Consider the following 57,671-nt stretch of genomic DNA (forward strand, 5'->3'; position numbering starts at 1 on the left):
CTGGTTTTACATATCTTACATTTGTTCTTTCCATACACTTCACTCTAGGATCTACTCTTAACTTCCAAGCAAATTGACCATATCCTACATCTATAGCATAAACTTTTCTAGCACCATTTTGAAGCATACAATCAGAAAATCCTCCTGTAGATGCACCTATATCTAAACAAACTTTTTCATTTAATTTTATTCCAAATTGATTTACTGCCTTTTCAAGTTTTAGTCCACCTCTACTAACATATGGAAGCTTTTTACCTCTAAATTCTATATTAGAGTTTTCCTTAACCTTTTGACCGCATTTATCAACTCTATTACCATCTATAAAAATCTCACCAGCCATTATACTAGCCTGTGCTCTTTGTCTTGATTCAAAAATCCCTTTATTAACTAAAAGTATATCTAATCTTTCTTTTTTTTCTGCCATATTGCTCTCCTCATTCTTATTATATTATTTTCAAGATGCTCTTTACAATTCCTTTTGGGTCTAATCCTTCTATTTCATATAATTTTTCTACTTTTCCATGAGAAATAAACTTATCTTTAAATCCTAAATTTAATATTTTAACATTTTTATTTAAAGTATTTATATATTCTAAAATTATAGAACCTAATCCTCCATGAACTACATTATCTTCTACAGTAACTATAGTATATCCTTTATAAACTAAATCTTCTATAATACTCTTATCTATAGGTTTTATAAAGGTAGCATTTATAACAGTAGCATCTACATTATGCTCTTTCAATTCTTCTTTTGCTACCATAGAATATTGAACCATTTTACCTGTAGCTATTATAGCAACTTTTTCACCCTTTGAAATAATTTCCCATTTACCTTTTTCTATATTTTCTAAAGGAGTCATATGTATATTATCTAAATCTCCTCCTCTTGGATATCTTATAGCCACTGGGAATTTTTGATTTACAGCCCAACTTAAAATATTAGGCATCTCTTCTACACATTTAGGAGCTAAAATAGTCATATTAGGCATATGGGATAAATATGATAAATCAAATACTCCTTGATGGGTTTCTCCGTCGCTTCCTACAATTCCGGCTCTATCTATAGCAAAAACTACAGGCAAATTTTGTATACAGACATCATGTATAACTTGATCATATCCTCTTTGTAAAAATGTGGAATACACTGCAAATATAGGTTTAAGTCCCTCTGTTGCCATTCCTGCTGCCAAAGTTACTGCATGTTGCTCTGCTATTCCTACATCAAAAAATCTCTTTGGAAACCTTTTAGAAAACTCTAAAAGACCGGTTCCATCTCTCATAGCTGCTGTAATTGCAACTACTTTTTTATCTTTATTAGCAAGTTTTATTACTTCATGTCCAAAAGCTTTAGAATAAGTTTTACACTTTTTAGAAATAACTTCTCCTGTACTACATTTAAAAGGTCCTACTCCATGAAACTTATCTGGGTTTTTTTCTGCATATTTATACCCTTTACCTTTTTTAGTTATTACATGAATTATAACTGGACCATTTATGTTTTTAGCCATATTCATAACTGTTGTAAGCTGTTTAATATTATGACCATCTATAGGACCTAAATACTTTATGCCTATATTTTCAAAAAACATCCCCGGTACTACCATTTGTTTTATTCCATTTTTTACTCTCTCAAGTGATCTAGCCATACCTTTACCTATATTAGGTATTCTTTTTAAAGTATTATCTACTTCTCTTTTAAACTTATTATATGTAGGATCTATTCTTAATTTACTTAAGTAGCTAGACATACCTCCTACATTTTTTGCTATAGACATTTGGTTATCATTTAATATTATTGTCATATTAGTCTTTCTAAATCCTAAATCGTTTAAAGCTTCAAAAGCCATTCCTCCAGTTAAAGCACCATCTCCTATAACTGAAACCACGTTAAATTTTTCATTTTTTAAATCACGAGCTCTAGCTATTCCTAAAGCTGCTGATATAGATGTGCTACTATGACCTGTTTCAAATACATCATAAGGACTTTCAGATTTTTTAGGAAATCCACTCATTCCTCCAAATTGTCTTAGTCCATCAAATTCATCTTTTCTTCCTGTTAATATCTTATGTATATAAGCTTGGTGTCCAACATCCCATATAACCTTATCTTTATTTAAATTAAAGGTTTTAAATATACTTAAAGTAAGTTCTACTACCCCTAAATTTGAAGCTAAATGTCCTCCTGTTTTTGAAACTGAATCTATTAAAAATTCTCTTATTTCCTTAGAAAACATATTTAATTCCTTAAAGGACATAGACTTAACCTCAGTAAAATCCTTATATTTATCTAATATTTTTTCCATTAACATCTTCCCTTTTTCACAAAATGTATAGCTTTAGAAACTTTTCTAACTATAATGTTACTGTTATTTATAGCATATCCTTTCCCTAAAGCTTTTCCTCCAATTGTAAGAGCTCCTATTAAAACTCCTATCATAGTTGTTATTATAGTAATATTAACATCTACTATATTGCTTACTTTGCTTGATATAAGTATACCTATAGATCCACTGACTATTCCACAAATATCTCCTACAACATCATTACATACACTTGAAACTTTTTCAGCATTACGTATAAGCCTAACTGCAATTTTAGCTTCTTGTATTTTATTAGAAGCCATAGCATGAAAAGGTGTCTCTTTTGCTACAGTAACCGCTACTCCTATTATATCAGATATAATACCTGCAAATACTATGAAAATTAATATAATAAAAGCTACTAATAAATCAACTCTTTTTAGTAGCATATCAGAAATAAAAGATATGCTTCCACAAAATATCATAGACCAAATAATTATTGTAAAAATCCATTTAGTATTAGATTTATTAGAAGCATTCTTTTTATATTTTTTTTTACTATTACCCAATCACCATTCCTCCATTATTATATATATAAAAGATGGCAATATAATGAGTAAAATTTGTGGCTTAGGTCTAGTAGGATTTCCCAAAATATAACCAAAACGTCGCCATCTTGGCGGTTTCCCTTTAATATATTATCTACTTTGTCACCAAAAATAGAACTAGATCACCACTTAGTCCACACTGTAATCCTCACCATATCTCTTAAGAACAGTCTAGGAGATTTCCTCAACAGTTGGATATACCTCTAGCCTCTTTTGCAACATAGGTTTCAGTAACCAATAGCCCAAAGGTTTGGCCTAACCTTTGAATTCAGACTTACCTCTCCCCATATCACTCAAGGCAGGCTACGCTACACATAGCTATTCGCCACATTGCAGGTTTAATCCATTGTCGTCTATAGAGAATCTCTCTCTATAAACAAGCAACGGTCTCCATGAAAGTAGGGTCAATTGCGCATGCCATTGCGGTTGCCCCAGCTTTCTTTCTCCCAGCACAAGCCCATGGCTGGGCGTCATAAGCCAGCACCAGGAGCTTCATCGATGTGCCCTTTGACGGATTTTTAGCCCCGCCTTCAAAGTATATTTACCTGACTAGAATACTGCGCCATCCCTTAAAAACAAATTTATTACAAATCAATAAGATTGTATTTAACTTTAAGTTATAATTAGTTATTCTAATATGCAAAGCATTTTTTATTATATCATATAATATTAATGTATGCACATTAGTGCTTCTTAATTTAAATTTATTTAAAATAATTTAATATTATCTATCTTTAAAATTCTCTCTTTAACAAAAACAATGTCAGTTTTTCTAAATCTCCCGTATTTTTCCCTATATTAGATAAAATATCTAAACATTCTTTTGTGAGTTTTTCACACATTTCATTACATTTATCTAATCCATATACTGTTACAAAAGTTGTTTTATGATTTTCTTCATCACTTTTAACGTTTTTACCTAAAGTTTTACTATTTCCTACTACATCTAATATATCATCTCTTATCTGAAAAGCCATTCCAAGTTTTTTCCCAAACTTTTCAAAATTATTTATATCTTCCTTTGGAGCATTAGAAAGTATAGCGCCAGCTTTTATAGACGCTTTTATTAAAGCTCCAGTTTTATTTTCATGCATATAATTAAGTTTTTCTATAGGTATACTTTTATTTTCACTTAATATATCTACAACTTGACCTGCTATCATTCCTTCTGCTCCAGCAGCTTTAGATATCTCCATAGATGCTTCTATGCCTAGCTGTTTATTTTTAACTGAATAATCAAACATTATATTCATAGCTTCATTTAAAAGAGCATCTCCTGCAAGTATTCCTATAGCTTCTCCAAAAACTTTATGATTTGTAGGCTTACCGCGCCTTAAATCATCATTATCCATAGCTGGCAGATCATCATGAATTAAAGAATATGTATGTATCATTTCAATAGATGCAGCCATATTTAAAACTTTACTATAATCTTTTTTATACATAGAATATACAATTAAAAGCAAAATAGGTCTTATTCTTTTCCCTCCTGCTTTTATACTATATTCCATAGCCTCATATATTCTTTTGTTATACTTACATCCTTTATCTAAAAAATAATTTTCTATCCAACTATCCACTTCTTTTTTTAGTATTTTAATATTTTCCACTTAAATCATCTTCCCAACTATAATGTTTTTTATTCTTAGGCATATGAAAATAAATAACAGGTCAATTATTTATTTGAATGTGCCTTAATTAAAATCTTCTTCTCCACTTTCAGTAAGTACTTTTATCTTACCTTCTGCATTATTTAAAGTTTTATAAAGCTTACTGCAAAGTTTTATTCCTTCCTCATATTTTTTCATAGAATCTTCTAAATTTAATTCTCCATTATCCATTTCCTTTACTATATCCTCTAATTTATTTAACATATCTTCAAATTTTTCTTTCTTTCTAGCCATGTTTTTCTCCTTTCTAATACCAAACTTTTAATTAGCTATCTATTCTTTTACTTCATTTATTTTCATCTTTAAGCTTCCATCTTTTAATGTAACTTTTATATGTTCTTTCTTTTTTAATTCTTCTTTAGAGGTTATTAGATTTTCCTTATCATCTTCTATTATTGAATATCCTTTATTTAAAACCTTAAAAGGATTATATGCCTCTAAAAGAGAGCTGTACCTTAATATTTTATCTTTATTCCTATCTATATTAGATTTCATTTTCATATTTAATCCATCTTTTAACTTTTCTATGTGATTATACTGATTAACTATAACATTCATAGGACTATTTAATTCTAATTTATTTTTCAAACTATCTATATCTGTTTTCTTGTAACCTATATTATTTTTCATACTTACAAATAATTTATTTTTATAGTTATATACTTGCCTTTCCCATTCTTTTGAATTAAAAACTGCAATTTCTGCTGCAGCTGATGGTGTTGGGGCTCTTCTATCTGATACAAAATCTGCTATAGTAAAATCCGTCTCATGTCCTACTCCTGATATTATAGGCTTTTTAGATTTATATATACTATAAGCTAATTTTTCATCGTTAAATGACCATAATTCCTCTATAGATCCTCCCCCTCTAGCTATAATAATAAGGTCTACATCACTTATCTTATTCAATTTTTCTATTCCATCTATTATTGTACTACTAGATTTTTCTCCTTGAACTAATGCAGGATATATTAATAAGTTTATATTTTTATTTCTTCTTTTTGTAACATTTATTATATCCCTTAAGGCTGCTCCTGTTATTGATGTTACTACACCTATTTTTTTAGGAAAACTTGGTATATTAACTTTATGTTCTTCTCTAAATAAACCTTCTTCTTCTAATTTATTTTTTAATTTTTCAAAAGCTATATAAAGGTCTCCAACTCCTTGAGGTTTCATACTTTTACAATATAGCTGGTAAACTCCACCTTTTTCGTAAACAGATATATATCCTTCTATAACTACATTCATTCCTTCTTCTGGTATAAACTTTAAATTTCTAGCATTACTTCTAAACATCACACAATTTATTTTACTATAAGAATCTTTTAAAGAAAAATAAATGTGTCCACTGCTATGAATTTTTAAATTTGATATTTCTCCTTTTACAGAAGAATTATTAAGTATAAAATCATTGTCAATAATATTTTTTACATATTTATTTAAATCAGAAACTGATAGTGTTTTAATATACATAATATACTCCTTTTATATAATTAAAAGTGACAAGCTTAAAGCCTCCCACTTTTAATTATAATATATTAATTTTTATTTAACCATATTTCCTAATACACCATTTATAAATGATGCAGATTTTTCAGTAGAATACTTTTTAGCAAGTTCTATTGCTTCGTTTATTGATACCTTATTAGGTATATCTTCTTCATATAATAACTCATATGTACATAATCTAAGTATAGTTAAATCTATTTTAGATAATCTATTAATTTTCCAATTAATTAAGTTTTTTTGTATTTTATCATCTATATCTTTTACATTTTCTTCTACACCTTTTAAAACTTTATCAACATATTCCATATCTATGTTTTCTAGATCAATTCCTTCTTTGTCCTTTTCTAATTCTTCATCACCATCAGTTCCTTTATGGAAAGATTGAAGATTTTGTACATCCTCTAGCACTTCTTTATAACTTTCCTTATTAATTATTGATTGAAATAATAATTTCATAGATATTTCTCTTGATTTTCTTCTGCTCATATTTTCCTCCTCTATATGGTAAAACTTATGTATATTATATTATTTTTTATAAAGTACCAATCCTTTACATAGAAACACCCTCTCCTTTTTATTGAGAGGGTGTAAACATCTACTATTGTTCTAAATCTAATACCTCTGCATCTTTATTCATCTTAGGTATCATAACATTTTGAACATGCACATTCACTGCTGAAACTGCAAGTCCTGTCATAGATTCCACTGCTTTTTTAACATCTTCTTGAGCTTTAAAAGCTACTTCTGGAATCTTAACCCCATATTCTACTACAACATATAAATCTATAGAGGCACTACTTTCTCCTACATTTACCTTTACACCTTTAGATAAATTTTTCTTCCCACTAAGTATTTGAGTTATGCCTCCCACAACTCCGCTACTCATTCCAACGATTCCATCTATTTCTGTTGCTGCAAGTCCTGCTATAACGCCTACAACTTCATCAGATATTTTAACTATTCCCATATCCATATCATTATTCATGTTATCTTCCATATACAGTACCTCCTAAGTTCTGAACTACCAAAACATTTAATCATAGGTTTATTATATCAAAACCCTACATTTTTTACAATTATTCTTTAGTTTCAATTTCTACTTCTTGAATATTAGATATACTCATAACAACATCTTTTATTTCTCTTGTTTCTTTATCTGTTAGTTTATCCTTTCCTTTAACAATTAATCTAACTTTATTATTTTCTACAGAACATATAACATCGTCATATCCTTTACCTTTTAAAACTGATTCTATTTTTGATTCATAATTTGAATTCATTGCAAGCTTAGTATATTTTTGTACTGCTTCTTCTTTGTTCTTTTTAGGAACATTCTTGTCATCAACTATAGATTTTAGTGTTTGCAATGTTTGAGCTGATTTATGATCTCTGTTTAATTTTGTCTCTGCAAAGAAGTCTGAATTACTACTACTTTCCTTACTTTCTGTTTTCTTGGAAGTATTATTAAATGACACTGTACTTCCTTCTTCATTTCCGTTAACGTAAAGTGGACTATTAAGTTTTGTAGCAAGAACTCCTGCACAAACTATTAAAACTACCAACGCCATGATTATTGCACCTTGTTTTTTATTCATTATTCATTCCCCCCAAATATAACTCTAAAAAATTATATGCTTTAAATTTGATTTATATACTTATATTTTTATTTTTTCATAGGATACACATTAACTTTATTTTCTGGTATATTAAATAAATTTATTACAGCATCTGATATTCTAAGTTTAGTCACACTCTTTTCTGCACCTTCAGCTACAATACATACTCCTATAATTCTAGGTTTATATTCTTTAACTATAAGAGGTTCTGTTTTATCTCCATTATTAGTTACTACAACTGTATTGCCTTTATTTTCTTGAATGGTATTTCTAGTACCTCCTTCTGTATCTTTTTCTTCACTTGTGTTTGTAGAATCAGTTATATTCATTGCTGGCACTTTCTCTTTTCCAGCTTCAAAAGTAACCATTACATCTACCTTTCCTACACCTTCTATCTTTTCCAAAGTATTTTTCAAATCTTCTTGTATCTTTTTTTCGTAATCTAAATTAGTAGACCCCTTATTTTCATCCTTATTTTCAGTTTTAGGTTTATTTAAATTGCTACTTACTTTCTTTTCAGATCCTGTACTTACATCTTTAAAAAAGCTTCCACAAATTAAAAATAAAATACCTACTAAAATTAATATCAAAAAGTTAACCGTATTTTTTTTAGTCTTTTTATCTTTGCCTAATTTTTTTGCTCCTTTTTTTATTAGTTTTTTAAAATCCATATATATACCTCCTGGATTTATAGTTTATATATATTTATTTTACTTTTTGAAATATCTAATTTATTGCTTATAAACTTCTTTATACTAGGGCTAGACTTAATAGTATCTTCACTTTGCTTTTTTTCATTATGCCTATTTATGCTAACTTTTTTTATTCTCTCTACACTTCCATCTTTAACACCTATTTTTATAGCTTTTATATCAAAAGTATTTTCTTTTGTATATGCTACATCTACTGTTACTTTATACTTATTTTGTGGAAATTCTTTTTCTAAATCTTTTTTTGTCATAGTTTCTATATTCTTTTTAAAATTTTTTGAAGTTTTTTCTATACTTTTTTTCTTATAATCATCAAAATCTTCTTTATACTTATTTTCATTAAATTCCTCAGTTGCTTTAGCTATATACTTTTCCGGACTGTTATTTTTATTAAAAATACCTATTATAGGATTTAATATTACCGTCACAAGAATAAGCCCTAGTACAAAATTACAGTATTTTTTCATAGAACTACTAGGCAAAATCATCTCTATTGCTGTTATAAAAAACACCGCTACACATATATTAATAATCCATTCTCTTAACCATTGTAGCAATACTTTCACCTCACCTTATGAACCTATCATAACTTTTCCTGCAGAAGCTACTATACATATCATTATAAAAAACATAAAGGAAACACATATTACACAAGACAGTATAAGTATTAAAGAATTTCCAGCAGCTTCAACACAGTTTACTAATCTACTATCACTTACTGGCTCTATAAGAGCTGCTGCTAATTTATACATTAGAGCCATCATTAATATTTTTATAATAGGCACTAAAAGCATAGCTATAAGTATTATTAGAGCTAAACTACTTAAAGAATTCTTAAGTAAAACAGAATAGCCTGCTACAGTAGAAATAGCATCAGATAAACATTTACCAACTACCGGTATAAAATTATCCACAGCATATTTTGCAGTTTTAGCAGTAACTTGATCTATAGTTTTACTTGTTATTCCTCTTATTGTTATTATTCCTATAGATACTGTCATAACTATTCCTTGAATCCACAGAGCTATTTGATTTAAAAGTTTAGTAAGCTTACTTACTTTATAATCTTTAGATAAATTATTTACAAATTGCAAAACAAAAGTCATAGATATTATAGGTATTATAAAATCTGAAAATATCCTAGAACTTATATTTAATGCCCCTAAAACTAAAGGATCTATCAAAGAAGCCTCAACTATTCCACCTACACTTGCAACAAGCATTACTAAAATAGGCATAAGTGCAGTCATAAAATCAGTCATTTTCTTTATTGTTTCTCTTGCTATATCTATTCCTAGATAAAAACTTCTTGAAAGTATAACTATTATAAGAGCATAGCAGGCAAAGTATGCTATGTTAGACAATGTATCATTACTAAATGCTTCTTGAAGATTGTTTAAAAGAGCACATATTATAGCTACAACTATTAAAGTACCTATCATTTTCATAGAAGCTGCAACTTCTTTAAATGCATATGTAATGGCAGATTTTGCTGCTTTTTTATAAGATAAATTACTAGTTCCGTTTTTTAGAAAATCATTTACATATTCTTTAGGATTCACATCTTTTAATATTTCATATTCATTTTTCATATCGGAAATATAATCATACAGCTTCTCAATTTTGGTATCATCGTCTTTTTCTATATTATTGTTATTACTAGGGCTAGCTTGTACATTAAAGTTTAAAATCAAAGCTAATATCATGCCTAAAAATACGCTTACAAATATATATTTTTTCATATTTTCACCTACATAATCTTTAGAATAGATTTAAGTACTGCCATAAGAATAGGTATTGCAAGAGATAAAATTAATATTTTCCCTGCAAACTCTACTTTAGAGGCTATACTACTTTCTCCTGCATCTTTACATATTTCACTACAAAAGGTAGCTAGATATGCTATTCCTAATATTTTTAATACTGTAGTAATGTACACAAAATTTATATTAGCTTTTAAAGCTAACTGTTGTATAAACTGCATAATAGCCGTTATTTTTGATATTAAAAACAAAAATATAATTACTCCTACAGCTATACTAATTTGAACCGCCAACTCCTTTTTTTCATCTCTAAGAATTAATACTAAAAATAAAGAAATAAGCGCAAATGCCACAATTTTTACAATTTCCATCTTTGCCCCCTATAATTGAAACATAGTTCTTACAGCATTAAAGAGCTTGTTTATTAAACTTATAACCATCATAAGTATTATTACTATTCCAGCTAAATTAGTGACTACTGCATAGTCTTCTTTACCACTAGATTTTAATATTTTATCTAATATAATGATAAGTATACTAACTGCAGCGATTTTAAATATTAATCCGACATCTAGCATAATATGCCCCCTCTTAACTAAACATAGTTAATAAAATAATTTCTCTCCCTAAAAATCACACAAACATAATTACTAAAGTTGCCCCTATTGTAAGACCTAAATATCTATACATTTTTATATTTTTATCCATATTTTCTTTAGCTAAGCTACTTTGTCTTCTTAGGTTATATAAAGTTAATTCAATTATTCTTTTTTGACCTTCAACATCAGACTGTCCTAAGCTTTTTGATAAATCTAACATTATATTTATATCTTCTTCATTTATATTTATAGAATCTTTTTGGGATTTAAAGGTTTCATAAAAAGCTTCATATACACTATCTACTTTATGATCTCTAAGTTTTGTAGAAATATTTTCAAATATAGCCCCTATAGGCTCTATACTTTTTCTACTTATCTTATATAATATTTCTGGTATAGGCGTATAGGTATATGTAACTTCATTTTGAAGTTCATTTATACACCTTTCTAGTTCTGTAAGTTCTTTTGATCTTTTTCTAAATTTATCAGCATATAAAAATCCCCAAGATAAACATCCTATAAAAACCATTAAACTTCCTACAATTTTAAACATATGGAGCACCTCAAATTTTTGTTTTCTTATCAAAATCATATACATATTCAACAGTACCTACCCCTCTTTTTTGGCTAAGTACTACTGCTCTTTTAAAAACATGATTTTCAATAATATCTTTAAATACAGGTCTTTTATATATATCCTCTATACCAAATCCATGAATTGTTGAAATTAATTTCACTCCAGAATTTAATGCAGAAACAATGCTTTTTATATCTTCTTTCGTTCCTATTTCATCACAAACTATAACTTCTGGAGACATACTTCTTATAGCCATAAGTATACCTTCACTTTTTGGGCAACTATCTAATACATCTGTTCTTTTTCCTACATCAAGCTGTGGCACACCATTATAACAAGCTGCTATTTCACTTCTCTCATCAACTATACAAACTTTATTTCCTTTTAAAGATAGTTTGTCTACTCCGTTAGAAATAAGCCTTGTTAAGTCTCTTATAATAGTAGTTTTACCGCAATTAGGAGGGGATATTACTATGGTATTTAGTATATTATTATCTTTTATAATATTTGAGATTATTCTTTTTGAACAATCTACTACTTGTCTACATATTCTTATATTTATAGAACTTATGTTTTTTATAGTCTTAACTGTACCAGAATCTACAACACATCTACCACAAATTCCTACTCTATGGCCTCCATTTATAGTTATATATCCCTGTTTTATCTCCTCATCAAAACTATACATGGAATAATAACTCATTCTTTGAATTATTGTTTTTATATCTTCTCTTGTAGCTATATAAGGAGAAAAAATTTCTTTACCTTCTATATTAAAGCAAAGCTGTTTATCACATTTAACTCTTATCTCTTGTATGTTTTTAATGTTTTTTAATTTTAAAACTATTCTACCAATTCTATCTGGAAGTATATCAAGTATTTCTTTAGTATCCATTTTCATCATCTCCTCTCTCTTATAAAATATCTATTTTAAATACAATAAAATTATTCCATTATTTTTCAAAAGTTATTATATTTTAAATATATTAAAGGTTATATAAATTGAGAATAAGTAAAAAAGATTGATTTTTATAAAATACAAATATTAAAATTATACTTTTAACATTCATAAATTAATATTATGCAATAAAAAAAAGTCAGATAGAAAATTCCATCTGACTTTTTAGTCATTATTTAATCATTATTTTTACATTCACTTTTACATTCAATAAAATTATCTTGATTACAATAATCTTCTAGTGATATATCTTTTTGACAATTAGGACATGCCACTTTTAATTTATTATGAAAAGCGTCTTTATCAATGTATATAGTTTCATCACAATTAGGGCATTCAACTCCTACAAAATCTTCAAGAAAATCTAAATCATCATCTTCTTCATAAAGATCTTCTTGTAATGAAATAAAATCTTGATCCAATGTGTCTACATAGTCTTGAAGTATAAGTTGAGATTGTTTCATCTCTTCCATTTCTTGTGACATAGATTCTAAAACTTCTAACATAGACATCATAATTTTTCCTTCATTACTGTCTTTGCTTATATCTAATCCTTCAGCTAAACCTCTTAAATAAGATACTTTTGAAACTATAGATTTCACTAAACCACATCCTTAAATAATCCATACTCTATTTACAGTATAGACTAAACTCTTTCCATATATTCACCAGTTCTTGTATCTATTCTGATTGTATCTCCTTCGTTAACAAAAAGTGGTACTTGAACAATTGCTTCTGTTTCTAATGTAGCTGGTTTCATAACATTTGTAGTTGTATTTCCTTTTGCTCCTGGCTCTGTATGAGTTATAGCTAATTCAACAAAATTTGGAGCTTCAACAGAAAAAGCTTCTCCTTTAAAGAATTTTATTGTAGCAAACATGTTTTCTTTTAAGAATTTTATTGCTTCTTCTACCTTATCATATTCTAATGGAATTTGTTCAAATGTTTCTTGATCCATGAAATAATATAATTCTCCATCAGTATATAAATATTGCATTTCTTTTCTTTCAATAACTGCTTCTTGAAGTTTTGCAGTTGGATTAAATGTTGTTTCAGTTACAGCTCCTGTTATGGCATTTTTTAATTTTGTTCTTACAAAGGCCGCTCCTTTTCCTGGCTTAACATGAAGGAACTCTACTACTACAAATACTTGTCCATCGTGTTCAAAAGTAGTTCCTTTTCTTAAATCTCCTGCTGATATCATCTATGTATCCCTCCAAAACTTAATAATCCTTTTATATTATAACCCGTATAAGGCAATGATATACTTATCATAATCCAAATAATAAAAATACCTTTGTGCTTATGTAATTGACTAACTCTGGGTCATATCAAACAATGTTATTTTATCAAAAGTTTTATTTATTTGCAAATATTATTATGGATAATATGAATCAAATTTCATGAAATTGGTTAAATATCTTTTTACTTTATGTAAATTCAGGATAAAACTCAACTTCCAAATATGTATTTATATTGTTATTTTTTTCTCCTTTTATATGTAATTCTTTTATATTCTTAAAACTAGGTATTTTATACAACCTGTTTAAAGTTCTTTTAAAATTGTCTAATGTATTATTGGTAGATATCTTAACAAGAGAATTATTCTTATCTTTTTTTATGTTTAATATACATATATTTTTATCTTTATTTAATTCTTTTAATACTTTACTTGTAGATGAAATTTTTTTAACTTCATTAAAACTTAAATTTTTTATATTATTCAATTCATCAGTTTTAAAACAAGTTTTACTCCTTTCCTCTAAATATACATAAGTTATAAATATAAAAATCAATACTAATATTAAGGATAATCCCTTAAATAGGTGTAACTTTTTCATCTAATAATCACTCCAAAATCATTTTAAAATTAGAATTTTCCTCTTCATTTTTAGGAGGGATTATACTTTTCATTACAAGTTTATCCCCCTTTTCCAAACAATCTATAAATTTATAGTAACAAGACATATTACTACATTTACCTTGTATAACAATTTCATCTTTTTTCATATATATTTCATTTAATTCTATTCCTTCTTCTTTAGATGAACATATGTAGTTAAATTTTCTTATTATATTTTTACTCTTAGTTTTTTTATTTTTTAAGGCTTCATCTTTTATTTTTTTAATTTGATTATCATATAATAAAATTTTATCTTTATTTATTGAAATATTCATCAATATTAATGTAATAAATAAAAATAATATAATATTTAAAAGAATATATTTTTTACTTTTCTTTTTAGCTTTCATTTCTACATAAAAGTCCGGAAGAAAATTCATTTGATTCATATAATCACCTTACTTCTAATAATCTTTTTATATATTTTTTTAAGATTTTTATCTGATTTTTTAAGATAAACAACTTCAAATTCATCTAAAACATCTTTTAAAGAATTTGTATCACAAAACACACAGTATATTTTGTTATACATTTTAAACTCTTCCTTTAAAAGTTCCTTTTTTATTAATATATTCTTTTTTTCATCTTCTTTTATAACTGAGTTATAAATTATTTTATCTTTGTCACAAACTATAAAATAAATGTAATCTTTATATTTTAAAAGGAATTTAAACTTATTCTCTTTTATGTATTTCATGTAGTAATTTAATATAACAAATTGAACTAAATAAATACCTTTTACATTAAACTTATTATTTAAAATCTTTTTAACGTATAACTTATCATATATGTTTACACAAAACATTAATATATTCATATTTCTTTTATTTTTATTTTTAATTTTATAACAATATAAAATATCTTCTAAACTATTAAATTCATATAAAAGTTCATTATTTAAAATGTTATTTATTTTCTTTCCTTTAACTTTTGGTACTATTAGCTCTTTAATATAAACTTCTTCTCCTTCAATTAAAACATATAATTTCTTTGATTTTATCTTTTTATCTTCTAACAAATCATCAAATTCCTTAAAATTTTTACTTCTCTCTTTATTTTTTATATAGTTTAAATTAAAATTATTTTTATCAACTGTTATAAAGGAATATTTACTAATCAATTACTTACCTCCTTTTTATTATATCTAGCATTTATATTTTCATATTTCAAATTTTCCTTATCCAATTTAACATTATAAATTTCTTCTTTATAAAATTTACCTTTTACAAAATAGTCTATTACTATATTTGAATCATCGTCAAAATAAGCATAACTATGGTTATACCTAAACTTATATTTTGTTTTTACTAACTCTTTTATCTTATTTTTAAAATCTTTGTCATTAACTGATTGCTTGTTTTTGTAAAACTCTTTATCTATTTTAGATAAAATAAATTCTCTATCCTTTTGAACATCACTTTTTTTATTTAAATATGTTATTTCTTCAGAAACATTTTGAAATTTAATATGCTCCATTTTTAAAATATAAAGAGCACAGAACATACATAAACTTCCCATTATAAGTGAATATAAAATAACATATCCTTTTCTCTCTTTTTTTTTATTAATAATTTTTATATACTTCACCTTCTATAATCAATATATTACAAATATATAAAAAACCTATATTATTCTCTTTTTTTTAAACACCTTTTATATATTTTCCCATATCTATCCATTATAGATATATATACAACTTCTCCTTTTTCTAAAGCTGTAAAGTCTTTAACATTTTTAACAATATTGTTGTTGTTTCTTGAATACTTATTTCCATAAGATATTATTATATCCCCATCTGTATCTTTTCTTATAAAATTAGATCCTTTATTGTCTATTCTTTCTATTTTTATAGTATTTTTATCTACAGTACATTTTTTAGCTTTACTAAATTCAGAATTTATAAAATTAAAAGCTTCATCTATATATAAATACTGAGTTGAATTCTTTCTGCTTAATTTATAATTTTTCATATTTACCAAAGTAGTTTTTAACACAAAAACTGACAGTATACCTAATATGCTTAAAGCTACTAAAAGTTCTAGTACACAAAAGCCTTTTCTTACCATGCTATCTTTTATACCTTCCTTTATAAAATTCACAACCTATTGCTTTTAATTTATTTTTTTCATTTGAATATAACTTCATATTAATTTTAAGAATATCCTCTCCCTTAATATCCAACTTTATATAAGGTGTATCTTCTTTAAAATTATTCTTAAATATTTCTAATATATCTTTATTTTTTAACTTATCTAAATTCATGTTTTCTTTAGTTATATATAGCTTATTATTTTCTCTTAAATAACATAAATCTTCATAATTACTGTTATACATAATATTATTTTTTAATCCTTCTGCAAAAATAAAGCAATTTAAGTTATCATTTTTTATCTTTTTTATTTTTCTAGATTGATAAAATACAGCTATAGAACTTGCTACAAGCATAGTAAATATAGTCATTGCACACAAAATTTCTATAAGTATATAACCTTTCCTAGTTTTTAATTTGAACATAAGCAGTCCCCACACAAATAGTAATATTATGTATCTTATTACTATTATCTTTAAATTTTATAGTACAAGCATTTTTTGTCATCCCTTGATTGTTTATATATATGTTATTTCCATGAGTATTTATTGAAATCAAATCAATACTATCATTTAATTTTATACTTTTCACTAACTTATTTGACATTGAAAAATCTATCTTTTCTTTTCCAATATCAAAATATATAAATCCACCTTTATTATTTTCTCTACATACCTTTTTAGCATTATTTATAAAATCAATAAGAGAATTACTAAACTCACTTGAAACTATATCACTAGAAACTTTAGTATATTTTTTAATTGATATAAAACCTACGCTAAATACTATCATTAATATAGCCATATATATTATAAGTTCAAACAAAACAAAGCCTTTTCTAACTTTCTTAAGGTTCATTATTTTTACACCTTACTTACCTTCTTTAACTTTTTTAATATTTTTTATATTTCTAATTTTCAAACCAATTACTTTACATATAAACTATAATTATACTAATTGACTCCATATAACACTTTGTTTTTCTACTGTTAACATTTATTTACTACTCTTTGGAAATATAACATTCTCACCTTTTTTAACTGTGTAATTATTTGTATTAGCATTCAAAGTAACCGTATAATTTTTACCATCACTATTATAAGTTACATTAATTTCTTGTCCTTCTCCTGAGGGAGTAGCATCTTTTATTCCTGTATAATTTTCTATACTATCTTTTACGCTACTTTCAATAAATTCATCTTCATTTTCACTATAACTAGTCATTGCTGCCACTTGTATTTGTTTAGCTGTATTTATTGCTTTAGTATTTTTAGCTTTATCTTTGTATGCAACAAATTTAGGTACCATAAACCCTGCTAAAATAAGTATTATAGACATAACTATCATAAGCTCAATTAAAGTAAAGCCTCCTCTTACTCTAATTTTTTTGTTATATTTATTCATTTAAAAGTTCCTCCTATCACTTAAATACTTAATTTAAATATCTAACTACTTAAATCTATAAACTTTTATATTAAAATACTTAATATATCCTATAAACATAAATAATAAATAAAAGATGAACCATATATTTTGTTAAATATAATGACTTCAATTTTTATGATAGTTTTATTAAAGTAAATCCATTATATCCATCATAGGTATAAAAACATTTACAAATACAAAAGTAACTACTAATGCCATAAGAATTATAATACTTGGTTCTATAAGCTTTATAAATGCCTTTATTTTATCTTTTATATCCTTTTCATATATGAAAAAGATGTCTCTAAAACTTTCTGCTAGACTTCCACTTTTTTCTCCAACACTTACCATAGATAAAAATAATTTATCTTCTATTCTTGCCTTTATCAAAGAATCTTTTACTCCATTTCCTTTTTTTATATGTATATTGCATAATTTTATTTTCTCTTTTAAAGCATAGTTTTTTGTAGTACTTTCTACAATTTCTAAGCATTCAGTTATGTTTATCCCAGACTCTAACATAATATTCATTTCACAAGAAAGCTTAGTTAAAAATATTCTATTTATTATTTTTTTAAATAAAGGAATTTTTATTTTTAAAGAATCTAATTTATACTTAAACCTATCTTTAGATAATTTACCTATAATCAAAGTTATAATAATTAAAAGACTTAATAGGATTAAAATATAATTAGTTATATTAATAAATTTAATAAAGTTTAACGTTCCTTTGTTTATACTGCTACCAAGATCTTTAAATATATCCATAAAACTTGGTATAACTTTATTAATCAGTATATACATCATAGCTATAAAACTTAATAAAACTGCTGTTGGATATATTAATGCTGTTTTTATTTCTTTGGAAAAAGTGTTCTCGTTTTCATAAAATTCTGTTAATTTTTTAAGAACCCATTCAAGCTTTCCGCTTTCTTCTCCTATATAAAGCATACTTATAAAAAAATTAGGATATATATTATCAAATTTGCAAAAACTTTTATATACTGTTTCACCTTTTAATATAGAACTTCTTATACCTATCAAACTATTTTTTATCTTTTTACTTTTAAAATTATTACTAATTATATAAATAGCTTCTGTTATATCAACTCCAGAATGTATCAGCATATATAATTTATCACATAAAAGTGCACATTGTTTTTTACTTATTTTTTCTTCTAATATTTTTCTATGTGTAGGGGCTAAATCTATAACATAATAACCTTTCATCCTTAGTTTTTTATATAAATTTTTAATATTACTTTTTTTGCATTTTCCAGCTATTCTTTTTCCTTGTAAGTCTAAAGCCTTATATTTAAATACTTCCATTTTATTCTCCTACTTTATTAAACTAATAAATTTTAAAATATTATCTTTTTTATTTCTTCAAAAGTAGTCACTCCTTTTTTTACTGATTCTATAGCCTTATCTTTAAAAGTATTTTTTATTAACTTTCTTTTATTTTCTTTTATTTTATCTAACTTTCTTATGTATTCTCTTTCCTTATTTCCTATATTCATATACTCATATAAAACAGTTCTACCTTTAAATCCAGTATGATTACATTCGGTGCATCCCCTACCTTTGTATAAATAAAAATCTTCATTAGAATTTAAATAACTCTTTTCTATATCTGAAGCTAAATATTTTTCTTTACATTTAGGACATATTTTTCTAACTAATCTTTGATATATTATTCCTTTTAACCCATCACAAAGCATATAATAGGGTATTCCCATATCTAAAAGCCTTATTATAGCCTCTAGTGCTCCATTAGTATGAATAGTAGATAAAACTAAATGTCCTGTTATAGATGCTCTAAGACAAACCTTAGCAGTTTCTTCATCTCTTATTTCACCTACCATAATAACATCTGGATCTTGCCTTAAAACACTTTTTAATCCTTGTAAAAAACCTAAATTAATTTTGGTATTTACATTAATTTGATTAATTCCGTCAATGGTATACTCTACTGGCTCTTCTATAGTCACTATATTTTTTTCTTTACTGTTTATATTATTTAATATAGAATATAAAGTTGTAGATTTTCCACTTCCTGTTGGACCACAACTTAAAATAACCCCATTAGAAGACATAATCATATTTTTAAAATTTTCTATATCTTTCTTTTCAAAACCAAGTTTATCTAAAGATTTTATTTTACTATCTTTATATAGTATCCTTATAACTATTTTTTCTCCATATACTGTAGGAAGTGTAGACACTCTAAAATTATGATTTTTTCTAAATGTAGCTTTTATTTTACCATCTTGAGGTAATCTTTTTTCTGTTATATCCATATTGCTTATTATTTTCACTCTAACATTTAAAAGGGAATACAACTCTTTATTAATTTTCATGAATTTTCGAAGTATTCCGTCTATTCTAAATCTAATTATGCAATATTTTTCAAAAGGCTCTATATGAATATCACTAGCTTTTTTAGATATAGCCTCATCTATTATAGAATTTGTAAGCTTAATTACCGGTTCATCATCATATATTTTCTTATATGATTTTTCATCTTTTAAATTTTCTTTTTTAAATTTGTGTAAGGCTATTTGTGCTTCATATTTACTATAATAAGTTTTAACATAACTTTTAATTTGACTTTCTTCTCCTTTTAGTACTTCTACATCACATTTAGTTAAAAATTTTATCTCATTTAATATATTTTCACTTAAATTAGAAGAACTAACTAAATATATTTTTTTATCATTAAGTTTAATTGGAATAATATGATTTTTTGTACATATATATTCTGGAATAGCTTTTAAAGCTTTTTCCTCAACTATTACTTTATCTAAATTTATAAGGTCTTTCATATCTTTCCTCCTTTAACTTAATTCTTATCTACATACTAGACATATAAATAAATTTAATACTATATATTGGAATATATTTAATTAAGATTTATTTTAATATCTAAAGCATAAAATCACCTGATTAAATCAGATGATTTTTATTATAATTAACTAGTATTATATTTAAAATAATAATCATTAACATTTTATAACAAATAGTTATTTTTTCTTCAAAAGTCATATCTTATTTCAAACAGTAAACTTCAATTGCTTTTGATATAAATTCTGCTGTACCTTCTCCATTTTTATCAATGTTCTCTTTAAATCGTTCATCTTTAACATACATAACCCCAAGTCCTTTTAAAATTTCATTTGTGCAATTATAAAATCTTAATGTAATTAATTTTTGCCACCTTTTAACAAGATCTTGTACTTCTTCACTATCAACTCTTTTATCCATATTAGAAGCAAAAGCTTTAAAAATATCTTTACACTCTTTATCTATTTCTTTCCACTGATTTTTACTATAACCATTGCATTTTTTCTCGCTTTCTTTATAAGCATCAGAATTTCCAAATCTTTCTTTAACCTCTTTTGCATATTTTTTCTTTGCATTTTCTATTTCTGTCATATCAAATTCTTTAAAACTCATACTCTCTTCTCCTTTTATTCTATTATTCACAAGATTTATTAAATCATCAATTCTCTTCCGCTTTTTAATTAGAAGTTTCTTTTGATTTTCTAATGCTTTCTTTTTATCAAACTGTGGATTTGTAATAATATTCTTTATTTCAGCAAGGGAAAATTTTAGTTCTTTAAAAAATAATATTTGCTGAAGTTTTAAAAGGGCTTCTTTATCATATAAACGATACCCTGACTTTGTAATTCCACTTGGTTTAAGTAATCCTATTTCATCATAATAGTGAAGTGTTCTTACAGTTATTCCTGTTAGTTTTGCAACTTCTCTAATTTTCATTTTTAAATTCTACCCTTTCTTTAAAGTATCTTTCTACCAGTAGATACTTTGCCTTTTAGTACATTTTATAAAAATATTTTGTATAAACTTTCTATAATCTAACTAATCTTATTTTTATTTTTTTTGCTGTATTATCCTTAATATACTTATACAATACACTATAACCTAACGTTATAGTCAACAAAAATAAAGCCTTAAATTAATAAATTGTATTTACTTTATAAAATACAATTTACTAATCTAAGACTTTTTAACTTATTATTTCTCTTTTATACAGTTAATTTCATAACATTAGTAATTACCAATGTTCCAAGTAAAATACCTGCTAAAATCCTATATATTGCAAATATTCTCATAGGTTTCTTCTTTAAATAACTAACAAATTTATTCATAACTATTATTGACACTATAAAAGCAACAATAAATCCTACTACTAGTGCAATCCATAAGGTTTCTGTCATTATAGAATAATCAAATTCAAATAAATCCTTTGCTGATGAACCTACCATTGCAGGTATTGCTAAGAAAAATGAAAATTCTGCTGCTATTGGAGTTGATATACCGGCAATCCATCCACCCATTATAGTTGATGCACTTCTTGACATACCTGGAACTACAGATAAAATTTGAAGAACTCCAACCTTTAAAGCTTGGACTACTGTTATGCTATCTATATCATCTACAGAATGATTTTTCTTTCTATATATAGTTTCTATAATTAATAGTAAAATACCACCTACTATGAATCCTATAATTACTGCTTCTGGTCTAAATAAAGCTTTTATTCTATGATAAAAAAGAGCTCCTACAATTCCAATAGGAATAGATCCTACTATAACATTAATTCCAAACTTAAATCCAACTTTTCCTTCTTTACCTTTAGTAAATATAAATTTAAAAAATTCTATTATACTTTCTTTAATCTTCTTAAAATATAAAACTACTACTGCAAGTATTGCTCCTAACTGAATTACCACCTCAAACATCTTGGCAAATTCACCATTAAAATTAATAGCACTTCCTACCAATATCATATGTCCTGTAGAAGATACTGGAACAAATTCTGTAATTCCTTCTACAATACCTATTATAATAGCTTTCAATATAAATATAATGTCAATTCCCATGTTATCTCTCCTTAAAAACAGTGTTTTTTCATAATCATCTTAAAGTATTTTATACCATATAATCTTTTGAAAGATTACAAAAATCATTATACCATAATATTCATTTTTTAATATAATATTATAAAATTCTTAATATACAAACAAAAAACTACCTTAAAGTTTTACTAAACCTTAAGATAGTTTTTAAAGCATTTAAAATTTTAACTTATATCAGTATTTTTATAATATATTATGCATGCTATAAAGCTAATTACAAAAACTATTACTGCCATAATTATAGTATTACTTTTAAGAAAATAATGCTCTACATTACTTTTGGTGTTATAATTTATCAATGGCATGCCTGGCATCATAAAAGGTGAGTATTTAAATTTACCACTAGCTACTAATAAAAAATTACTTACAACTAATAAAATACCATATATTACTGGTACTAAAATATTTCTACTTAAACTTGCAATAAAAATTACTATAGGAACTAATGAAAATTGCAATATCATAGAATATAAACTGATTTTAAAATGTATTAATAATATTTCCTTTGTAAGAAGCTCATGTTTTAAAATTAGTCCCCCTCCAAATAAACCTAAAAAATGTATTATATATACAACAGTTATAATTAAATATATAATGAAAAGCTTACATACAAAAATTTTTGTTCTAGAAATAGGATAACAATATAATATATTAGCAGTTTTATCTGTAAACTCTCTTGAAAAAACATAGGATGAAATCAATGAAAAAAGTACAGGACTTAGCACTAAAATCATCATAAACTCTGAGTGATAAGTATACTCATTCCATATTACAACCCCTTGACTTTGCACTGCCCATCCCAAAAATAAAAGCCCCGGCAAAGCTAGTCCTCCTACTAATATTATTAAAAGAAAAAAAGATTTTTTTAGTTTTAATATTTCTGAATATAGTGTATTAATCATAATGTACCTCCCTAATCTTTACTAATCAATAAGAAAAAATTTATTTATATCTATTTCATATTTATCCTTAAAATAGATTTATAAATACTAATCATTTTTTCCAGTTAGTCTTATAAAATAATCTTCTAAATTGTCTAATTTGACTGATATTTCATCTACATCAATATCATTTGTTATCATTGTTCTATTTATTTTTGAAGATTTATTTATTTTCTCATAAACTCTTATAATATTTTTTTCCCACACTTCATAGTCAGATATATTTAATTTATTTTCAAGCAAAAAGGAAGCCTTTTTATCATTATTAACTTTTAACTCTAGATAATGTCTGTTTCTTCTTTGAAGTTCATCATAACCTATCTCTTCTAATAAAACTCCTTTATTAATTATTCCTATTTTAGTTGCTAATAATTGTACTTCGCTTAATATATGACTTGATATTAATACTGTAACCCCTCTTTTATTTGATAAATCCTCTATAAATTCTCTCATTTCTTTTATTCCTACAGGATCAAGACCATTAGTAGGCTCATCTAAAATTAAAAGCTCAGGATTATGAAGAATTGCCCTTGCAACTCCAAGTCTTTGTTTCATTCCAAGAGAAAAGTTCCTTACTCTTTTATCTGCAGCATCTTTTAGTCCTACAATATTCAAGCTATCTTTTATACAGCTTTTACTTTGCATACCAATCATTCTTCTATGAATTTCTAAATTTTCTTTTGCAGTTAAATTAGGATAGAATCCTGGATATTCTATTATTGAACCTATTTTTCCATATATTCTTTGATTATTTTTGTTACTTCCAAAAAGCTCTATTTCTCCTCTATTTGCTTTAATAAGTCCCATAATCATCTTGATAGTGGTTGTTTTACCTGCTCCATTTTTTCCTATAAATCCATAAATCTCACCTTTATTTAAGGTAATATTTAATTTATCTACTACTGTCACTCCTTTATATATTTTAGTTAAATTATTTGTTTTTAAAATAGTCCCCATATCCTCACCTCTTCTTTCAGTATTTAAAAAGGACTGTGCTTTAAGTATAAAGCCCAATCCTTACATGATATTTGCATATTTCTTACAAATATCTTAACTCTTTTTCAATCTTAAAGAAAATATTGTTTTTTTATAAGGGACACTATAAACTGTAAGACTTCCCTTCTGACTTTCTGCTAATTTTTTAGATATAGTAAGACCAAGACCAGTTCCTTGAAGTTTTCTATTTCTTGATTTTTCCAAAGTATATAATCTATTAAATATCAAATCTATATCACTTTTTGGTATTCCTTTGCCTTTGTCCCATACTTCAATAACTATGTAATTTTCTTCTTCTTTTATATTTAACCCTATAACTTTCCCATAAGTTCCATATTTCAAACTATTAGAAATTAAATTATTTAAAATTCTATTTATTGCTTTTTCATCTCCTAAAGCATATAAATCTTCTTCTTTTATATTTATAATAGGTTTAATCTCTTTTTTATTGAAATCATTATAAAATAAAACTATTCTTTGCCTCAATATTTCTGATATGTTTAATTTTTTAATTGATACTTCTATATCATTTGATTCCAGTTTAGAAATTTGAAAAAAATCTTCCATTAGATTTAGTAAATCGTTACCTTTTTCATAGGCTATTTTAGTATATTCCTTCTTTTCTTTATGACTTAAATTTTTATCAGTATTTAAAAGTTCTATATATCCTAGTAAAGAAGTAAGTGGAGTTCTCAAATCATGAGATATATTTGAAATCATTTTTTTTCTTTCATTTTCATAATCTTCATTTTCTTTTAATATACGTTGAAAACTTTCTATAAGAGTATTTATATTTTCTGAAAGCTTTTCAATTCTTTTATTATGATTTTGTATTCTTATTCTTTGATTAAAATTTCCCCTTATAACTTCTTCCACTACTTTATAAATCCTTTTAATCTTAAAATTGAAAATTATTATTACTAAAATGAGCATAAGTATTATTACTGAAGTTATATATATCATTTTACACTTCCTAATTTATATCCAATTCCCCAAACTGTTAATATATACTTAGGATCATTAGGATTATCCTCTATTTTATTTCTAAGCCTTCTTATATGAACCATCACCGTGTTAGAATCCCCTATATATTCTTCACCCCATACAGTATTAAATATTTGAGCTTTAGTAAAAATCTTATTAGGATTTGTAATAAAAAGTTTTAATATACCTATTTCTTTAGCTGTAAGATCTATAGGTTGTCCTTTTTTACTTACTAAAATTTTATCTAAATCAAAAGTTAAATCTCCACAACTTACAATTTGATTTTCTTTATTTTCATTAGAATTATTAAAATACATATACCTTCTAAGTTGTGCTTTTATCCTTGCTATAAGCTCTGCTACAGAAAAAGGTTTAACCATATAATCATCTGCACCTAATCCAAGTCCTATTATTCTATCTGTCTCCTCACCTTTAGCAGACAATATTACTATTGGTATCATACTTTTTTCCCTTATCCTTCTCATAACTTCCATACCATCAATTATTGGAAGCATTATATCAAGTATTACCATTTGAAATTCTTTTTTATTATACTTTTCTAAAGCACTCTTACCATCTAAGGCTTTGGTAACATTATATCCTTCCTTTATTAAAGTCTTAGATATTAATCCATTTATCTCTTCATCATCTTCAACTACTAAAATATTAATTTTATTCATTTTATTCACCTTCTATAATAAACATATACTAAAAACATATATAATATATAACATATTATACTATTTCATATATTTATTTACTACCTTTCTATCTACCTATATTTTATAAAAAAAGTAATCATCTCCTCTATAATATTAAATAAAAACTAAGTTATAATATAAAAGGCTCTAAATTTCAAACAAAAGCTTTAATACAATTGTGAAATTTAGAACCTTTTTGGAGCATACAATTATTAAATTTTTAATTAAAAAACACTTAAATACCTAGTTATATCCGTTTTTCTTATCCCTTGCTTCATCTTTAATCTCTGATCTCATACTATCTAAGGATTCCATTCTTCTTTCATTTTTTTCTTTTAATTCTTTTTTAGTTTTCTCATCACTTGTTTTTGCTATCATTTCATCTGCACGATGGCAATTTTCAATAGTTTTATCAATATTATATTGAATCTTATCTACATTGTCTCTTCTATCATCTGGTTTGTTTTTCATAGTATCCTTCTCCTTTGTTTTTAGTTCAAAATATTTTTTTATATTTCAATTTTATTATGGCTACAAATATATTTTGTTATACAAAGATAAAATTTAAAAATATATAACCTAACAAAGGAATTTATTACTATGAAAATAATTTTAATAAAAATATATTTTCTTTATTAAAAGATCAAAACGAAATCATTCTACTTAATTTTTCTACTATCTATACTCCATATCTCTTTTGCATATTCCATTATTGTTCTATCACTGCTAAATTTACCAGCATTTGCAATGTTTATAAGACATTTTTTAGCCCAACTAAGTCTATCTTTATATTCTACATCAACTTTATTTTGAGCTTTCCTATAATCATCAAAATCTTTAAATATAAAATAGTTGTCTGCCCTATGCCAACTTGCACCTTCAAGTAATGAAGTATATAACTCTTCAAACATTCCAGTATCGCCATCATCAAAGGTTCCATTAATTAAAGTATCTACTACTTTTTTTAATCCTGGAACTTTTTCATAATATTTTTTAGGATTATATGTGTCTTTTATCTTTTCTATTTCTTCTACTTTTGCTCCAAATATAAAGTTATTTTCTTCTCCTGCTTCTTTAACTATTTCTACATTTGCTCCATCATAAGTTCCTATTGTAGGTGTTCCATTTAACATAAATTTCATATTCCCAGTACCAGAAGCTTCTTTTCCTGCTGTTGAAATTTGTTCTGAAATATCTGCTGCTGGAAACAATTTCTCTCCATAAGATACTCTATAGTTTTGTACAAACACAACTTTAATCTTATTATTTATTGATTTATCATTATTTATAAGTTTTGCTATTTCATTTATAAATTTTATTATTCCTTTTGCTCTAAAATACCCTGGTGCTGCTTTTGCTCCAAATATAAATGTTCTTTTCTCTATATCCATATCTGGGTTTTCTTTTAATCTATAATATAAATCTAAAATATGAAAAGCATTTAAAAGCTGTCTTTTATATTCATGTAATCTTTTAATTTGAATATCAAATATTGAATTTGGATTAATTTTTATTCCTTCATTTTCTTCTATATATTTTGCTAATCTCTCTTTGTTTGAATGTTTAATTTCTAATAGTTTATTTAAAACTATTTCATCATCTTTATACTTTTCCAAATTTTTTAGCATTGTTAAATTTGTAACCCATTCATCTCCACCAAGCAATTTTGTTATTAAATTTGATAATCCTTTATTACATAATTTTAGCCATCTTCTTTGAGTAATTCCATTAGTTTTGTTTAAAAATCTTTCAGGATATATTTCATACCAATCTTTTAACTCTTGATATTTTAATATGTCTGTATGAAGTTTTGCAACTCCATTTGTAGCATGTGTTGCATATATTGCAAGCCAAGCCATACTTATTCTATTTTTATATATTATTTTCATAGAATTTATTCTTTCATATCCATAACCTAAACTTCCAAGTTCTTTTATAAATTTTTTGTTTATTTCTTTTATTATTTGATAAACTCTAGGTAGTATACTCTTGTATAAATCAACATCCCATTGTTCTAGTGCTTCTCTTAATATTGTATGGTTTGTATATGAAAAAACATTATGTACTGTGTCCCATGCTTTTTCAAAATCTAGTCCTTCTTCATCAATAAGTATTCTCATAAGCTCTGGTATAGCTACAACTGGATGAGTATCATTTAACTGTATTGCATGATAATCTTTAAATTTACTAAAATCACTACCATGATTTTCTTTAAATTTATTTATCATATCTTGAAGGGCTGCTGAAACAAAAAAGTACTGTTGTTTTAATCTTAATAGTTGGCCTTCTCTTTTTGTATCATTTGGATATAATACCTTTGAAATATCTTCTGCTTTATTTTTATTTCTAGCTGCTTTTTCATATTCTTGTTCATTAAATAATTCAAGATCTAGTTCTTGTAAAGCTTCTGCTTTATATAATCTAAGTCTATTTATATTTTTTGTTCCATATCCAATTATTGGTGTATCATATGGAACTGCCTTTACCTTTCCATCTTTAAAATTTACAATTACTGATTCTTCTTCTCTTCTAATAGACCAAGGATCACCATATTTTAACCAATTATCTACTTCTTCAATTTGAAAGCCATCTTTAAATTTTTGTTTAAATAATCCATAACTATATCTTATTCCATATCCTGTAACAGGCAAGTTTTTAGTAGCGGAAGACTCCATAAAGCAAGCTGCTAATCTTCCAAGTCCACCATTTCCAAGGCCTGCATCTTCTTCTATCTCTTCTATTTCATTTAAATTTATATCCATTTCATTTAAAACTTCTTTAATTTCATCATAAATACCTAAATTTATTAAATTATTTCCAAGAGCTCTACCCATTAAAAATTCTGCTGATAAATAATAAGCTTGCTTACCTTTAGAATAAGTATTTAAAGATTCTTTCCAATTATCTGTTATTAAAAGCATTATAGATTTAGAAAGAGCATTAAATTTTTCATGATTTTTTGCATTTTTTAATGTTTTACCATACTTTATTTTTAAAATATCTTCAATATTTGTTTTTAATCTTTCTTTATTTATCTTCATAATTAATCCCTTACCTTCCATAAAGTCTTGTCATAGAACCAATTTTTTTAGCTAATTTATCATCTAAAACTTTTTCATCTATTCTCCATTGCCAATTTCCACCTAAAGTTGATGGTATGTTCATTCTTCCTTTACTATCTAATCCTAAATAATCTTGAATTTGTATAATAGATAAATTTGCAACTGAACTTAAAGCTCCTCTTATAAACCCCCAGTTAAAATCTTTTTCATCCTTTATATTTAAATATTTTTTTGCAAATTCAACATCTTCTTTTGGAGCACTGCTTTTCCATCCAACTACAGTATCATTATCATGTGTTCCAGTGTAAACTATACAATTTTTATTATAATTGTGTGGAAGATAATCGCTTTCTTCCCTACTATCAAAAGCAAATTCTAATACTTTCATACCAGGATAGCCGGTTTCATTTTTAAAATCTATAACTTCTTTTGTAAGATATCCTAGATCTTCAGCTATTATATTAACTTGTCCCAATTCTTTATTTATTTGATTGAATAATTTCATTCCAGGACCTTTTACCCATTTACCCTTTATAGCTGTTTTTTCTCCATATGGAATTTCCCAAAAGGATTCAAACCCTCTAAAATGATCTATTCTAGTAACATCATATAATGATATATTTCCCTTTATTCTTTCTATCCACCATTTATAATTTGTTTTTTCTAAGTAATCCCAATCATATATAGGATTTCCCCAAAGTTGTCCTGTTTTTGCAAAATCATCTGGCGGACAACCAGAAACAACTTTTGGTATTTTATTTTTATCAAGTAAAAATACATTTGTATTTGCCCAAGCATCTACACTATCTTCTGCAACGTAAATAGGAATATCTCCAATTATCTTAATACCATTTCTATTTGCATAATTTTTTAGTTTTGACCACTGTTTAAAAAACATATACTGAATGAATATAAAATATTCTATTTCTTCTTTTAATTTATTTTTATAATAATCTAAAGCTTCTTTTTTTCTAAGCTTTATATCTTCATCCCATTCTTGCCAAGATTTTAAATTAAATTCTCCTTTTATAGCCATATAAAGAGCATAATCTTCTAACCAATTTTTATTTTTTTCCTTAAACTTTTTTATTTCTTCTTTATATTTATCTTTACTATTATTGAAAGCTTTTCTTAAAATTGGCATCTTATGATTAAAAATTTTTTCATAATCCACTTTTAAAGGGTTATCTCCAAAATCTACATTTTTATAATCTTCTTCTTTTAGTAATCCCTCTTCTTTTAATATATCAAAATCTATAAAATATGGATTACCAGCAAATGTTGAAAAGGATTGATATGGTGAATCACCTATACTTGTAGGACCTATAGGAAGTATTTGCCAATAACTTTGATTAGATTTTATTAAAAAATCAACAAATTTATAAGCCTCTTTTCCAAAAGTACCAATTCCATAAGGACTTGAAAGTGATGTTATATGCATTAGGATGCCGCTACTTCTTTTTTTAATCATATCAGTATTCTCCTTTACTTTTCTAAAGAAATTGTTTTTGTATAAACTTTTCCTTCTATATCTATTATTTCAAAATTTATTTTCTTAACTAATCTGTTTCCTTTATTTTTTACAGAAATTTTAAAATCATCCTCTACTTTTTCTATTTCAATTGCTATAGTTGAGAATCTTCCCTTTTTAAAATCATAAGTTTTTCCATCATCATCATAATATAAATACTTAGCTTTATCTTCAACAAACGCTATTATATTTAATTGTTTATCTTCAATTTTTTCTACATTAAGAGCAGCTTCTGTTTTAACTATCATTTTATTTTTTCTAATAAAAATTGGTATTTCTTTTAAATCCACATCTATATATCTATGTCCTTTTTTTACAACCTTATAATTCTTACTAAGATAATTATCTGGTTTCCACAAAAGCATATCTTCTGGAAGATATACATATCTACCTTTAGCATTTTGCTCATATATAGGAGCAAGCATTATAGAATCCCCACATAAAATTTGATTTTCTACTCTTCTTGATATTTCATCATCATACTCAAAGCTTATAGGAGAAAAATACAAATTTCTATCTATAGCAGCTTTCATATACTCAGAATATATATATGGAATTAATGCATATCTTATTTTAATTGCGTTTTTAGTTATATTGGTAGTAGTTTTATCAAAAGCAAAAGGTTCTTGACTTCTAGTGCCTAAAGCTGAATGGTTTCTAAAAAGTGGTGTAAACATACTAAATTGTGTCCATCTTATTACTAATTCACTATCGGAATCGTTACCGAAACCACCAGTATCTGCCCCTATATATAAGAAACCACACATGTTTAAGGAAGGCATCATTTTTATATTCTGTAATAGTTCACTCCACCAAGAAGAGTTATCTCCTGTCCATATTCCTGAAAATTTATGCATACCTATATATGAAGATCTTGAAAATAGTAAAAATCTCTTATTAGGTTCAATTTGTTTTAACCCTTCTGCAGCACTTTTAGTCATATTATATCCAAAAATGTTATGGACTTTATAATGATTAATAATTTTACCATCTACATTATGATAAAAGCTTTTATAATCTTCTAAGTTGTTTGACATATTTGTAAATTTATCTTTTAAATCAAAGAATGAATATATATCTAAATTTTTCTTTTCTGAATCTTTTGCAGATTTTATAGCTTCCTTTAAACTTCTATCTGTATAAAATATTGCAGGTTCATTCATATCATTCCAAAAGCCCTCTATACCTAAATCTGTAAGAATTTTATATTTAAGTCCAAACCAATTTCTAGTATCCTTATTTAAGAAGTCAGGGAAATGACATCTTCCTGGCCAAACTGCTGCCATAAATGGATTTTCTTCTTTATCACTGCAAAAATAATTATTCTTTATCCCTTCTTCATAAACTTTATATCCTTTTTCAATCTTTACTCCTGCATCAATTATAGGAATAAGTCTGAATCCCTTATCTTTTAAATTAGATACAAACTCTTTAAAATTTGGAAAATCCTTTTTATTTATTGTAAAGTCCTTAAATTTATCCATATAATCAATATCAAGATAAATAGCATCACAAGGAATATCTTCTTCTATAAATTTATTTGCTATATCATTAATTTCTTTTTCATTTTTATAACTCCATCTTGATTGTTGATATCCAAATGCCCATTTAGGTGGTACATATGTATCTCCTATTATCTTTAAAAACTTTCTTACTATATCTTTTGGTTTAAAACCTTTAATCATATAAATATTTACATTTTTGTCTTCAATATTTACCTTTAACTCATCTCTTTTAGAATAACCAACATCAAAAACTACCTTTGATGGAGAATCAATAAACATTCCAAATTTATCTTTTCCATCTATAATTATAAAATTATGAGCACCATATAATGACTTTTTATTTTCTGTATGAATTGGATCATCTGTGCAAAAGGATTCATATATATACCCTCTTTTGTTTATTCCTCTTTGATTTTCTCCAAGTCCATATACAATATCAGAATCATCCATTTTATATATTAAGTTTAAATCTTCACCTTCTTCTAACTTTACAAACTTAATATATTGTTCATCTTTTTTTTCTCCTTCTAAACATATAGTTTCAGTATCTATTGGATTTCCAAAAGTATATTTAAAAATGTTTTTATCTATCATAAATGAGTTCATTATTTTACCTCCTAATTTGATGCTATTTTATAGAACCTTGTGTAACTCCCTTTACAATATGTTTTTGAGCTACAAAGTAAAATACTACAATTGGTATCATTCCTAAAACAAGACCTGCAAGAGCTAAATTCCATTTTTTAGAATACTGTCCAAAGAAATAGAACATTTTAAGAGGAAGTGTTTGCCATTTAGGTTTATTTATTATAAGTTGTGGAAGCAAGAAATCATTCCATATCCACATAACATTTAAAATACTAACTGTAACAGTTATTGGTTTTAAAAGTGGAAATACAATAAGCCAGAAGACTTGAAATTCACTACATCCATCAATAATAGCCGCTTCTTCTAATTCTTTAGGTATCCCTTTTATAAATCCATGATACATAATTATTGATAAACTAGATCCAAATCCAATATACATGAATATTAATCCTGGTGGATTTAAAAATCCAATTTTCCCCATCAAATTTACTAAAGGTAACATTACTGCTTGAAATGGAACAAGCATTGCTGCTGCAAACATAAAAAATATTACTCCACTTATTTTCGTTCTTGTTCTAACCAACTTCCAAGCAGCCATAGAAGATAACGCAATTATTATTATTGTACTTATTGTAGTTATCAAAAATGAATTTAAAAATGAGTTGAAAAAATTTAAATCCTTAAAAGCTTGAACATAATTTTGCAATGTAAAAACTAACTTTCCTGGAAGGCCTAAAGTATCAAGATATATTCCCTTTTGGGTTTTAAAAGAATTAACAACTGCTATATATAAAGGTGCTAAAAATACTAATGCAACAAATAAAGCTAAAATACTCCATAAAACTTTTTTTAATCTTTTTTGTTTCATTACATTTCAACCTCCCTTTTTTTACTAAATCTTAATTGAGTTAATGTTATAGCTGCTACTGTAATTAAAAATACTACTGCTTTTGCTTGAGCTAAACTAAACTTGTTATATACAAAAGCTGAATTATAAATATTAAGTGCTAGCATCTGAGTTGAATCGTAAGGTCCTCCTCCAGTAAGAGACAAGTTTTGATCAAATAATTTAAAACAATTAGATAAGGTTAAAAATACTCCTATAGTAAAAGCTGGTGCTACAAGTGGCACTGTTATGTTCTTAAGTCTTTGAAAACCATTTGCTCCATCTATTTCTGCTGCTTCCTTTAAATTTTCAGGAATACCTTGAAGTGCTGCAATATATACAATCATCATATACCCTGACATTTGCCAAGACATAAGTATAGCAAGAGCCCAAAATCCAGTAGTAGTAGTGGATAACCATCCATTTAAAAATCCCCATCCTATTTTAGTTCCTATAGCATCAAAAGCTTTAGTAAATATAAATTGCCATATGAATCCAAGTATAATTCCACCAATCATATTTGGCATAAAAAATATACTTCTTAAAACATTGCTAGCTTTCATTCCTCTAGTTACAAGAAGTGCTAACCCAAATCCTATTAGATTTATCAAAATAACAGATACAATAGCAAATTTAAAAGTAAATATAAAGGCTTTTACAAATCCTCCATCTTTTTTAAATATAGCTATGTAATTAGATAAACCTACAAAATCCGGATTATTATTTATTCCATTCCAATCTGTAAATGAATAGTATATTCCAATAACTGCAGGTATTATTACTACCATTAAAAATGCAAGTAATATAGGTCCTACAAAACACCAAAATCCTAATTTTGATTTTTTCATAATAGCCTCCTTAGATCTGTAATTTTATACATTAGGAGGGATTCCCCCTCCTAATGTAAGCTACTATTTTCTATCACTTTCCCATTTTGCTTTAGATCTATTTATAACATCTTCCCATTTAATTTCTCCAGATAAATATTTTTGAATTTGTTTTCCAACTGATTCCATGCCCCAACCTGTTGGATATCCCATAAATACCCATGGAGTAGTCTTTTTGTTATCTACATATCTTTTAACAGCTGCACCTAAAGAATCTTTTGGTTTAAAATTATCATATCCTTTAAATGGAGGTATGAAAAATAATTTATTAACAACGAAATCTTTACCTTTTTCAGATGTATATAACCATTTTAAGAAGTCTTTAGCAACTTTTTGTTCTTCTTTTGAAGCTTTATTATTAACAGCCCAATACATTGGAACACCGATTGATATAGAATCTTCTTTTCCACCTTTAACTGGCATTGGCAATATATCTAAGTTTTCAGCTACTTTTTCATCTACTTTTTTAACTTCATTATAAATCCAATTTCCTTGTTGAATCATAGCAACACGCTCTACAGCTAATCCTTGACCTACTTGAGTTGCATAATCTACAGCATTTAAATTTGATTTTGATTCTGAATTTTTAGAATAGTTAGCTTGTAAATCTATTAATGCTTTAAAACCATCTTTGTATTTAAAATCTACTTTTTTAGCATTATAAGCATCTGTTGCACTCTTAAATTCTTGTCCTAATGGTACATTAGAAGTATGAAGTCCAGTTACCCATGTCTCTTTAGCTGGAAGTTCAAATACTGCTTCTAATTTAGGGTATTTTTCTTTTAATGCCCCTGATTTTATTTTTTCATCAAGAGTTTTAACTGCTTTCTCTAAAGTGTCATAATTATTTATTTTTGAAACATCTATTCCTGCATCTTTAAATATGGCTTTATTGTATACAAATCCATATCCTTCAATTGAGTATGGAGTTCCATAAATTTTATTATCCATTGTTACTCCATCTAAAACTCCATCTACAGCATTTTTAACCCATGATTCTCCAGATAAATCTACTAATCTTGTCTTCCAATCTTTAACATCTTGTGGGCCACCTATATTAAATAAAGTTGGTTCTTCACCTGATTGAATTTTTGCTCTAAGGGCAGCACCATAATCATTTCCACCACCAACAGTTTCTACATTTATTTTTACATTATCATTTTTACTACAATATGTTTTAGCAGCTTCCTCAAGTTCTTTTGCTGTTTCAACTTTAAACTGAAACATATTAACTGTAACTTTACCTCCATCAGCATTTGTAGCTGTTGACTTTGAACCACAGCCTGTAAGTCCTATAGATGATACAAGTAAAGTTGAACACATTGCTGCTGTTAGAATCTTTTTAATACTTCTCATAATAACCCCTCCATTTTATAAAGTTATATTTTTTTCACTTTCAAAATCAAATATATGGCATTTATCCATGTTAAGTATAAATTCTTCAACATCCCCAGATTTTACTGAAACTGCATCTTCTAGATCTAATTTAGCAATTAATTGATTTTCTTCAAAGTTAAAATGAACAAAGGATTCGCTACCCATATGCTCTATAACTTCAACTTTTCCTCTTATAATATCCCCCTTTTCACCTTCTTTCAGCTTAATATCTTCTGGTCTAAACCCAAGCCAAACTTTTTTACCTATATAATTTTTGACTTTATCTTTTATATCTTTATATAAAAATAATTCTTCTTTCCCTACTTTTAAGGTTATAGAATTATTTTTATTAATTAGCTCCCCTTGAACAAAATTCATAGATGGTGAACCAATAAATCCAGCTACAAATTTATTTTCTGGATAACTATATAAATTAAGAGGTGTATCTACTTGCATAATTTCTCCTTTATTCATTACACAAATTCTATCTCCCATTGTCATAGCTTCTACTTGATCATGAGTTACATAAATCATTGTAGATTTAAGTTTCTTATGTAACTTACAAATTTCAACTCTCATATGTACCCTTAATTTTGCATCTAAATTAGATAAAGGTTCATCAAATAAGAATACATCAGGATTTCGAACTATAGCACGACCAACTGCAACTCTTTGTCTTTGTCCTCCAGATAGTGCTTTAGGTTTTCTTTTTAAAACACTTTCTAAATCTAGTATTTTAGCTGCTTCAGTTACTTTTTCCTTTATCCTACCTTTTGGAACTTTGTTCATTTTCAATGAAAATGCCATATTATCATAAACAGTCATATGAGGATACAGTGCATAATTTTGAAAAACCATAGCAATTCCTCTATCTTTTGGAACTACATCATTCACAATTTTATTTCCTATATAAATTTCTCCATCTGAGATATCTTCAAGGCCTGCTATCATCCTTAATGTAGTTGATTTTGCACATCCAGATGGTCCTACTAAAACCATAAATTCTCCATCTTTTATTTTTAAATCAATACCTTTAACTGCTTCAAAACCGTTTTCATATGTCTTTTTTAAATTCTTTAAACCTACATTAGCCATTATTGTCCCCCCTATTTTTTCATACAAGATTCTCTTTTTAAAAGTTCTGTTTTTAAAACTATATGTTTATGGCTTTTTTTATTTTTAATTAAATCAAATATAATCTTTATACTTTTTTTCCCTATTTCCTCTGCTGGTTGGCTAATAGTTGTTATAGCTGGATGAAAATATTTAGAATATTCAAGTCCATCAAATCCAATTATAGAAATATCTTCTGGTATTTTAAGCCCTCTACTTAATATTGCCTTTGCAGCACCAATAGCCATTATATCTGTTGTAACAAAGATAGCATCGATTTCTAAATTTTTATTTAAAATTCTGTTCATAGCATTAAAACCAGATTCAAAGGTGTATTCACCAATTTCAGTTAAATTGATATCGTATTCAATGTTATTTTTAAAAAGTGATCTTTTATATCCTTCAAGTCTTAGCTGTCCTACACTTTTATCCCTTTCTCCTGTAGTTATAATACCTATTCTTTTATGTCCTAATTCACATAAATAATTAACTGCATTAAAGGATTCTTTTTCATTCTCTATAACAACACTTGAAAAAAATCTTTTGTCTATATGCTGTGGAATATTCGTAGATGCAAGAACTACTGGAATGTTCAAACTTTTCAGTTCATCGTTATCTACATCATCAAATTCACCACCTAAACATATTAACCCTTTCAATTTTTTTTCTTTTATAAATTGAACTGCCACCTTAAAATCACTTGATCTTCCCTTATTATAGTGAAGAATCATAGAATAATTTTTTTCTGCTATTTTTTCCTCTATAGAATTTATCATTTTTGAAAAAAACGTATTATGTATTCCTTTTATTAAAACTCCTATGGTATTTGTTTCATTTCTCTTAAGATTTCTTGCACTATTATTTGGTATATAATTAACTTCTTTTATAACTTCTAAAACTTTTTTCCTAGTTTCATCTTTTACATCTGGATGATCATTTAAAACTCTAGATACTGTACTAACTCCCACTCCAGCAATGCGAGATATGTCTTTTATTGTTAAATTAACCATTACATCTCTCCTATATAGGTAAAGGTATTTTTTGGTATCGTTATCGGTACCGTTTCCAATTATATTTTTATTATACCATATATGGAAATGTTTTCAATAATATTTGGAAATTTTATTTATTTTTATACATTTATTACTATTAAAATTAATTAGTATCTATAATATTTTTTATAAAATAAAAGATAATTTCTTATTATTTAAGAAATTATCTTTCACTATTTAAAATTCATCAGTATATAATTTTAATTATTCCATTTCTTTATTTTGGAATATATTATACAAACTTTTTTCTTCAGATACTATTTGTACAGAATTGTTTTTTCTGTTATACATATACACATCATTTTTTAAACTATCTTTATTACTTTCATTATTGCCTAGAAAATATATATTGCCACTACTATCTTTTCCTATTCCTCCCTTAGTATCTATTTTTGTAGGAAAATCATAGGTAAGTTTATTTAAACTCATATCCTTTTTTAAAAAACTATACAAATAAGTTTTTCTTTCTAGTTTATTATTAGCTATTAAATAAACATTTTTGTTTTTATCTACAATGCTTTCATGTATATTATCTATATCTTTTGATATTATTTTTATGGAATCTTTCTCTTTATCATAATAATTTAATGAAGATTCATTACCTATACTAGAAATATATAAAAGATCTTTACCTATTAATATAAAGTCAGTACAATATCCTTTTATATTATCTATATACTCTTCTTCCTTATTTGTATTAAAATTATATTTATATACTTTAGCAGATTTTCTTTTTCCAGGTATTATACCATAATAAAGAATTTCATTTTCATTTAGCCATGAATATAAATTTCCCGATACTATAACTTTACTTTTAATTTTAAACAATTTTTTAGATTTAATATCAAAAACTTTTAACCCTTCTGCACTATTTAAATTATCTTTAGCAAAACTTCTATAAGCTAATTTACTTCCATCTTTTGATAATTTTATATCCTCTGCATAATAAAAATCATCTAATTCAATCTTTTTATCATTTTTTAAAATTTCGATTTTATTATTAGTTAATTCTTTTCCCTTAAAATTATTTTGTATAAAAATATAGGTTTTTTTATCAGAATTGTATTTTAAATCTTGTATTTTATCTAATTTATCTACAGATTGTTTATCATTTAATTTACCATTATTAATAGAATAAAATTGAGTTTTTTCTCCTAATTTTTCTCCTATTATAACATCTTTAAAATTAGGAGTTTTTATTTCTGGTAATTTATTTTTTCTAGAGCAACCAGACATAACAATCATCATTGTTGATACAATTAAACAAATTTTAAATTTGGCATTAGATCTAAGCATTTATACATCTATTTCTCCTCTGAAACACGTATTAGCAGGTCCTCTCATAAGTATACCTTCTTCTTTTATCTCTATAAAAATGTTCCCTCCTGGAACTACAACTTCTACTTCTTTACCTGTATATCCTAAAAGGTTAGAAGCAATAACTGATGCACAAGAACCTGTGCCACAAGCTAAAGTAGCTCCTGCTCCTCTTTCCCAAGTTTTTACTAATATTTTGTTTTTGTTAACTACCTCACAAAAATTCACATTAGTACCAGCTTTAAAAATATCAGATTTTTCTATACCTTTTCCTTCTTCTATTTTATAATCATCTAATTTTCCAAAAACCATAGTATGAGGAACACCCATATGAAAAGAAGTTATAGCATATTCTTTATTTTTTATATTAACTTTTTTATCTAATATCTTTTCATCAAATTTTTCTGATACTGTAGATGGTTCTAAAGATGGTTTTCCCATATTTATAGTTACATATTTTGCTTTACCATCTTCTACTTTTAAATCTGCTTTTTTTATTCCATCATCTGTTTCTATAGTCATAGGATTAGTTAAAACTATCTTTTCATCCCATACATATTTGGCAAAACATCTTATACCATTTCCACACATAGATGCACGTGAACCATCAGAATTTATTATTACCATCTTTGTATCTGCTTTTTCTGATTTACGCACAAGAAGTACTCCATCTCCACCTATACTAAAATGTCTATCGCAAAGCTTTAATGCTATTTCTTTCTCTTTTCCTAAATAATTGTTTTCTCTGTCATCAATTACTACAAAATCGTTACCTGTACCTGTCATTTTTGTAAAATTCAAAATTGTCACATCCTTTATAATAATACTTAAACTTCAGATTTAAGTTTACTACGATAACTTACCAATATCAATATATATAACACTTTATTTTCAAAAATTTAAATGTTATACTAATATAAGTTTAATTATAAAATCTAAAAGTAAATTTAAAGTAATTATTATAATAAAATTTAATTAATAATTATATAAATTACATTAAGGAGGTTACATCTATGGCACTAGACGGAATATTTATACATAGCCTATTAGATGAAATAAAAAATAAAATATTAAATGGGAGAGTTGAAAAAATCGCTCAACCTGAAAAAGACGAAATAATATTATCTATAAAAAACAATAGAAAGACATATAAGCTTTCAATCAGTGCTAGCCCTGTATATCCAAAAATTAATTTCACTAGTATTTCTAAAAAAAATCCTTTAAAGCCTCCTATGTTTTGTATGGTACTTAGAAAATATTTAAATTCTTCTAAAATACTTAGTATAAAACAATTAGAGACTGATAGAATTATATTTATAGATTTTGAAAGCTCTGATGAAATGGGATTTAATAGTATATATACATTAATAGTAGAAATCATGGGGCGCCACAGTAACATAACTTTAATAAGAAAAAGAGATTCTATAATAATGGATAGTATAAAACATATAACACCAGACATTAATAGTGTAAGAACTTTACTTCCAAATATAGAATATGTTTATCCTCCTTTATCTCAAAAGTTAAATCCTCTTAACTTTAGTTTTGAGGAATTTAAAAATTATATAAAGGAAAACAACATAGATATAACTGAAAAGTGCTTCTCCAAAATTTTCATTGGAATAAGTAGTCAATTTTCTAAAGAAATATATTTTAGATTAATAAACAAATATAACATTGAACTAGATTTACAAAATTTTAATAATATTTATAACTCTTTATTAGAAATATTTAATTTATTAAAAAATAAAGAATTTAATTACTTTTTATATTCTAAGGATAACAAAGTAAAAGATTTTTATTGTTTTAAGCTTACTAATTTATCTGGATTTAATCAAATAAATTTTGACTCTCCATCTGATCTAGTAGAAACTTTTTATTATAAAAAAGATAAAGCAGATAGATTAAATTCTAAAAGTTCAAATTTACAAAGACTTATAAATTTAAATGTAGATAGATGCACAAAAAAAATCAAAATACTTAATAAAAATTTAGATGATTGTGCTAAAAAAGATAAATTTAAGATTAAAGGTGAACTTCTTACTGCAAATATATATTTATTAAAAAAAGGATTAGAAAAAATAGAAGTTTTAAATTACTACACCAATGAAACTGAAACTATAAAACTTGATCCTAACAAAACTCCATCAGAAAATGTACAAAAATGCTTTAAAAAGTATAACAAGCTAAAAAAAGCTGAAGTAGCTTCAAAAGAGCAAATAGAACTTGCAAAAGAAGAACTTTTATATTTAAATTCTGTTTCAACAAACTTAGCAAATGTAGATACCTATGAAGACATTGAAGATATAAAAAAAGAACTTATACAAACTAAATATATAAAATTAAAAAAACAGGACAAAAAGAAAAAGAAAAAATCTAAACCTATGCATCTTATATCTTCAGATGATATAGACCTATATGTAGGTAAAAATAATTTTCAAAATGACTATTTAACACTAAAATTTGCAAATAAACATGATATATGGTTACACACAAAAGATATACCTGGTTCACACGTTATAATTAAAAACTTTACTGGAGAAATTCCAGATACAACATTAGAAGAAGCAGCTAATCTAGCAGCTTACTATAGTAAAGGAAAAAGCTCCAACAAGGTAGCTGTTGATTATACGGAAGTTAAAAATGTTCATAAACCTAATGGAGCAAAACCTGGAAGAGTAATATATTATACAAATAAAACTATATATATAGATCCTAAAGAACCTACTTTAAAACAAGTTTAAAATTTTATCACTAAAATTTATATAAAATTAAAATTATATATCTTTAAAAATTACATCCAATACTAAATTTATAGTATTGGATGTAATTTAAATTATTTTACTTTTAAAGTTTTTATTATGCACTAAGCTTTTCTTCAGATTTTTCTTCTTTTTTCATTCCTTTTGATATCTTGTCTACTATCATAGCAACAGCTTGGTCACCAGAAATATTACAAGCTGTTCCAAAACTATCTTGAGCTATATATAAAGCTATCATAAGTCCAAGCATTGGTTCTGAAAAACCTAATATACTTTTTAAAACTCCAAGAGCTGCCATAACACATCCCCCTGGAACTCCTGGTGCTGCTACAAGTGATACACCAAGCATTGCAATAAATCCTGAAAAACTTGCTAAATCAACAGGCTTATTATTTAACATTGTTACTGCCATAGCACACATAGTAATTGTTATAGTACTACCTGACATATGTATTGTAGCACCTAAAGGAATTACAAATTCTCTTATTCCTTTTGTTATACCTATTTTTTCTGAACACTCTAAGTTTACTGGTATTGTTGCTGCTGAAGATTGAGTTCCTAAAGCTGTTAAATAACCTTTAACTTGTATTTTCAAACACTTAAATACATTCTTTTTATTTAAAATACATCCAAGGGTAAATTGTAAAGATATCATTATAAAGTGACAAGCTATTATTATTATAAATACTTTCCAAAATACTGAAAATACAGTTGTTGCTTTTCCAGTAAAAGTCATATTAGCAAATATACCTAATATATAAAGAGGTAATAATGGTATTATTATTTTTGCTATAGTTTTTGAAATAATATTTTGGAATTCATCTGCAATGCTTTTCAAAGTCTTGCTTTGTGTTGCTGATATTCCAAGTCCTAATAAAAATGCAAAAATTAGTGCTGTAGTTACTTCCATCATAGCTGGTATTTTTACTGTGAAATAAGGAGCTAAATCTTTAGCTTGAGAACTTATATTAGTTAAAGATGAATTTTCAACTATAGATGGAAGTAACATTTTACCAACTGAAAAACCAAAGAATCCTGATATTAATGTAAAGCCATAAGCTATAAATACAGTTATACCTAATAGCTTTCCTGCTCCACTACCAAGCTCTGCTATTCCTGCTGCTACAAATCCTATTATTATTAGTGGAATTATAAATCCTAAGAAATTACCAAAAATAGAACCAAAAGTAACAAAAATTCTTACTACTGCTTCTGGTGTAAATTTTCCTATAAGTACACCTAGTATTATTGCTGCTATAATTTTAGGTATTAATCCTAAATTCATTTTTTTTGTCATGTTGTTCCCTCCAATGCAAATTATAAAATATTGAAATTAAAATCAATATTTTAAAACGTTTTCTTACGTTTTCCATTATGTAGTATATCATACTTAAGTTTTTTTTACAATATTATAGAAATAGTTACTATTTTTTTATTTTTTAATAAAATTTATATAATTTTCAAACTATTATGTATATATTTTTTTCATTATATTGAAAAAACATTTCACTTTTATGTTATAAATATTCATATTTAGAAAAGTTAATACATTTATTTATAAAATATCCTTCACTAATAAATTTAATTTATAAAAAAGTAAAAAAGAATAAGGACACAGTCCTTACTCTCTTTTACTTTTAGGTTCTTCACCTATATATTGATAATAATAACATTTTAATCTTCCATTATAAAGCTTTCTGTTTTTATCAGATTTTTTACCAAATAATTTTTCAAAATTTTGATCTGATGTTATTGCAAAATAAGACCATTTATCTAAATCTGAAAAAGTTTTTCCCATATCTACATATAATTTTTCTACTTCTTTATGATTTCCTAATCTTTCACCATAAGGAGGGTTAGTAATTATAAATCCATACTTTTTCTTAGATTTAAATTCTTGCATAGGTAGTTTTTGAAAAGCTATATAGTCTTCAACACCTGCTCTTTTAGCATTATCCCTAGCAGTTTTTAATACTCTTCCATCAATATCAGAACCTAATATTCTAAACTCTTTATTGTTTATACAACTTTTAGCATGTAATTTTGCTTCTTCCCAATAGTTTTTAGGTATTATATCCCAATCTTCTGATGCAAAACGTCTGTTTAACCCTGGTGCTATATTTTTACCTATTAAAGCTGCTTCTATAGCAATAGTTCCTGATCCACACATAGGATCTGCTAATATTCTTGAAGGTTCCCACTTACTTATAAGAACTAAAGCTGCTGCTAGTGTTTCTTTTAATGGAGCTTCTCCTGCTCTTTCTCTGTAACCTCTTTTATGTAATCCAAGTCCTGAAGTATCTATTGTTAAAGTAGCTATATCTTTTAATAGTCCAACTTCTATTTTATATTCTCCACCCTCTTCACTAAACCAATCTTTTTTATATTTATTTTTCATAGATTCAATTACTGCTTTTTTAACTATTGATTGGCAATCTGGTACACTGAAAAGTTTTGATTTAACAGATTTACCTGTAATATGCATAAAACCATCTTCAGGAATAATATCTCCCCAAGGCACATTTAATGTTCCTTGAAATAGTTCTTCAAAAGTTTCCGCCTTAAACTCTGCCATTTTTATAAGTATTCTATCTGCTGTTCTAAGCCATAAATTACAAGTTACAATATCTCTTTCATCACCTATAAATGTAACTTTACCATTTTCTATTTTTAAATCAAAGTATCCTAAATCCTTTAATTCATTAGCTACTATTTTTTCTAATCCAAAAGTTGCAGTAGCAATTATTGTATATTCCATCTGTTCATCTCCTAATATGTAATAAATTTATTATATTTCTAAATCTAAAAGTACTGGACAATGATCTGATCCATATATATTATCTAGTATTTTCGATTGTTTTACTTTCTCTATAAGATTTTCTGAAACAAAATGATAGTCTAATCTCCATCCTGCATTTCTTTCTCTTGCTTTAAATCTATAACTCCACCAAGAATACTGAATCTTTTCAGGAGTTTTATATCTAAAAGTATCTATATACCCTTTTTCTATTATTTTATCTATCCACTGTCTTTCTATTGGTAAAAAGCCAGATGTATTTTTATTAGCTTTAGGATTTTTCAAATCTATTTCTTTATGAGCAGTATTATAATCTCCACATATGACAATTCTTTTATTAGATTCAACTAAAGAATCACAATACTTAAATAAAGCATCATAAAAATCTAATTTATATTTTAATCTCTCTTCATTTTTTTGTCCATTAGGAAAATATACATTAAAAAGTATAAACTCTTTAAACTCTGCTATAAGAATTCTTCCCTCTGAATCAAATTCATCTATACCTATTCCATACTTTACACTAATAGGTTTTATTTTGCTATAAATAGCTACTCCACTATATCCTTTTCTCTTTGCAAAACTAAAATAAGAATAGTATGGAGGTATATTTCTTATGTTATCTTCTAATTTATCATCTTGAATTTTAGTTTCTTGAAGACATAATATATCTGGTTCTTCTTCTTTTATAAAATCCAAAAAATTCTTTTTAAATATAGCTCTTATTCCATTAACATTCCAAGAGTAAATTTTCATATTAATCATCCTATCATATTTTAATTTTTATTATAAAATAATAAAAGTAGACAGTTATAAATTATACCAAATATCTATAAAAATACATACTGTTTTTTTAATTAATTTTATATTTTCAAAGTAAAATATTATATTATAAAGAAAAGCTAAGATAAAACAAAGCCCTATATTCCTTATAAATTTAAAAATATTACAATAGGTTTAACTTTAACTTTCCACTATAAATATATAACTTTCTAATATAGTATTTATATAAAGCAAAAGACATATACTGCCTAAAACATTTGGCTAGTATATGTCTTTATAATTTTAAAATATATTATATAGCTTCTTTTGAAATATCTTCTCTTACTTCTTCATTTATATCTTCTTTAACATCTTCAGTTCTGCTTTGTTTTGGAAGTATTAAATTTAGTATTATTCCAACTAAAGTTGCTAAAGCAACTCCTGCTATTTCTACATCTGAACCATTAAATTTAAACTTTATACAAGCTCCGCCTACTCCTAAAACTATTATAACTGATGCTATAACTAAGTTTCTTTTTTTACTAAAATCAATTTTATCTTCAACAAAGACTCTAAATCCTGAAGAAGCTATTATTCCAAATAACAATATACTAACTCCGCCCATTACTGGCATAGGTATAGTTTCTATTATTGTAGCTACCGGTCCTATGAAAGATAAAACTATAGCAGTTACTGCCGCTCCTCCAATTACCCAAACACTATAAACTCTAGTTATAGCCATAACACCTATATTTTCTCCATAAGTTGTGTTAGGAGGACCTCCTGCAAATCCTGCAAATATTGTAGCTACTCCATCTCCAAGTATTGATCTATGAAGTCCTGGATCCTTTGTAAAATCTTTTCCTACAACATTGTTAGTTACATATACATGTCCAATGTGTTCTGCTAAAGTTACAAAAGCTACTGGAGCCATTAATATCATTGCATTTAAGTTAAATTTTGGTGCCATAAAAGGTGGTAACCTAAATAGTTTTGCTTCTGCTATCTTAACTAAACTTTCTTTAGGAATAACCCCTAAAGCTAAAGCTGATATATACCCAACAATCATTGCTATAAGTATTGGAATTACTCCAAGAAATCCCTTGAAATACATAGTTCCTAATACTGCAGTACCTAATGTTATAAGGGAAACTGCAATCCATGCCCATCTTGGTACATTTTTCATAGAATCAACCATAAATGAACTATTAAGTCCTGCCCAATTTATAGCCACCCCTGCTAAACCTAATCCTATAACTATTACTACAGAACCAACAACTACTGGTGGAAGTAATTTATTTAACCAATCTGTTCCTGTTGCTCTTATTATAAATGATACTAGTACATAAACTATTCCTGCGCTTATAATTCCAGACAACATAGCATTAGTTCCATAAGCTGCTGATGCTACTGTCATAGGTCCAATAAAAGCAAATGAAGATCCAACATATGCTGGTAATTTTGCTTTAGTACAAAGTATATATAAAAGGGATCCTACTCCACTACAAAATAATGCTATTGATGGACTCATTCCTGTAAGCATAGGAACTAAAATTGTAGCTCCTACCATTGCAAATAAATGTTGAAAACTCAAAGGTATAGTTTTTAAAAGTGGTAACCTTTCATTTACATCTACATAGTTTTTCATATTAACTCCTCCTTATTAGCCTCGCTGGACTAAATTTAAAAGATTTTGTTTAAAATTATATAAATTATTATTCAAAAATTTTTACAGAATCTTCTTTGTCAATTTCATTTATCTTTACAGATACATTTTCTGTTCTAGATGTTGGTATATTTTTACCTACATAGTCAGCTCTCATAGGTAATTCTCTATGACCTCTGTCTACTAAAACTGCTAATTGTATTCTTGCAGGTCTTCCATTTTGAATTATTGCTTCTAATGCTGCTCTAACTGTTCTACCTGTATATATTACATCATCTACAAGTATAATCTTTTTATCTTTAATTTCTGAATCTACCTCTAAACTTTTTATAAGTGGTTGATCTGTTATTGTTGTTAAATCATCCCTATAAAGTGTTATATCAACTGATCCTACTGGTACTTTTACTTCTTCTATATTTTCAATAGCTTTTGCTATTCTTTTAGCTAAAGGATACCCTCTTCTTTTTATTCCAACAAGTATTATATCATCTACACCTTTGTTCTTTTCAATAATTTCATGGGCAATTCTTGTTAAAGTTCTTTTTATACCTTTTTCATCTAATATTGTAGCCTTTAAATTCATAAGAATCCTCCTTTCTAAAATATAAAAAGCGTCCTTACCTATAAGTAAAGACGCATAAAATTAGCTTTTATAAATTACTAAAATTATAGTATGTAACTACGCCTTATGACCTCACAGGATCAAATTAAAGGAATAATATTTAAGTAAACATAATAATTTTATTCTTATGTAAACCTCAATAATTATATCATATTTCATAAATTATTTCAATTCATTTCTTAAAATATTTATTATATTGGTAAAATAAGGTGGTATATTACTATTAAATTCTACATAATCCCCTGTAGTTGGATGAATAAATCCTAGTTCTTTTGCATGAAGCATTTGACCATTCAAATTAAATCTTTGCTTTTTATATCCATAAACAGGATCCCCTACTAAAGGGTGAAATTTATGGGCCATATGTACTCTTATTTGATGAGTTCTTCCTGTTTCTAAATTACATTTAATTAATGTATTTTTTTTAAATCTCTCTAAAACTTCAAAATGTGTTACAGCTCTTCTTCCTTCTCTTACTACAGCCATTTTTATTCTATTTACAGGATGTCTTCCTATTTGAGTATCTATTGTTCCTTTATCATCTTTTATTATACCTTCAACTAAAGCTATGTATGTTCTAGTTATAGAATGATCTTTAAATTGTTTAGCTAAACTATTGTGTGCTTTATCATTTTTAGCAACTACTAGTATTCCTGAAGTATCTTTATCTATTCTATGAACTATTCCAGGCCTTTGAATACCATTTATACCTGATAAATCCTTACAATGATTTAAAAGGGCATTTACAAGGGTTCCTGAATACAAACCTGGCGCTGGATGAACTACCATCCCTTGAGGTTTATTAACAATAATAACATCTTTATCCTCATATACTATATCTATAGGTATATCTTCTGATTTTATATTTAAAGATTCCGGTGGTGGAAAAAAAGCTACTACTTTATCCTTTTCCTTCAATTTATAATTACTTTTTCTTATCTTTTCATTAACTAAAACATTACCTTTTTTTATTATACTTTGAATATATGAACGTGATTTATCTTCATAAACACCACATAAATACACATCTAATCTTTTATTTTCTGATTCTTTTTCTATAGTAAATATATCTCTAACCATAATTTAATCTTCCTTTATTATATATATAGCCAATAATATTGTGCCTACAACTACTAACATATCCGCTACATTAAATGTAGGGAAATAATATACATCTTTATAATGTATAACTATAAAATCTACCACAAAATTGTAATAAAGCCTATCAATTAAATTTCCTATTGCTCCACTTACAATAAGCATTAAAGAAAATCTTAAAAGATTAGATTTTGGCTTGTACTTTATTATAAAATATATAATTCCTAGCATAACTATACTAGTAATTATAACTAAAAATATAAGCTTATTTTGAAATATTCCAAAAGCTGCTCCTCTATTTTCTAAATAAGAAAATCCTAATAAATCTTTTAAAATAACTATATCAGGCCCTTTGGATAATCTGTTCAAAGCCCATATTTTAGTAAATCTATCTATAGCTATTCCTAGTAATAAAACTAATATTTCCAAAAAAAGGCCCCCCTATCTCTCTAATAATTAAAATTGATATTTTTTAGTTTTCTAATCTGGTAATTGATTTTTATATTCACTATTACTTATGCTTTCCATAGGATCAACATATCCTTCTTCTTCATCTTCATAATAATATTCATTTATATTGTCTAGTTTATTAAAAGATTCAACTTTTTGATAAGCATCTTCAGCATCAAATTCTACCTTATTTGTAGAATCATTATAACCATATCCAAAAGGATACCCTAAAACTTTTTCTTCTATAGGTTTTGATTCAATTGTCTTAGGTTCATACTTTATTTCATCTTCACAATGAATACAATATTTAGCATAAGGAACTAGTTCTAGTCTATCTTCTTGTATATCTTTTCCACAGCTTCTACATATACCATATCTACCTTCTTCTATATCTTGAAGTGATTCATCTATTTTTTTAATTAATGACATTTCATTTCCTTTAAAAGCTAATCCTCTTTCTTTGTCAAATAATTCTGAAGCTGTATCTGATGGATGGTTATCATAATTAGATAATTCTGTACTCATAGAAGCATTTGAATTTATAGTTTCATTTTTTTTCATATCTTCTAAAAGATTATTTACATTCTGCTTTTCCTGTAATAACTTATTTCTAAAATGTTCCACTTTGTATAGTTCCATATATAAGCTCCTTTTCATCATATTAAGTGTTAAGTTGCTTATTAATATTTTAACTACATTTAAAATATTTATTCTAAAATACTAAAAAGAAAAATTATATTTAGAACCATAAATTACAAAATTTCATTAATTTTTTTAATTTTATAAGCTATATCACCTATTTTTTCCACACTAATAGTTTGCCTTCCATCTGAAACTGCTTTTTGAGGATCTATGTGACTTTCTATTATAAGTCCATCAGCACCAGCTGCTATTGATGCTAAACTCATAGAAGGTACATATTCTCTAAGTCCTAAGGCATGACTTGGATCAACTATTATTGGAATTCTATATTTATCTTTTATTACAGCAACACTATTCAAATCTAAAGTATTCCTTGTATAATTTTCAAAGGTTCTTATACCCCTCTCACAAAGAACTACATTAGAATTACCTGCACTCATTATATATTCTGCAGCATAAAGCCATTCTGATATAGTAGCGCTCATTCCCCTTTTTAAAAGTACTGGCTTTTTTATTTTACCTAATTCTTTTAAAAGAGTATAATTATACATATTTCTTGATCCTATTTGAATCATATCTATGTATTTACAACATTCATCTAAATCTCTAGGATCCATAACTTCACTTACTATAGGCATATCGTATTTATGGCCTATATTTTTTAAAATTTTCAGCCCTTCAAATTTTAATCCTTGAAAAGAATAAGGAGAAGTTCTAGGCTTGAATGCTCCTCCTCTTAACATATGAACCCCTTTATCTTTTAAAGATGATGCTATTTTATCCATTGTGCTTTCATCTTCCACTGAACAAGGTCCAGATATTATTACTTTTTCTTTCTCTCCTATAACAATATTCTTAACTTTAACATTTATCCTGTCTCCACTTTTACCCATAACTAATAAATTTTCCACTATAATATCACCTACAAAATTTTTGTTTTTTCTACTTTTAATTATTTTGTATCATTTTCTTAAGTATATTCGTAGAATTTGCAATTGATATTCCCATAAATTTTTCAAATTCCATATGTGCTCCTATACTAGCGTTATCAGAAATAGATCTTATAACAACAAATGGCTTTTTATTCAAATAACAAACTTGTGCTATACTTCCGCCTTCCATTTCACAAGCTAAAGCTTTAAATTCACTACAAAGCCATCTTGATTTTTCAGGACTGTTTACAAATTGATCTCCAGTTACTATTCTTCCTATTAAACATTTATGTCCTTCTATATCACCACAAATTTCTTTAGCTTTTAAAACTAACTCTCTATCACATTTAAAATCAAAAGTATCTAATCTTGGTATCTGACCAAGCTTGTCTCCAAATACAGTAGTATCCATATCATGTTGTACAAGGCTATCTGCTATTACTACATCTCCTGGTAAAACATCCTTTTCTGTTCCTCCTGCTATTCCAACATTTATGACTTTATCAACATCAAAATCATCTATAAGAATCTGAGTACATATAGCTGCATTAACTTTACCTATTCCGCATCTTACTATAACTACTTCTTTTCCCCATAATAAACCATATTTAAAATCCATATTTGCTTTTGTTTTTTTCTCTTTTATATTAAGTTCCTTTAAAAGTAATTCTAGTTCTTCATCCATGGCTCCTATTATTCCTATTGTCATAATTTTGTCCCCCTACTATAAGATTTTTTATTAATTATTTTAATTTATAAATTTATATTATATAAAAATTTAATATCATACATATAATAACAATTTAATATAAATTTTTATTTAAATAACAGTCTTTAAAACTAACAAAATTTAATCTTTTTTCCTCTAAAAAACTATTTACTAAAATGATATATTTATATATTATTTTATTTAAATACATATTAATAAAACCTGGTATCATTTTATAGAATACATAAATGCTTAATTATTGTCAAATCAACATTATATAGCACTTAAACTAATTACATTAATAAATAAATTTAATTTTATATAAACTTAAAATATATTAAAAGCAAAAGAATATATTCTTAAAATATAAGCTTATAATTAGTAATATTCACACTAACATATTATATCATACCTAAATATTCTTAATAGTTTTTATATAAGATATAAAGTAATTTAATTTTTTATCGATATTAATGTTGAAAAGATAATTTTAAAAATACTCTTAGTAAACTCAACAAAAACTTTTGGAAATACCCAAAAGTTCTTGTTAAGTACTATAACTAAAATAAAATATAAAGTATCCCCTTTAAAATGTACTTTATATTTTATTTTTCCACTTTTTTATCTTTTTCACTATCATAATTATGTTCTACATTTTTTATAGATAAATCTGTATTACATTCTCCATTTTTATTCTTTAAATTTTTTTCTAAATCTTTAAACATGTCCATTTGATTTTTCATAAAATCTTTATGTCCATTTCTAAATTTATTGAATTTTTGTTTAACAGATTCAAAATCTTCAGTTATTTTGTTTAAATTTCTTTTAGCATTTTTTATAAGATTTTCACTATAACCATTAGCATTTTTTACTATTAAATCCGCTTCCCCTTTAGCTACCTTCTTTATTTGTTCTCCTGAGTTTTGAGCTAAAACTAAAGTATTTTGTATATTCTCTTCCATTTTTTTATAATAGTCTATTCTTTCTTTTAGATGAGAAATTCTTTCTTTTAACTGTTCATTTTCCAAATAAAGATCTCCATGTTTCTCTGCTGCTTCATCTAAAGTTTTGTCGACTTCAATATACTTATACCCTCTAATATTTTTTCTAAACTCTTTATTTATGATTTCTTCAGGTGTTATTCCCATATTAAACTTCAATCCTCCAATGTAAAGTTTTATATAAAATCACTATTATCTTATCTTTATTCATCTCCTTTCTACTTTTATATTTACTTAACTTATATTTTAAAAAATATATATTTTTTAATAACACCACTTATTACATCCCATTATGTTAACCAATAAATCTTACCATAATATGATTATAATATAAATAAAACCTAATACTATTATTTTAACTTTAATTAATAAATTATACAATAATAAAGAATAAAAGAATATATTACTAAAATAACAAGGTTAAAGTCTTAAATCAAATTTATATTTTAAATTAAATATAAAAACTTTTGGAATTAATTCCAAAAGTCTAAGTTATCAATTTAATCTTCTTTTACAAAAAAACTTTTAATATCTTTTTCATCACTTTCTAAAGATGGCTTATTTATAGTAACATCTGAAACCTTAAACTTGCTATCATTTCTACTATCATCTTCTTCATTAATATCCTCTTCATCAAAATTAAGTTCTATATCCTTTTCTTTTATAAAAGATGGACTAACTGCAGTTCCAATATTATAATTTTTGATGAATTCTTTTTCCATCTCGTCAAACATATCCATTTGAGTTTTCATGAAAGTTTTATATCTATTTCTAAATTTGTTGAATTCTTGCTTAGTATACTCAAATTCATCAGTTATTTTCATAACATCATTTTGAGCTTTTTCAATAATTCTTTTAGCTGAATCATTAGCATTTTTTATTACTAAATCTGCCTCTTTTTGAGCTGTTTCTTTTGCTTGCTCTGCTGAATTTTGAGCTAAAAGTAATGTATTTTGAATTGTATCTTCCATTTTATTATAATGGTTAATTTTTTCTTCTAAATTAGCTATTTTTTCATTTAAAGTTGAATTTTCTTTATATAATCTTTCATAGTCATCTGCAATTAAGTCTAAGAATTCATCAACTTCATCACAATTGTATCCTCTAATACCTCTTTTGAACTGTTTATTAGTAATTTCCATAGATGTTATTTTCATATTAAATTACACCCCGAATCAAATAAATTTTTTAAATAATATTTTCAATTTTCCCTTAGATGTAAAACCTACTTTTTCAACCATTTTAAATTTTCCATACCCTCTAATAACTATTACGGAATGTTTTGTTACATCTTTATCTTTTTTTAATGTTTGGTTATAATTTAAAAGTACCTTCCCCTGTGATATAAACTGAAGTGCTTTACTTCTTGATACATTACAAAGAGAACTTACTATAGAATCTATTCTATTAGAAGAAACTCTAATTAAAATCTTCTTAAAATTAAACTCAGGTATAACCTGAGTTTTTAAATCTACCTTCTCTATAATACATGGAGTTTTAGCTATATGTGTTAAATTCAATTTTATGTAATCATAAAGTTCCCTAAAAACAGGCACATAGCATATATCTTCCTTTAACAAAACATCTCCCATTTTTTCTCTTTTGATTCCTAGAGACATAAGTGCTCCTAAAAAATCCTTATGTTTTAAAGTTTGAAACTTAGAATTATAGCTGATTTTCATAAGAACAATAGGTACTTCATCTAAATCTTTCAAATTAAAACATACAATTTTTCTTTCGCTTTCTTCAAATATCCCATAAGTAACTATATCTATATCAAAATACTTGTCCAATTTATTAATATAATTTAATATATTTGGGGTGTAGAACTTTTCAGTATAAATACTTTTCCTTGTTTTATCTGATAGAAAAGCTTTATTATATATATCTTTCAAAACATCTTTAGACTCTAAACTACACCCTTTTAAAAACATATTCTGACTCATATTACAATAATATAGTATATATTACCCTTTTTATAATATCCAATAATACTAAAGCTATTATTGGTGAAAAATCAATCATCAAATTGGGAATTAAAGCATTTTGTATTTTTCTCCCTGGAGCCATAAGTGGTGCTGTAAGAGCATGAACAAATTCTATAAGTTGACTTCTACCACCTTGTTTAGGCATCCAAGATAAGAAAACTTCTATAATTATAGCTATTTCTAGAAATCTAAATAATATATTTAAAATGAGAAGTATTGTATTTGTCATAGTTTCCTCCAATTATTTATTCCAATTAAAAATACCTTTATTAGATATTAATTGGCTTTTAAGATCATTAGTAACCTCTACAGTAGATGGTGCTAATATATATACTGATTTTTCTACTTCTTCTAAACTTCCACCTAATGCATAGCTAGCTCCGCCCATAAAATCTAATAACCTTTGAGCAGTTTTTGTTTCTAAATCTGAAGTATTTACTATTATTATTTTTCTGTTCTTTAACTCATCACAGATATCTACCGCTTCTTCATAGCTAGAAGGTTTTATTATTTTAATTTTAGCAGAAATAGCGGTATGTATACTAACAACCTTATTATTTCTTTTTGAAGAAGATATTATTGGTTCAACCGATTCGTCTTCTCCAATAGTTTCATCCATTTCGTCCATTTCATCCATTTCATCTAAATCATCTTCTAGTCCTAAAAAACCTGCCATTTTATTTAATAATTTTCCTGCCATCTTAGTTCCCTCCATTCTTTATTTTTTATAATTTCTTTTTCCAAAAATGCCTTGTCCAATTCTTACCATATTGGATCCTTCTTCTATGGCTTCAACATAATCTCCTGTCATACCCATAGACAAATACTTCATCTTTATGTTTTTAAAAGACCTATCTTTTAATTTATCGAAGATTTGTTTCATTTGTTTAAAGTATTTTTTACAAATTTCTTTATCTCCTTTAGGAATTATAGACATAAGTCCTTTTACTTTTACGTTCTTACATTTTTCTACTTCATCGATCATAGAATTTAACTGTTCTTCATATATTCCATATTTACTTTCTTCTTTTGCTATATTTACCTGAATTAAAACCTCTGCTGTCTTTCCTTCCTTATTATACCTACTTTCTATTTCTTTTAAGAGTCTTATACTATCTAAAGAATGTATAAGACTAACTTTTCCTACAATATATTTAACCTTATTTCTTTGAAGATGTCCTATAAGATGCCATCTTATATCTTCTTTAGGAAACAGTTCAACTTTTTTAGATAATTCTTGAACTTTATTTTCTCCAAAATCTCTTATACCAAACTCATAAGCTTCACAAATATCCTCAATTGGTTTAGTTTTAGATACTGCTATAAGATTAACCTCGTCTGGTAATATATCTTTTAATTCCTGTATATTCTGTTTTATATCCAAAGTACATCGTCCTTTCAATATTTTACCACTCATTCATAAAACTAATCTCAATCTTTAAGTATAATATTCTTCATAAAACTAAAAAATCCTTCATTACAACAACATTTTGTTACATAAAATAAATTAATCATCAGACTTTAAATATTTAGAATAAATATCTCCTTGATAGGCTGGTATTTCTACTTCATTTACCCTAGTTAAATCTACATTTGTTCTTCTTAATTTTAAAATTTGTAAATACCCGTCACTTCGTAGCATATATTCTCTTAAAGTTTCTTTATTTCCTATAGCACTAATATAAAAAGGACTAACTATTTTAACCCCATTAATACTTAAAAAAGGCCCATCACAATAAACAGAACTATCACTAGTAATTCTTTGTCCATTTATTGATATAGCTTCTGCTCCAGCATTTTTTAAATCATTTATAACATAAAGAATATCTTTATCATGTATTATAAGTCCCATTTGTTCACTAGGATCTGTAACTTTTGAAAATAATTTTTTATCTCCATCTTTCATTGTTATTTTAATTCCTTGTCCTTTAACCCTTATATTTCCTAAATCCAACTCATTATTATTTATTTCTTTTTTTACTTCTTCAACTATTTCATCATCATCTTTATTACCTTTAATATACTTATCTACTTTCTTTAAGTATTGATTATATTTTTTTATTAAATTACTTATATCTGAAGATAACTTCTTTTTTTCTGTATAAGCATCTTGATATTGTTTTATATTTAAAAAATTTCTATGATCAACTTTTTTAAAACTTATATTCATTGATATAAGCACTCCAATAGAAATACATGCTATAAAAATAAATAATTTAGCCTCGTTACTTTTCATCAATTTCACCTAAATGATGTGATTTAGTTTTATCAAGTATTATTCTTCTTATTTTACCGAAGTTATCAAATATTCTTCCTCCAAAAACTACTACTGCTGCTAAATAAATAGGTACTCCCATTTTATCTCCTAAATAAGCTAAAGCAGCTGCCAATACTGCATTTCCAAAAAAGCCTGATATAAATATATCTGCTTCAAACTTTTTAGCAAGGGATGCTCTTAAAGCTCCAAATACTGAATCCAAACAAGCAAGTATTGCTACTGACATGTATGGAGAAAATTTATCTGGTATGTTAATATTCCAAACAGCTCCTACTATTATTCCTATAATAAGTCCTATAAAACCGATCATATATTAGTCCTCCTAAATAAAAATAAAAATCATATTAT

64 protein-coding genes and 1 pseudogene (2 of these 65 cut by a window edge) are annotated in these 57,671 nt (G+C 25.9%); 1 reads left to right on the plus strand and 64 read right to left on the minus strand.

The window, feature by feature from the left end; genetic code table 11:
- The 45 genes and pseudogenes from ABDZ71_RS13595 to dapF all read right to left on the minus strand — a co-directional run.
- Positions 1-424 carry the 5' portion of a TlyA family RNA methyltransferase gene (locus tag ABDZ71_RS13595; protein WP_343762284.1) on the minus strand. Its footprint begins 398 nt before the window's first position, so only the first 424 of its 822 coding nucleotides appear in the window; the start codon lies at positions 422-424; the stop codon falls past the left edge of the window.
- Between the two features lie 19 nt (positions 425-443).
- A complete protein-coding gene (gene dxs / locus ABDZ71_RS13600) occupies positions 444-2,306 on the minus strand; it encodes a 1-deoxy-D-xylulose-5-phosphate synthase (protein WP_343762285.1) in 1,863 nt (620 codons plus the stop codon).
- Entirely contained in the window at positions 2,306-2,872 is a 567-nt protein-coding gene (locus tag ABDZ71_RS13605) for a hypothetical protein (protein ID WP_343762287.1), read from the minus strand. Before ABDZ71_RS13605 ends, dxs begins: the two co-directional genes overlap by 1 nt.
- A 773-nt stretch (positions 2,873-3,645) precedes the next feature.
- Positions 3,646-4,521, minus strand: coding sequence for a polyprenyl synthetase family protein (locus ABDZ71_RS13610; RefSeq protein WP_343762289.1), 876 nt, complete (start codon positions 4,519-4,521; stop codon positions 3,646-3,648).
- 84 nt (positions 4,522-4,605) lie between these two features.
- Positions 4,606-4,815: an exodeoxyribonuclease VII small subunit gene (locus ABDZ71_RS13615; protein WP_343762291.1), complete on the minus strand. Its 210-nt coding sequence runs from the start codon at positions 4,813-4,815 to the stop codon at positions 4,606-4,608.
- 39 nt (positions 4,816-4,854) lie between these two features.
- A complete protein-coding gene (gene xseA, locus ABDZ71_RS13620; RefSeq protein WP_343762293.1) occupies positions 4,855-6,057 on the minus strand; it encodes an exodeoxyribonuclease VII large subunit in 1,203 nt (400 codons plus the stop codon).
- Positions 6,058-6,129: 72 nt separating this feature from the next.
- Complete coding sequence (gene nusB / locus ABDZ71_RS13625; protein WP_343762295.1) at positions 6,130-6,579, minus strand: transcription antitermination factor NusB; 450 nt, start codon at positions 6,577-6,579, stop codon at positions 6,130-6,132.
- 112 nt (positions 6,580-6,691) lie between these two features.
- Entirely contained in the window at positions 6,692-7,090 is a 399-nt protein-coding gene (locus ABDZ71_RS13630) for an Asp23/Gls24 family envelope stress response protein (protein WP_343762297.1), read from the minus strand.
- 79 nt (positions 7,091-7,169) lie between these two features.
- Entirely contained in the window at positions 7,170-7,688 is a 519-nt protein-coding gene (locus ABDZ71_RS13635) for a SpoIIIAH-like family protein (RefSeq protein ID WP_343762300.1), read from the minus strand.
- Between the two features lie 68 nt (positions 7,689-7,756).
- Positions 7,757-8,380 (minus strand): stage III sporulation protein AG, encoded by a 624-nt coding sequence (gene spoIIIAG, locus ABDZ71_RS13640; protein ID WP_343762301.1) that lies wholly within the window; start codon positions 8,378-8,380, stop codon positions 7,757-7,759.
- Positions 8,381-8,397: 17 nt separating this feature from the next.
- Complete coding sequence (gene spoIIIAF / locus ABDZ71_RS13645; protein WP_343762302.1) at positions 8,398-8,976, minus strand: stage III sporulation protein AF; 579 nt, start codon at positions 8,974-8,976, stop codon at positions 8,398-8,400.
- A gap of 15 nt (positions 8,977-8,991) precedes the next feature.
- Positions 8,992-10,161, minus strand: a complete 1,170-nt coding sequence (gene spoIIIAE / locus ABDZ71_RS13650) for a stage III sporulation protein AE (RefSeq protein WP_343762303.1) — start codon at positions 10,159-10,161, stop codon at positions 8,992-8,994.
- Between the two features lie 8 nt (positions 10,162-10,169).
- Positions 10,170-10,553, minus strand: coding sequence for a stage III sporulation protein AD (gene spoIIIAD, locus ABDZ71_RS13655; protein WP_343762305.1), 384 nt, complete (start codon positions 10,551-10,553; stop codon positions 10,170-10,172).
- 9 nt (positions 10,554-10,562) lie between these two features.
- Positions 10,563-10,760 (minus strand): stage III sporulation protein AC, encoded by a 198-nt coding sequence (gene spoIIIAC / locus ABDZ71_RS13660; RefSeq protein ID WP_343762306.1) that lies wholly within the window; start codon positions 10,758-10,760, stop codon positions 10,563-10,565.
- A 55-nt stretch (positions 10,761-10,815) separates the two neighbouring features.
- Positions 10,816-11,334 (minus strand): stage III sporulation protein SpoIIIAB, encoded by a 519-nt coding sequence (gene spoIIIAB / locus ABDZ71_RS13665; RefSeq protein WP_343762308.1) that lies wholly within the window; start codon positions 11,332-11,334, stop codon positions 10,816-10,818.
- A 10-nt stretch (positions 11,335-11,344) separates the two neighbouring features.
- Positions 11,345-12,253 carry a stage III sporulation protein AA gene (gene spoIIIAA / locus ABDZ71_RS13670; protein WP_343762309.1) on the minus strand — a complete coding sequence of 303 codons (909 nt, stop codon included), beginning with the start codon at positions 12,251-12,253 and terminating at the stop codon, positions 11,345-11,347.
- A 239-nt stretch (positions 12,254-12,492) separates the two neighbouring features.
- A complete protein-coding gene (locus ABDZ71_RS13675) occupies positions 12,493-12,918 on the minus strand; it encodes a CD1247 N-terminal domain-containing protein (RefSeq protein WP_343762310.1) in 426 nt (141 codons plus the stop codon).
- Positions 12,919-12,962: 44 nt separating this feature from the next.
- Positions 12,963-13,520 (minus strand): elongation factor P, encoded by a 558-nt coding sequence (gene efp, locus ABDZ71_RS13680; protein ID WP_343762312.1) that lies wholly within the window; start codon positions 13,518-13,520, stop codon positions 12,963-12,965.
- Between the two features lie 226 nt (positions 13,521-13,746).
- The gene (locus tag ABDZ71_RS13685) at positions 13,747-14,157 is read right to left on the minus strand and encodes a hypothetical protein (protein ID WP_343762315.1); all 411 of its coding nucleotides are present in this window, start codon (positions 14,155-14,157) and stop codon (positions 13,747-13,749) included.
- Between the two features lie 7 nt (positions 14,158-14,164).
- Complete coding sequence (locus tag ABDZ71_RS13690; RefSeq protein ID WP_343762317.1) at positions 14,165-14,599, minus strand: hypothetical protein; 435 nt, start codon at positions 14,597-14,599, stop codon at positions 14,165-14,167.
- A gap of 5 nt (positions 14,600-14,604) precedes the next feature.
- A complete protein-coding gene (locus ABDZ71_RS13695) occupies positions 14,605-15,339 on the minus strand; it encodes a hypothetical protein (RefSeq protein ID WP_343762319.1) in 735 nt (244 codons plus the stop codon).
- Entirely contained in the window at positions 15,336-15,722 is a 387-nt protein-coding gene (locus ABDZ71_RS13700) for a hypothetical protein (protein WP_343762321.1), read from the minus strand. The genes ABDZ71_RS13695 and ABDZ71_RS13700 overlap by 4 nt, the downstream gene beginning before the upstream one ends.
- A gap of 125 nt (positions 15,723-15,847) precedes the next feature.
- On the minus strand, positions 15,848-16,318 hold the full coding sequence (locus ABDZ71_RS13705) for a type II secretion system protein (RefSeq protein WP_343762322.1): 471 nt from the start codon (positions 16,316-16,318) through the stop codon (positions 15,848-15,850).
- Positions 16,287-16,733 carry a type II secretion system protein gene (locus ABDZ71_RS13710; protein ID WP_343762323.1) on the minus strand — a complete coding sequence of 149 codons (447 nt, stop codon included), beginning with the start codon at positions 16,731-16,733 and terminating at the stop codon, positions 16,287-16,289. The genes ABDZ71_RS13705 and ABDZ71_RS13710 overlap by 32 nt, the downstream gene beginning before the upstream one ends.
- Positions 16,714-17,166: a peptidase gene (locus ABDZ71_RS13715; RefSeq protein ID WP_343762325.1), complete on the minus strand. Its 453-nt coding sequence runs from the start codon at positions 17,164-17,166 to the stop codon at positions 16,714-16,716. The genes ABDZ71_RS13710 and ABDZ71_RS13715 overlap by 20 nt, the downstream gene beginning before the upstream one ends.
- A gap of 138 nt (positions 17,167-17,304) precedes the next feature.
- A complete protein-coding gene (locus tag ABDZ71_RS13720; protein ID WP_343762327.1) occupies positions 17,305-17,712 on the minus strand; it encodes a type II secretion system protein in 408 nt (135 codons plus the stop codon).
- 168 nt (positions 17,713-17,880) lie between these two features.
- Positions 17,881-19,062: a type II secretion system F family protein gene (locus ABDZ71_RS13725; protein ID WP_343762329.1), complete on the minus strand. Its 1,182-nt coding sequence runs from the start codon at positions 19,060-19,062 to the stop codon at positions 17,881-17,883.
- A 32-nt stretch (positions 19,063-19,094) separates the two neighbouring features.
- The gene (locus ABDZ71_RS13730; RefSeq protein WP_343762330.1) at positions 19,095-20,558 is read right to left on the minus strand and encodes a GspE/PulE family protein; all 1,464 of its coding nucleotides are present in this window, start codon (positions 20,556-20,558) and stop codon (positions 19,095-19,097) included.
- A 223-nt stretch (positions 20,559-20,781) separates the two neighbouring features.
- The gene (locus ABDZ71_RS13735) at positions 20,782-21,513 is read right to left on the minus strand and encodes a MerR family transcriptional regulator (RefSeq protein WP_343762332.1); all 732 of its coding nucleotides are present in this window, start codon (positions 21,511-21,513) and stop codon (positions 20,782-20,784) included.
- Positions 21,514-21,782: 269 nt separating this feature from the next.
- On the minus strand, positions 21,783-22,640 hold the full coding sequence (locus ABDZ71_RS13740; RefSeq protein WP_343762335.1) for an undecaprenyl-diphosphate phosphatase: 858 nt from the start codon (positions 22,638-22,640) through the stop codon (positions 21,783-21,785).
- A 200-nt stretch (positions 22,641-22,840) separates the two neighbouring features.
- Positions 22,841-23,578: an ABC transporter permease gene (locus ABDZ71_RS13745; protein ID WP_343762337.1), complete on the minus strand. Its 738-nt coding sequence runs from the start codon at positions 23,576-23,578 to the stop codon at positions 22,841-22,843.
- An 87-nt stretch (positions 23,579-23,665) separates the two neighbouring features.
- Positions 23,666-24,574: an ABC transporter ATP-binding protein gene (locus tag ABDZ71_RS13750; RefSeq protein ID WP_343762339.1), complete on the minus strand. Its 909-nt coding sequence runs from the start codon at positions 24,572-24,574 to the stop codon at positions 23,666-23,668.
- Positions 24,575-24,667: 93 nt separating this feature from the next.
- The gene (locus ABDZ71_RS13755) at positions 24,668-25,576 is read right to left on the minus strand and encodes a sensor histidine kinase (protein WP_343762342.1); all 909 of its coding nucleotides are present in this window, start codon (positions 25,574-25,576) and stop codon (positions 24,668-24,670) included.
- The gene (locus ABDZ71_RS13760; protein WP_343762344.1) at positions 25,573-26,277 is read right to left on the minus strand and encodes a response regulator transcription factor; all 705 of its coding nucleotides are present in this window, start codon (positions 26,275-26,277) and stop codon (positions 25,573-25,575) included. The genes ABDZ71_RS13755 and ABDZ71_RS13760 overlap by 4 nt, the downstream gene beginning before the upstream one ends.
- A gap of 264 nt (positions 26,278-26,541) precedes the next feature.
- Positions 26,542-26,769 carry a small acid-soluble spore protein Tlp gene (gene tlp / locus ABDZ71_RS13765; RefSeq protein ID WP_343762346.1) on the minus strand — a complete coding sequence of 76 codons (228 nt, stop codon included), beginning with the start codon at positions 26,767-26,769 and terminating at the stop codon, positions 26,542-26,544.
- A gap of 188 nt (positions 26,770-26,957) precedes the next feature.
- Positions 26,958-29,333 (minus strand): glycogen/starch/alpha-glucan phosphorylase, encoded by a 2,376-nt coding sequence (locus ABDZ71_RS13770; RefSeq protein ID WP_343762452.1) that lies wholly within the window; start codon positions 29,331-29,333, stop codon positions 26,958-26,960.
- 16 nt (positions 29,334-29,349) lie between these two features.
- Positions 29,350-30,834 (minus strand): annotated as a pseudogene (malQ, locus tag ABDZ71_RS13775) (4-alpha-glucanotransferase); the annotation flags it as partial.
- Between the two features lie 11 nt (positions 30,835-30,845).
- A complete protein-coding gene (locus tag ABDZ71_RS13780) occupies positions 30,846-33,002 on the minus strand; it encodes a TIM-barrel domain-containing protein (RefSeq protein ID WP_343762348.1) in 2,157 nt (718 codons plus the stop codon).
- A gap of 22 nt (positions 33,003-33,024) precedes the next feature.
- Entirely contained in the window at positions 33,025-33,852 is an 828-nt protein-coding gene (locus tag ABDZ71_RS13785; RefSeq protein WP_343762350.1) for a carbohydrate ABC transporter permease, read from the minus strand.
- The gene (locus ABDZ71_RS13790) at positions 33,852-34,718 is read right to left on the minus strand and encodes a carbohydrate ABC transporter permease (protein WP_343762352.1); all 867 of its coding nucleotides are present in this window, start codon (positions 34,716-34,718) and stop codon (positions 33,852-33,854) included. The genes ABDZ71_RS13785 and ABDZ71_RS13790 overlap by 1 nt, the downstream gene beginning before the upstream one ends.
- Positions 34,719-34,781: 63 nt before the next feature.
- Positions 34,782-36,113, minus strand: a complete 1,332-nt coding sequence (locus ABDZ71_RS13795; RefSeq protein ID WP_343762354.1) for an ABC transporter substrate-binding protein — start codon at positions 36,111-36,113, stop codon at positions 34,782-34,784.
- A 15-nt stretch (positions 36,114-36,128) separates the two neighbouring features.
- Entirely contained in the window at positions 36,129-37,229 is a 1,101-nt protein-coding gene (locus ABDZ71_RS13800) for an ABC transporter ATP-binding protein (protein ID WP_343762357.1), read from the minus strand.
- Between the two features lie 11 nt (positions 37,230-37,240).
- On the minus strand, positions 37,241-38,257 hold the full coding sequence (locus ABDZ71_RS13805) for a LacI family DNA-binding transcriptional regulator (RefSeq protein ID WP_343762358.1): 1,017 nt from the start codon (positions 38,255-38,257) through the stop codon (positions 37,241-37,243).
- Between the two features lie 246 nt (positions 38,258-38,503).
- Positions 38,504-39,595: a hypothetical protein gene (locus ABDZ71_RS13810; RefSeq protein WP_343762360.1), complete on the minus strand. Its 1,092-nt coding sequence runs from the start codon at positions 39,593-39,595 to the stop codon at positions 38,504-38,506.
- Complete coding sequence (gene dapF / locus ABDZ71_RS13815; RefSeq protein WP_343762362.1) at positions 39,596-40,417, minus strand: diaminopimelate epimerase; 822 nt, start codon at positions 40,415-40,417, stop codon at positions 39,596-39,598.
- Positions 40,418-40,629: 212 nt separating this feature from the next.
- Between dapF and ABDZ71_RS13820 the strand changes: the two genes are divergently transcribed.
- The gene (locus ABDZ71_RS13820; RefSeq protein WP_343762364.1) at positions 40,630-42,360 is read left to right on the plus strand and encodes an Rqc2 family fibronectin-binding protein; all 1,731 of its coding nucleotides are present in this window, start codon (positions 40,630-40,632) and stop codon (positions 42,358-42,360) included.
- A gap of 115 nt (positions 42,361-42,475) precedes the next feature.
- On the opposite strand, the gene ABDZ71_RS13825 is transcribed toward ABDZ71_RS13820, so the two are convergent.
- The 19 genes from ABDZ71_RS13825 to ABDZ71_RS13915 all read right to left on the minus strand — a co-directional run.
- Positions 42,476-43,675, minus strand: a complete 1,200-nt coding sequence (locus tag ABDZ71_RS13825; RefSeq protein WP_343762366.1) for a dicarboxylate/amino acid:cation symporter — start codon at positions 43,673-43,675, stop codon at positions 42,476-42,478.
- A 324-nt stretch (positions 43,676-43,999) separates the two neighbouring features.
- On the minus strand, positions 44,000-45,136 hold the full coding sequence (locus ABDZ71_RS13830) for a THUMP domain-containing class I SAM-dependent RNA methyltransferase (RefSeq protein WP_343762368.1): 1,137 nt from the start codon (positions 45,134-45,136) through the stop codon (positions 44,000-44,002).
- A gap of 30 nt (positions 45,137-45,166) precedes the next feature.
- On the minus strand, positions 45,167-45,931 hold the full coding sequence (locus ABDZ71_RS13835; protein WP_343762369.1) for an exodeoxyribonuclease III: 765 nt from the start codon (positions 45,929-45,931) through the stop codon (positions 45,167-45,169).
- A 319-nt stretch (positions 45,932-46,250) separates the two neighbouring features.
- Positions 46,251-47,585, minus strand: a complete 1,335-nt coding sequence (gene uraA, locus ABDZ71_RS13840) for a uracil permease (RefSeq protein ID WP_343762370.1) — start codon at positions 47,583-47,585, stop codon at positions 46,251-46,253.
- 67 nt (positions 47,586-47,652) lie between these two features.
- Positions 47,653-48,186: a bifunctional pyr operon transcriptional regulator/uracil phosphoribosyltransferase PyrR gene (pyrR, locus tag ABDZ71_RS13845; RefSeq protein WP_343762373.1), complete on the minus strand. Its 534-nt coding sequence runs from the start codon at positions 48,184-48,186 to the stop codon at positions 47,653-47,655.
- A gap of 201 nt (positions 48,187-48,387) precedes the next feature.
- Positions 48,388-49,305, minus strand: a complete 918-nt coding sequence (locus ABDZ71_RS13850; protein ID WP_343762374.1) for an RluA family pseudouridine synthase — start codon at positions 49,303-49,305, stop codon at positions 48,388-48,390.
- 3 nt (positions 49,306-49,308) lie between these two features.
- Entirely contained in the window at positions 49,309-49,752 is a 444-nt protein-coding gene (gene lspA, locus ABDZ71_RS13855; protein WP_343762376.1) for a signal peptidase II, read from the minus strand.
- Between the two features lie 51 nt (positions 49,753-49,803).
- Positions 49,804-50,412 (minus strand): TraR/DksA C4-type zinc finger protein, encoded by a 609-nt coding sequence (locus tag ABDZ71_RS13860; RefSeq protein WP_343762378.1) that lies wholly within the window; start codon positions 50,410-50,412, stop codon positions 49,804-49,806.
- Positions 50,413-50,525: 113 nt separating this feature from the next.
- Positions 50,526-51,326 (minus strand): 3-deoxy-7-phosphoheptulonate synthase, encoded by an 801-nt coding sequence (aroF, locus tag ABDZ71_RS13865; RefSeq protein ID WP_343762379.1) that lies wholly within the window; start codon positions 51,324-51,326, stop codon positions 50,526-50,528.
- 37 nt (positions 51,327-51,363) lie between these two features.
- Positions 51,364-52,056 carry a 5'-methylthioadenosine/adenosylhomocysteine nucleosidase gene (locus tag ABDZ71_RS13870; RefSeq protein WP_343762381.1) on the minus strand — a complete coding sequence of 231 codons (693 nt, stop codon included), beginning with the start codon at positions 52,054-52,056 and terminating at the stop codon, positions 51,364-51,366.
- 605 nt (positions 52,057-52,661) lie between these two features.
- Positions 52,662-53,204, minus strand: coding sequence for a DivIVA domain-containing protein (locus ABDZ71_RS13875; protein ID WP_343762382.1), 543 nt, complete (start codon positions 53,202-53,204; stop codon positions 52,662-52,664).
- Positions 53,205-53,557: 353 nt separating this feature from the next.
- Entirely contained in the window at positions 53,558-54,214 is a 657-nt protein-coding gene (locus tag ABDZ71_RS13880) for a DivIVA domain-containing protein (RefSeq protein WP_343762384.1), read from the minus strand.
- Between the two features lie 18 nt (positions 54,215-54,232).
- Positions 54,233-54,991, minus strand: coding sequence for a YlmH family RNA-binding protein (locus ABDZ71_RS13885; protein ID WP_343762386.1), 759 nt, complete (start codon positions 54,989-54,991; stop codon positions 54,233-54,235).
- 13 nt (positions 54,992-55,004) lie between these two features.
- On the minus strand, positions 55,005-55,274 hold the full coding sequence (locus tag ABDZ71_RS13890) for a YggT family protein (protein WP_343762387.1): 270 nt from the start codon (positions 55,272-55,274) through the stop codon (positions 55,005-55,007).
- A gap of 12 nt (positions 55,275-55,286) precedes the next feature.
- Positions 55,287-55,745, minus strand: coding sequence for a cell division protein SepF (locus tag ABDZ71_RS13895; protein WP_343762389.1), 459 nt, complete (start codon positions 55,743-55,745; stop codon positions 55,287-55,289).
- Between the two features lie 18 nt (positions 55,746-55,763).
- Entirely contained in the window at positions 55,764-56,429 is a 666-nt protein-coding gene (locus ABDZ71_RS13900) for a YggS family pyridoxal phosphate-dependent enzyme (RefSeq protein WP_343762392.1), read from the minus strand.
- A 123-nt stretch (positions 56,430-56,552) separates the two neighbouring features.
- Positions 56,553-57,281: a DUF881 domain-containing protein gene (locus tag ABDZ71_RS13905; protein ID WP_343762394.1), complete on the minus strand. Its 729-nt coding sequence runs from the start codon at positions 57,279-57,281 to the stop codon at positions 56,553-56,555.
- Positions 57,271-57,633: a small basic family protein gene (locus ABDZ71_RS13910; RefSeq protein ID WP_343762397.1), complete on the minus strand. Its 363-nt coding sequence runs from the start codon at positions 57,631-57,633 to the stop codon at positions 57,271-57,273. Before ABDZ71_RS13910 ends, ABDZ71_RS13905 begins: the two co-directional genes overlap by 11 nt.
- 34 nt (positions 57,634-57,667) lie before the next feature.
- On the minus strand, positions 57,668-57,671 hold the final stretch of the coding sequence (locus ABDZ71_RS13915) for a DUF881 domain-containing protein (RefSeq protein ID WP_343762454.1). It continues 713 nt past the right edge of the window; only the last 4 of its 717 coding nucleotides appear in the window; the start codon falls outside the window, past its right edge; the stop codon is at positions 57,668-57,670.

The organism is Clostridium oceanicum (genome assembly GCF_039521385.1).
GTDB lineage: Bacteria > Bacillota > Clostridia > Clostridiales > Clostridiaceae > Clostridium_F > Clostridium_F oceanicum.

Coding starts and splice junctions, on each gene's coding strand:
- dxs (WP_343762285.1), bottom strand. CDS start 2,306: ATGGAAAAAATATTAGATAAATATAAGGATTTTACTGAGGTTAAGTCT.
- ABDZ71_RS13615 (WP_343762291.1), bottom strand. CDS start 4,815: ATGGCTAGAAAGAAAGAAAAATTTGAAGATATGTTAAATAAATTAGAG.
- xseA (WP_343762293.1), bottom strand. CDS start 6,057: ATGTATATTAAAACACTATCAGTTTCTGATTTAAATAAATATGTAAAA.
- nusB (WP_343762295.1), bottom strand. CDS start 6,579: ATGAGCAGAAGAAAATCAAGAGAAATATCTATGAAATTATTATTTCAA.
- ABDZ71_RS13630 (WP_343762297.1), bottom strand. CDS start 7,090: ATGGAAGATAACATGAATAATGATATGGATATGGGAATAGTTAAAATA.
- ABDZ71_RS13635 (WP_343762300.1), bottom strand. CDS start 7,688: ATGAATAAAAAACAAGGTGCAATAATCATGGCGTTGGTAGTTTTAATA.
- spoIIIAG (WP_343762301.1), bottom strand. CDS start 8,380: ATGGATTTTAAAAAACTAATAAAAAAAGGAGCAAAAAAATTAGGCAAA.
- spoIIIAE (WP_343762303.1), bottom strand. CDS start 10,161: ATGAAAAAATATATATTTGTAAGCGTATTTTTAGGCATGATATTAGCT.
- spoIIIAD (WP_343762305.1), bottom strand. CDS start 10,553: ATGGAAATTGTAAAAATTGTGGCATTTGCGCTTATTTCTTTATTTTTA.
- spoIIIAC (WP_343762306.1), bottom strand. CDS start 10,760: ATGCTAGATGTCGGATTAATATTTAAAATCGCTGCAGTTAGTATACTT.
- spoIIIAB (WP_343762308.1), bottom strand. CDS start 11,334: ATGTTTAAAATTGTAGGAAGTTTAATGGTTTTTATAGGATGTTTATCT.
- spoIIIAA (WP_343762309.1), bottom strand. CDS start 12,253: ATGGATACTAAAGAAATACTTGATATACTTCCAGATAGAATTGGTAGA.
- efp (WP_343762312.1), bottom strand. CDS start 13,520: ATGATATCAGCAGGAGATTTAAGAAAAGGAACTACTTTTGAACACGAT.
- ABDZ71_RS13685 (WP_343762315.1), bottom strand. CDS start 14,157: ATGAAAAAGTTACACCTATTTAAGGGATTATCCTTAATATTAGTATTG.
- ABDZ71_RS13690 (WP_343762317.1), bottom strand. CDS start 14,599: ATGAATTTTCTTCCGGACTTTTATGTAGAAATGAAAGCTAAAAAGAAA.
- ABDZ71_RS13700 (WP_343762321.1), bottom strand. CDS start 15,722: ATGTTCTGTGCTCTTTATATTTTAAAAATGGAGCATATTAAATTTCAA.
- ABDZ71_RS13710 (WP_343762323.1), bottom strand. CDS start 16,733: ATGTTCAAATTAAAAACTAGGAAAGGTTATATACTTATAGAAATTTTG.
- ABDZ71_RS13715 (WP_343762325.1), bottom strand. CDS start 17,166: ATGAACCTTAAGAAAGTTAGAAAAGGCTTTGTTTTGTTTGAACTTATA.
- ABDZ71_RS13720 (WP_343762327.1), bottom strand. CDS start 17,712: ATGAATAAATATAACAAAAAAATTAGAGTAAGAGGAGGCTTTACTTTA.
- ABDZ71_RS13725 (WP_343762329.1), bottom strand. CDS start 19,062: ATGGAAGTATTTAAATATAAGGCTTTAGACTTACAAGGAAAAAGAATA.
- ABDZ71_RS13730 (WP_343762330.1), bottom strand. CDS start 20,558: ATGAAAGACCTTATAAATTTAGATAAAGTAATAGTTGAGGAAAAAGCT.
- ABDZ71_RS13735 (WP_343762332.1), bottom strand. CDS start 21,513: ATGAAAATTAGAGAAGTTGCAAAACTAACAGGAATAACTGTAAGAACA.
- ABDZ71_RS13740 (WP_343762335.1), bottom strand. CDS start 22,640: ATGGGAATTGACATTATATTTATATTGAAAGCTATTATAATAGGTATT.
- ABDZ71_RS13745 (WP_343762337.1), bottom strand. CDS start 23,578: ATGATTAATACACTATATTCAGAAATATTAAAACTAAAAAAATCTTTT.
- ABDZ71_RS13750 (WP_343762339.1), bottom strand. CDS start 24,574: ATGGGGACTATTTTAAAAACAAATAATTTAACTAAAATATATAAAGGA.
- ABDZ71_RS13755 (WP_343762342.1), bottom strand. CDS start 25,576: ATGATATATATAACTTCAGTAATAATACTTATGCTCATTTTAGTAATA.
- ABDZ71_RS13760 (WP_343762344.1), bottom strand. CDS start 26,277: ATGAATAAAATTAATATTTTAGTAGTTGAAGATGATGAAGAGATAAAT.
- tlp (WP_343762346.1), bottom strand. CDS start 26,769: ATGAAAAACAAACCAGATGATAGAAGAGACAATGTAGATAAGATTCAA.
- ABDZ71_RS13780 (WP_343762348.1), bottom strand. CDS start 33,002: ATGAACTCATTTATGATAGATAAAAACATTTTTAAATATACTTTTGGA.
- ABDZ71_RS13785 (WP_343762350.1), bottom strand. CDS start 33,852: ATGAAACAAAAAAGATTAAAAAAAGTTTTATGGAGTATTTTAGCTTTA.
- ABDZ71_RS13790 (WP_343762352.1), bottom strand. CDS start 34,718: ATGAAAAAATCAAAATTAGGATTTTGGTGTTTTGTAGGACCTATATTA.
- ABDZ71_RS13795 (WP_343762354.1), bottom strand. CDS start 36,113: ATGAGAAGTATTAAAAAGATTCTAACAGCAGCAATGTGTTCAACTTTA.
- ABDZ71_RS13800 (WP_343762357.1), bottom strand. CDS start 37,229: ATGGCTAATGTAGGTTTAAAGAATTTAAAAAAGACATATGAAAACGGT.
- ABDZ71_RS13805 (WP_343762358.1), bottom strand. CDS start 38,257: ATGGTTAATTTAACAATAAAAGACATATCTCGCATTGCTGGAGTGGGA.
- ABDZ71_RS13810 (WP_343762360.1), bottom strand. CDS start 39,595: ATGCTTAGATCTAATGCCAAATTTAAAATTTGTTTAATTGTATCAACA.
- ABDZ71_RS13820 (WP_343762364.1), top strand. CDS start 40,630: ATGGCACTAGACGGAATATTTATACATAGCCTATTAGATGAAATAAAA.
- ABDZ71_RS13825 (WP_343762366.1), bottom strand. CDS start 43,675: ATGACAAAAAAAATGAATTTAGGATTAATACCTAAAATTATAGCAGCA.
- ABDZ71_RS13830 (WP_343762368.1), bottom strand. CDS start 45,136: ATGGAATATACAATAATTGCTACTGCAACTTTTGGATTAGAAAAAATA.
- ABDZ71_RS13835 (WP_343762369.1), bottom strand. CDS start 45,931: ATGAAAATTTACTCTTGGAATGTTAATGGAATAAGAGCTATATTTAAA.
- uraA (WP_343762370.1), bottom strand. CDS start 47,585: ATGAAAAACTATGTAGATGTAAATGAAAGGTTACCACTTTTAAAAACT.
- pyrR (WP_343762373.1), bottom strand. CDS start 48,186: ATGAATTTAAAGGCTACAATATTAGATGAAAAAGGTATAAAAAGAACT.
- ABDZ71_RS13850 (WP_343762374.1), bottom strand. CDS start 49,305: ATGGTTAGAGATATATTTACTATAGAAAAAGAATCAGAAAATAAAAGA.
- ABDZ71_RS13860 (WP_343762378.1), bottom strand. CDS start 50,412: ATGGAACTATACAAAGTGGAACATTTTAGAAATAAGTTATTACAGGAA.
- ABDZ71_RS13870 (WP_343762381.1), bottom strand. CDS start 52,056: ATGACAATAGGAATAATAGGAGCCATGGATGAAGAACTAGAATTACTT.
- ABDZ71_RS13875 (WP_343762382.1), bottom strand. CDS start 53,204: ATGGGAATAACACCTGAAGAAATCATAAATAAAGAGTTTAGAAAAAAT.
- ABDZ71_RS13880 (WP_343762384.1), bottom strand. CDS start 54,214: ATGAAAATAACATCTATGGAAATTACTAATAAACAGTTCAAAAGAGGT.
- ABDZ71_RS13885 (WP_343762386.1), bottom strand. CDS start 54,991: ATGTTTTTAAAAGGGTGTAGTTTAGAGTCTAAAGATGTTTTGAAAGAT.
- ABDZ71_RS13890 (WP_343762387.1), bottom strand. CDS start 55,274: ATGACAAATACAATACTTCTCATTTTAAATATATTATTTAGATTTCTA.
- ABDZ71_RS13895 (WP_343762389.1), bottom strand. CDS start 55,745: ATGGCAGGAAAATTATTAAATAAAATGGCAGGTTTTTTAGGACTAGAA.
- ABDZ71_RS13905 (WP_343762394.1), bottom strand. CDS start 57,281: ATGAAAAGTAACGAGGCTAAATTATTTATTTTTATAGCATGTATTTCT.
- ABDZ71_RS13910 (WP_343762397.1), bottom strand. CDS start 57,633: ATGATCGGTTTTATAGGACTTATTATAGGAATAATAGTAGGAGCTGTT.